The organism is Polaromonas sp. P1_H6, from assembly GCF_056405195.1.
The window spans coordinates 1-53350 of record NZ_JBFUCN010000010.1; the positions used below are offsets into that span (position 1 = coordinate 1).

Sequence of the window (53350 nt, forward strand, 5' to 3'; positions counted from 1 at the left end):
CGAGACCCCGCCTGAACCGAGCACCGCAGGTTGCCCGCAGCGAAGCGAAGGGACGCAGCAACCAGGGTCGCCTTTTCTTTTGCTTACTTTTCTTTTGGCGAAGCAAAAGAAAAGTGAGTAGCCGCCGGGCTACCCCCGGCCAGCAAGCCTCAGCAGAGCACACCCCGCTTGAACTAAAACAGCTCCACCATTACCCTAACCCCATGCCCCAACCCCAAGTCCTCCGCCTCCACCCCGGAGAAGATCTCCGCACAAGCCTGACCAAAGCCTTCGCCGACCTGCAAGCCGGCCAGAACACGACGGCGGCTTGCATCATCTCCGCAGTGGGCAGCCTGTCCCAAGCGGTACTCCGTTACGCCGGCCAGCCCGACGGAACGGTGCTGCAAGAACCACTGGAACTGATCACGCTGTCGGGCACGCTAAGCCCCGACGGCGTCCACCTGCATGCCTGTGTGGCAACAGCACGCGGCGAGATGCGGGGCGGCCATGTGATGCCGGGCTGCATTGTGCGGACCACGGCGGAGATCGTGCTGGCGCCGCTGCCGGGCTGGGTGTTCACGCGTGAGCATGATGCGCAGACCGGCTTCAAGGAGTTGGTGGCGAGGCCGGCAGGGCCTTCAGCGTGAAAACGGCGTCGCATTTGATGTAGGCCTCTTCGCACAGCTGTATGAGCCTGCGGGCAGTGACGGGGGCGTCACAGCGGACGTAGATTGAATGGATCCCATCGCATGCGTGGTGAAAATCCGGTGTGTTCAAGCCGGAAAACAGGAGAGTTGTCATGAAAGCGTTGAACAGCAGTCTGTCGCACCTGGGTCTTCGTTCTGGCGGCGTATGTTTGTCCGCCGCGCTCGCGGCTGTCCTGGGGTTTTCGCCCGTGGGTGCGCAGACCACGGGTGGCGCCGCGGGTACGACAGGTAATACAGGCATTACCGGCACCACGGGCACGAACACCAACACGGGGACCGGCACCGGGGGCACCACCATCAACGGCAACAACACCGGCACCACGGGCACCAATACCAACACGGGCACCGGCACGGGCGGCACCAATATCAATGGCGGCAATACCGCCACCGGGGTGCCCGGCACGCGCGGCGCAACGGGTACGAATCCGGGCAGGCCCCTGGCGAACCCCCTGAACCGCAACCCGGCACGCCGCGCCGTCGCCAGCGAACCCGCGCAGCCCATGCCTGTCGACCCCCGGGATTCGACCACGCGGCCGGCGACCGAGCCGGGCACGCCGGATCCACGCGACAGCACGCGTTAAGGATGGCCGGGCACGCGGCCTGAACTGTTCTGTTCGCTCAGTGGGGGTTGATGCGTGAAAGGTCGTGCAGCCACTCGCGGTAGGCGCTTTCGCGCTCGGGTGGCGGCACGCGCAGCAGGGCGGAGGGGTGCAGGGTGATGAGCACCTTGCGCCCGTCTTCACGTTCCAGGATCTGGCCGCGGTTGGCCATGACCGGCACCGCCTTGCCGAGCAGGGCGCGGGCGGCGGTTGCGCCGAGGGCGACCAGCAACTCGGGCTGCGCCATGGCAATCTCGTCTTCCAGCCAGTGCAGGCAGGCGGCGATCTCGCGCTGCGCCGGGGTCTTGTGGATGCGGCGTTTGCCGCGCAGTTCGAACTTGAAGTGCTTGACCGCGTTGGTCACGAAGACCTTGTCGCGGCCTATGCCGAGCTCGCTCAGCGCGCGATCCAGCAGGTGGCCGGCGGGGCCTACAAAGGGCTTGCCGGCCAGGTCTTCCTGGCTGCCCGGCTGTTCGCCGACCAGCATGACCCTGGCCTTGCGCGGGCCTTCGCCGCACACGGCCTGTGTGGCGTGTTCGCCGATGGGGCACTCGCGGCAGCGGTTGGTGGCGCGCTGCAGGGCCGTGCGCGAGCGCACCAGCTCGATGATGTGTGTGCCATCCGCGGGCTCTTTGGGTTCTGCTGGTTCTTTTTCCCCTCTTTCCCGTTTGGCTGGCGTTGCGGCGCACTCCGCATTCAACTGCTCAGGCCCGATCGCAATCTGCTTGTGCATGGCTTGCGGTTTCAGCCGCGCCGGAGGGAAGGTGCGCCGGTAAAAGGCCAGCCACAGCTGTTCGCCCGCGTCGGGCGGCGGGGCCGCCGCCGCCTGGGCGCCGGGACCGAAGCGCAGCTGCCCGCCGTCCCATTCGAGGCTGCGCTCGGGCGTCAGGATGGCCCAGCGCATTTGTTTGTAGCGGCGCTCAAAAAAGGGCGCGACGGCTTCAATGATGTGGTGTTCGGGCTCGGACCAGGCCACATGCAGCGGGCCGACTTCGGGGTCGGAGCGGAAGGTGTCGTCCAGCACGGTGCGAAAGCGCGTAAAGGCTTTCATCTCATGCATGTCGCGCCGCACGGCCTCGGCCATGCGGCCGGCTTTCACCATGTCGGCGTCAAGCGGATCCTGCCGCAGGCCGGGCTCGTGGACCAGGCGCCAGAGGATGCGGTACAGCAGGCCGAAGCGGCCCGGGTCGCTGTGCAGGATGACGACCTGGCACAGCGCCATGAATTCGGGTGGCACGCTGACGGCGGGTGCGCCGTTGAACGCGGCCTTGTCTTGGAAGGCGCCGCCCGGCGCGCGGGCGGCGGCAAAAAGATCCTGGACGGCGCTGTCGGTGCTGTGCCAGCTGATCTGCTCGGGCAGCATTTGCTGCGCCAGCAGGCCGCGCGCGGCACGGCGGAAGCCCTCGAAGTCGGCCTGGCCCTGCAGCATGACGGGCAGCGGGGCTTGCGGAAAGAGGTCGGTCGTCAGCAGGTCATTCATCACGCCCATGCAAAGATCCTTTCTGCTTCACGTCAGACTTCATGGTGCGGCGGCGGGTTCAACCGCGGCTGTAGGCAAAGAAGCCGACTTCCTGGGTGCGGGCGTCGCATCGGCAGGAAAGAGAACACGAGGGAACATCAAAACACTGTATCAATATACAGTGTTTTGGGGCTATGGACACAGAAGTAAAGGCGAAAACCCTGGCGGCCTGTGGCTTTGGCGCCTAAACCGGGCGGAAAGCGCCTGGATGCAGGGCCCGGCTTGTCAGCGTGTGGCCGGGCGTGCGTTTCGCGGGGGCTGGGCCGCCCGGGCGGCGCGGGCGAGTTTCCTGGCGTGGGCTTCCATCGCCGCGTAGATTGCCGTGGCGATGCCCAGCGGCGCCAGGTAGTAGATGACGCGGTAGGCCACCAGGGCCGCCAGCAGTTCAGCCTGCGGCATCAGGTGCGACAGCAGGGCGACGAACACCGCCTCCAGCACGCCCAGACCGGCCGGGATGTGGGTGATGACGCCGGCCACGGCGGCCAGCAGCAGCACGCTGACGACGGCGGAAAACTCGATGCGGTGCTGCAGCAGGATGTACAGGATGCCGGACATGGTGAGCCAGTTGCCGGCGCCCATCAGCAGCTGCAGGACGGCCAGCCGCGGCGAAGGCAGTTCGAGGGTGTGGCCGCGCAGCTCGTAGTGGCGCTGGCGCGTGAAGGTGCAGATGCCCAGGTAGGCCGCGGCCGCCGCGAGCAGCGCGAGGCCGGCCAGGCGCAGGTGGACGGTGGTGACCGGCCAGTCCAGCGGCAGGGTGGGCGGGTGCAGGCTGAACACCCCGCCGGCCAGCAGCACATACCCCATCCAGTTGGCCAGCATGCTGATGGACATGATGCGCGTGATGGCGCCGGGCTTCAGGCCCAGGCGCGAATACAGCCTGAAGCGGAAGGCCACGCCGCCCACCAGCGAGCCGAGGTTGAGGTTGAAGGCGTAGCTGGTGAAGGTCACCAGCATCACGGTGGGGGCGCTGAGTTTGTGGCGCGTGTAGTGCCGGCCCAGCAGGTCAAAGCAGCTGTAAAGCGTGAAGCTGGCCGCGGCCAGGGCCACGGCGCCCCAGGCGGCGGTGAGCGGATAGTTCTCGAGGGAGTTGAGCACCTCGCCCCAGGCAATGCTGCGCGCCTGCGACACCAGCAGGGCGGCCACCAGCACAAAGAACACGCTGGTGGCGCCGCGCCTGAGCCAGGGCCACCAGGGCCGGCTGCGCCAGGGGCCGCGGGCGGGGGGCGGGTTGGGGCTGGCCATCAGGCGCTCACACGGTTTTGGCCTGCTGGCTTACCGCTTCGGCATCTCTGCCGGTGGGGCCGGCGGGGGCGGGGAGGTCCTGGCCGGCGGGCGTGATGCGCGGCGTGTGCGCCGGCAGCCAGCCGGCCCAGGCCGGGTAGCGCCGCAGCAGGTGGAAAACGAAATAGCTGCGCACGGTGCGCCACCAGGTGGGCTCGACCAGGTTTTCGCGGGTCACCTGCTTGCAGCTGTTTTGCATGATCGCGGCCAGCCGCGTGCCCAGCTCCTGGTTGAAGGCGCGGTCACGGATGACGACGTTGGCTTCCAGGTTCAGCGAGAGGCTCAGCGGGTCGAGGTTGCTGGAGCCCACGGTGGCCCATTCGTCGTCGATGACGGCGACCTTGCCGTGCAGCGGCCGTTCGCAGTATTCGTAAATGCGCACGCCGGCGTCCAGCAGGTGGTGGTAGAGCATGCTGGCGGCGGTCTTGACGATGGCCATGTCGGGCTCGCCCTGCAGGATGAGGCGCACGTCCACGCCGCGCCGCGCCGCGTGGCGCATTTCCCTGAGCAGCCGGTAGCCCGGGAAGAAGTAGGCGTTGGCGATCACGACGCGATGGCGTGCCGTGCGTATGGCCGCGCGGTAGTGGCGCTCGATGTCGTTGGTGTGCTTGCGGTTGTCGCGGGTGACGAACAGCGCGGAGGCTTCGCCCGCCGCTGCGGGGACGCTGTCGCCGCGCCAGGTGCCTGCGAACGAGCGCGCGCGGTTGGAAAAGCGCTCGCGCAGGCCCTCGGGCGGCTCGGCGCCGGCGTTGCGCCGGCCGGCGGCCAGGGCGCGGCGCACAAAGCTGTGGATGTCGGCGACGATGGGGCCTTCGATTTCGACGGCGTAGTCCTGCTTGGCCTGGGGCCCGAAGTCGGCCAGGTGGTCGGCCGAATAATTGATGCCGCCGACGAAGGCGCGCTCGCCGTCGACCACCACGATCTTGCGATGCATGCGACGAAACAGGTTGGTGCGCCAGCCCCAGAGCCTGGGGCCGGGGTCGAACACATGCAGGCGCACACCGGCGCGCGTGAGCGTCGAGATGAACTCGGGCGACAGGTCGGGCGAGCCGTAGCCGTCTATGGTCACGTCGACCTGCACGCCGCGCCGCGCCGCCTGGTGCAGGGCCGCATGCAGTTCCTCGCCGACCTTGTCCTCGAACAGGATGAAGGTTTCCAGCACGACCTCACGTTTGGCGGCGGCGATGCACTCGAACACGCGCGGGAAAAATTCCTCGCCGTTCTCCAGCAGGCGGAACTGGTTGCCGCTCACCCACCTGGACATGTCTAGATCTCGATTTCTGCCGCGAGCGGCGCGTGGTCAGATAAGTGTGACCAGGGCCGCAGCGGCAGCACCACGGGAGCGTTGCCTATGGCGTTGCGCACATAGATGCGGTCCAGGCGCAGCAGCGGCAGGCGTGCGGGGAAGGTGCGCGCCGCATGGCCGTTGGCCTGCACGAAGACCTCGTGCAGCTCGGCGCCTTTTTCGAGCCGCGCGTGGGCGCGGTGCCGCCAGTCGTTGAAGTCGCCGGCGACCACCACGGGGGCATGCGCCGGGATGTCCTTGCGCACCAGCTCGCAGAGCATGTCCATCTGCTGCTCGCGGTGGGTTTCCATCAGGCCCAGGTGCACGCAGATGGCGTGGACGTTGACGCTGCGGCCGGGAATCTGCAGTTCGCAGTGCAACAGGCCGCGGCGCTCGGGGCCGCTGATGGACACGTCGCGGTTCTCAAAACGCACGATGGGGAACTTGGACAGCACCGCGTTGCCGTGGTGGCCGTTGGTGTAGACGGCGTTGCGGCCGTAGGCGAACTGCGGCCAGATGGTGTCGGCCAGGAATTCGTAGTGCGGCGTTTCGGGGTAGTTGTCGAACTTGTCGGCGTGCTTGGCGTGGGTGCCCGTCACTTCCTGCAGGAACACCACGTCGGCGCCCACGCTGCGCACGGCTTCGCGCAGCTCTGGCAGGATGAACTTGCGGTTGAAGAAGGTAAAGCCCTTGTGGATGTTGACCGTGAGCACCTTGAAGGAGAACGAGGACTCGGGGCTCACGGCGGCCAGTGCGGTTTGCGTGTCGGCCTCCACGGCGGCCATGTCAACCTGCGTGCCCGCCTTGGGCGGCGTGACGGGTACGGCGACGGACAGCGCGTCGGGCGCACCACGGCGCGAGGCACCGTTAGGACTTGAAACAGAAGGGTCGGGAACGGAAGGCTGCATAAGAAGGGAGGCAAAAGGCAAAGGGCGGGTGATGGAAAACCGGAAGCGCGGACATATCAATACCGGCAAAGAGGCAGCATACGCGCCCGCCGGACACCCTGACGGACATTGTGGCTTCGCGGCTTTCGCCCAAGGTGTAGGACAAAACTTATTTGTACGCCCGGCTGGCGCGCCTCTTCAGCGACCCTGGGAAGCCGCCTGCGCAACCACACGCCGCGGGCGCAGTGTCCTACATGGCGCGGCGTGCCTCTCCGGCACGTCCGCCTTGGCTTGGCCCCTAAATTGAAATCAGCCCCGTTATCGCGTTATCGCATGAGGGCTTGTTTGTTCCACACGCCTTGTTTCTGGGGCCAACCGAAGAGGAAATGACCATGAAGAAGTTTTCGATGAAATCCATTCCCGTAGCCGCTGCCATCGCAACCGCCCTGTTGATGGGTGGGCAGGTCCAGGCGCAGACCGATACCACGAGTACCACGACGCCGCCGGGCACGACCAAGCCCAAGGACCAGAACACGGCGGCCCCCGCAGGCGGTGCGGCCAAGACGCCTGAAGCACGCACAGCCGCCAAGGCCGATCGCGCGGCAGCGAAGGCCGCCAAGCGCGAGAAACGCGCGGCCAAACGGGCCCAGAACTCCGCCGCGCGTGACGCGGCCGCGACCTCGACCGGCGGTGCGCAAGGCCCCACTGTGGGCGGTACCAAGTAAGACAACACACCTGCTTCGGGGGGAGTAATCCACGCGAAGCGGCATGGGCGGGCCACAACGGTCTTCGTTGCGGCCCTGCCGGGTGGTTTGCCTTGGGGCAAGGCCATCGTTTTTTGAAGGAGATTGAAATGTCCAAATTCTTGATTCGCTCGATTCCCGGCGCCGTGGCGCTGACCCTGGCGGCTGCGCTGGCCGCCCCTGGCGCCTTCGCGCAAAGCCTGGGGGTCGGTGTGGGTGTAGGCGCCGGCGCCGGTGTGAGTGGCAACAGGGCTGCCGGCAATGCCGATGCCGGCCTGGGCGTGAACCTGGGTGTCAATGCCGGCCAGAACGCCAATATTGACGCCGCCACCCGCGCGAACGCGGCGGGCGGCGGTGACAGCGGCTCCGGCATGACCAGCGGCCGGGTGGGCGCAGGTGTAGGCGCGGGTGCCAATGTCTCCGGTGCGGTGGACGACACCGCACGTGCCACAGGACGCGCGGCAACCCGCACGGGTAACGCCGTGAAGAGCGGCGCCCGGCGCACCTACAACGGCGTGAGTAACGGTGTGGGCAGTGCGGCAGGCAGCCTACAGGGCGGCGTGCAAGGCAGTGTCCAGGGTGGCGCGGGCGTCAGTGGCGGCGCGCATTAAAAACCGGACCTGAGGCCGGCCGCCCGTTTGCGGGCGGTTCGGCCCAGATTTTCAATGCCTCAAAGCCGGGCGCGGGCATGTCCCGCGGCCCGGCTTTTTGCTGCCCTTTATTTGGGCCGCGGCTGCGGAAAATCCTTGTCGGGCTGCAACAGCGTGCCGGCGCGCAGTGCCTTCACGGCGGCGGCCACCGCGCTGGCCGCGTTGCGCACCTCGGCCAGCACGGCCTTGTCGGCGTCCAGCGTGTCGTGGCTGGTGGCATAGGGTTCGTAATAGCCGATGTAGCGGTCCAGCCGGGCCTGGCTGCCGGCGTCTATCAAACCCATCCAGTCCAGCCAGTCGCTGAGGCCGCGCCGCGTGCCCTCGATACCGGCGACGTCGCCGTGCACCACCAGGCCGTAGGCGCGGCCGGCCAGGTGCTTGGGATAGTCCCAGCCCTTCATCTCGAGCGCCTTGGCTTCCTCGGGTTTTTTGCCGTGGGTGCTGGTGGGGTCGGGATTGCCGCCGTCGGCGCAGACCAGGCGGTCCATCATGAGCTTGAGCGGGCTGGGCGACTGGTACCAGTACACCGGTGTGAGGATCAGCACGCCGTGCGCGGCCGTCCAGCGTTCGTAGATCTCGGCCATCCAGTCGCCGGTCTGCCCCAGCGCATGGTTGGGGTAGCAACTGCAGGGCCAGTGGCACAAAGGCATGGCGGTGGAGACGCAGCCCTTGCAGGGATGGATGCGCAACTGGTAATCGGAACTGAGCAGGCTCAGGTCCAGCACGTCGGCGTGCATGCCCGCGCCTTCCAGCGCGGTTTTGGCGGTGTTGAGCAGCCGCCAGGTCTTGGAGATCTCGCCGGGGCAGGTTCCGTCGTTGCGGGCCGAACCGCAGACCAGCAGCACGCGGGACGGCGTGGCGGGGTTTTCCCATACAGCCTGCGTCTTCTGCAGGCGTGCGCGGGTTTCCAGCCATTCGGTCGACAGGTCGTAATCAGGGTCGGCAAAACCCTCGCCGGCTTTGCGTGTGAGGGGCGCCTTGCGGCCTTCCTTGTACGCATCCCAGGCCAGCGATTCGAGCCGCGCCAGGGCTTCATCTTCGGCGCGAAAGGCCGGGTCCACAAAGGATTGCATGAAACGTTCGTGGAAAGCATCGCGCGACAGGACGGCCGGTGCCTGGCCTTTGCGGACTTCGCTCATGGGCCCAGTTTAGTGAGGCTGGGCGGCGCGAATAAAGGCATTCGACAGCGTCCTACGCGGGCTTTGGGCGGCGTCCGGCGAAAACGGGCGGACGTAAAAAAGCCCGCACCGGGTCACGGTGCGGGCTTGGGGTCAGCGCGATCAGCGCGCCGGTGGCTTAGCCCTTTTGCGGTGCCGGGCCGCCGTGCTCACGGTGGCCGCCGCGCGGGCCGTGCTTCTTGTGCTCGGCATCAAAGGTCTTTTGCTGCTCGGGGCTCAGCACGGCGTAGAAGGTTTTGGTGGCTTCGCCGCGCTTGTCCATGGCGGCGTTCATTTCAGCCATGCGCTGGGTGCGCATTTCCTTCATCTTGTCGATGCGCTGGGGCGTGGTCAGCTTGTCGAACTCGGCGCGCTGCTCGGGTGTGGGACGCGCGCCGTGGGCGGGCGGCTGCATGGCGGCCGTGTAGCTGGTCCACGCGCCTTCCTGGGCCGGCGTGATCTTGAGCTTGGCCTTGAGTTCGGCCTGGTGCTTGGCGATCATGGCCTGCATTTTGGCGGGGTCGTGGCGGCCCATGCGGCCTTCATGCGGGCCGGCGGGTTTGCCGGCTGCGGGCGGCGAGCCCGCGGGCGCTGCGGGAGGTGTTTGTGCCATGGCGCCGGCGCCCACCGTTGCCAGCAGGCCGGCCAGGACGAGGCTGTTGAGGGAAGCGGAGGGCTTGAATGCGAATTTCATGGGAACTTCCTTTCAGGGGAGAAGATGCCTGAAAAATCCGCTGCCGTGACATACGGCTTTTGGCTTCAGGTTGAAAGCAAGTGTGGTGGTGCTCTGTATCCCCGCCGTTGCCCAGGCGATGAGGGTTTGTAAAGTTTCTTGAATGTTCACCGGTGTTGGGGCTCCTGCTGTCCTCAGGCTGTGCCGTACAGCAGGGTTTCGAACAGGTCCTCTCCGCCCATCTGCCCGCCCTTGAGCATGATCTCCAGCCCGTCGAGCGCGGCTTCGTCGCTGTGCAGGCGGCACAGGGCGACACCGGGCGCGAGTTGCGCGGCATAGGACAGGCCCCAGGCCTTGAGCGCCTGCACGGCCAGGCTGGAGGTGTCGCCGCCGGCAATGCCGAGGCGGCGCAGGGGCACGGCCCGCAGCACGCGCCTGAGCAGGGCGCCGCTGGCCTGCGCGAGCGCGCGGCCGTCCACTGGCCAGTCGCAGGGCTGGCCGTCGGCGGCGGTGCAGGCCAGTACGTGGCGGCCCTGGCCCAGCAGCGCGGCGATCTGGTCCGACATCTGCCCGGCATAGGCCGTGTCGGCGGTGAGGCGGGCGGCGTCCAGCGCGACCTGCCGGTAGGAGCTGGCGGCCTGGACCTGCTGCGCCGTCACGGGGGACAGGCTGCCGGCGAGCACCAGCACCGGGCCTGTTGCGGCGGCGATGCGGGGCGCCGCCGCTTCGGCACCGGATTGCCAGTGCGCGGCCAGGGCCTGCACCACGCTGCTGGGCCCGGTGGCGAGCAGGCGTTGCGCTTGCGCGCGTTGCCAGATCAACCGGCCCACGGTGGCCAGGTGGCTGTCGTCGGCGACGTCCAGCAGGACCGCGTCGGGCTTGCGCGACAGCAGGCCGGCCAGCTGGCGGTCCAGCGCTTCGGCGTCCTGGCTGTAGTCGGGGTAGGCGATACCGGCGACTTGCGCCAGGCCCTGCGCGGCCAGGTGGCGCCGCAGGTCGGCCTCGTGCATGGGCGTGATGGGGTGCCGGCTCATGGTGGGGTGACGGTCCAGGCGGTGCACGGCGGGGCCGGCGCCGGCGAACAGGTTGCCGAACACGCAGTAGCGCCGCAGGTTGGGCTGGCCGCCGACGATGGGCACAAAGGCGTTGCCGGCATGCGGCTGCAGGATGCGGATGGCAGCGCCTATGCTGCCGATCTCGGGGGCGCTGTCAAAGGTCGAGCAGGTCTTGTAATGCATGACGGGTGCGCCCAGGCGCGCGAACAGCCGGCCCACCGGTTCAAGCTCGGCGCGCATCTCGCCGGGGTTCATGGCGCGTGCCGCGCCGGCGATGCCCAGGCAGTCCAGCGTGCCGGCGCGTTCCAGCTGCGCATCGGTCGGCAGGCCGAGGAAGAGCAGGCTGCGAAGCCCAGCCCGCGCGGCCGTGGCCAATGTATCTGTGGCACCGGTGAAGTCGTCGCCGTAGTAGGCGATTTTGAGAGCGCCGTCGTTCAAGCCCATGGGTTATTTGCCGAAGAAGGCCAGCGCCGCCGCGAGTTCGGGCGCGTTGCGTGCATGCTCGGCCAATGCCACGCCGGCACGCGCGGCTTCCCAGGCCTGGCGGATGCTGGCCACGCCGGCCGCCGGGCCGCCGGGGTGCGCGAGTATGCCGCCGCCGGACATAAAGAGCAGGTCGTCGCTTTTGATGGCGGCCCAGGTCGCGGGCACGGTGCCGGCCCACTGGCCGGACGAGAAGGCCGGCATGACGCGGTCGTCAAAACCGGCGGTCAGTGGCGTGTAGCAGTCGCGCGCGGAGGCTATCACCTCCTCATCGGCCTGCGAGAACTTGCCCTGCAGGCCGTGCACATGCATGTGGTCGACGCCGGCCAGGCGCCACAGCGTCTGGTAGGCCTGGAAGGACATGCCCAGCAGCGGGTGCCGCGACAGCGCGCCGTAGCCGTTGCGGTGGCCGTGGAGGGCCAGGCCGGTGTGGCGGCGCAGCGTCTGCATGCCCGAGTAGCCGCACCAGTTGAGGCTGGCCATCACGCAGCTGCCGCCTTCGCGTTCGACCAGGTCGGCGTGGCGTTTCATCGCGTCGGTTTCGTCGGTGATGTTGAAGGCCACCATCACGTGTTTGCCGGTGCGCTGCTGGTGATCCCGCACCATGGCCATCACGGCCGGCACGCGTTCACTCAGCGGCGCATGGGCCGGGTTGGCGCAGACCTCGTCGTCCTTGATGAAGTCCACACCCGCGGCGCACAGGCGCGCGACGAGCTCGGCGGTCTGCGCGGCGCTGAAGCCGACGTTGGGCTTGATGATGGTGCCGACCAGCGCGCCGCTTGCCACGCCGGTGGCCTTGCGCGTGCCGGCGATGCCGACCTGCGGCATGTCGAAGAAGGCGCGGTAGCCGGCCGGCAACTGCAGGCTTTCCAGGCGCAGGCCGCTGGCCTCGCCGAGGTCATAAAGATTGCCAGAGACGGTGGCGGCCAGCGTCGGCAGGTTGGCGCCCACATTGGCGACGGGAAAGGAGATGCGCACGCGCGCGCGTCGCCACGGGCCGCTGTGGCCTTTGCGTTCGAGCAGGGCGTTGGGCAGGCTGGGCGCGGTGGCGGATTCGAGTTCGTCGATCTGCTCGACCGTGGCGCGCGCGCGCAGGCGCAGCTCGTCGGTTTCGCCCTCGACGCGCGTGAAGGTGCCGCAGGACTGTTCGCCCGCCATGACTTCGGCGACCTTCTCGGGCGCCAGCGGGGTTTCGATCAGGTAGGTGGCTTCAAAGCGGTCGGCTTGCATGGCGGTGCTCAGAGTTTGCTGAGGTCGGGGAAGGGCCGCACCGGCTCGCTGCCGTCCCAGTTTTCGGAGGAGGCGCGTATCAGGTCGAACATCTTGCCCTTGGGGCCGGCGACTTCGGACAGCTCGATCACGGTGCCGGGGTGGTATTCGGTGTCGAAGTAGATGAAGCGGCCTTTTTCGCCGACTTCGCCGCTCATCACGGGCTTGAAGCCTTGCTTCAGCAGGCGCGCCAGGTCGGCGTCGTAGTTGCTGGTCCAGTAGGCGACGTGCTGCAGGCCGGTGCGGCCGGCGCGCAGGAAGTCGCGGTACATGGAGGGCACGTCGTTGCGCGTCTGGATCAGCTCGACCTGCACAAAACCCGAGTTAGCCAGCGCCACCGAGTTGTGCGGTTCGTGCGATTCACCGCGGTAGCTGTAGTTTTTGATGGGCACCTTGGGGTTGTAGAACCAGGGGCCGACGCCCAGGGTTTTGCTCCAGTAGTCCATCGCGGCCTCGATGTCGGGCACGACGTAGCCCAGCTGGCGGATCTCGCCAAAAAATTTGCTCATGGGTTTGCTCCAGTGAAAGGGTGTTTAGTTTTTGAGGAAGCCGGTGGAGAACCAGGGCACGGCGGCCACCAGGGCCAGGCCTATGAGCAGCGCGCCCATATAGGCCCAGATGTAGGGAATGCCTTCGTCGGGGTCGACCTTGCTGACCGCGCAGGCGCCGTAATAGCCGACACCGAAGGGCGGCGCGAACAGGCCTATGCCCATGGCGAAGATCACCACCATGGCGTAGTGCACGTCGTGCACGCCGACCATGCGGGCGATGGGAAACAGCAGGGGGCCGAACAGCACAATGGCGGGAATGCCCTCGAGCACGCTGCCCAGGATGACGAAGGCGACGATGGACACCGCGAGGAAACCGTAGGCGCCGCCGGGCAGGCTGCCCATGACACGCGCCAGGTCCTGCGAGAAGCCCGACTGCGTGAGGCCCCAGGCCATGGCGGTGGCACAGCCGATGATGAACATGATGGCGCCGGTCAGCGACGCGGTCTCTATCAGCATGGGCATGAGCCGGCGCCATGGGAACTGGCGGTACAGGAAGAGGCCGGCCAGCACCGAATAGAAGATGCCGATGGTGGACACCTCGGTGGCCGTGGCCACGCCCTCGACCACCGCGGCGCGGATCACGAAGGGCAGGATGATGGCGGGCAGGGCGATCAGCAGCAGCTTGCCGATTTCGCGCTTGCTGTGGCGCGCGACGCCGCTCAGGTCTTCATGGCGGTAGCGCCACCACACGACCGTGCAGAGCGCCGCGCCCAGTACCACGGCCGGCAGCAGGCCGCCGGTGAACAGCGCGGCGATGGAAACGCCGGTGACCGAGCCTATGGTGATCAGCACGATGGAGGGCGGGATGGTTTCGGTCTGCGCGCCGGTGGCCGACAGCAGGGCCACCAGGTCGCCGGGCTTGGCGCCGCGCTTTTTCATTTCGGGGAAGAGCACGGGCGCGATCGCTGCCATGTCGGCGATCTTGGAGCCCGAGATGCCGGAGACCAGGTACATCGCGCCTATCAGCACATAGCTGAGGCCGCCGCGCACATGGCCCAGCAGGCTGGCCAGGAACTGGATCATGGCCTTGGCCATGCCGGTCATCTCGATCAGCGCGCCCAGGAAGATGAACAGCGGCACCGCCAGCAGGATCATGTGCGACATGCCTTCGTCCATGCGGCCGACCATGACCAGCAGCGGCGTGGACGTCGTGAGCGCGAGGTAGCCGAAGGTGGCCAGTGCGAACGAGAAGGCAATCGGCACGCCCGACAGCACGGTGCCGGCGACGACGGCCACAAAAAAGAGGATCAGGTTGAGTTTGCCCAGCGGCTGCAGCAGCGGCTGCGCGAACCAGAACAGCAGGACCACGGCGGCGGTGCCGGCCAGTGCGATGCCGGTCTGCTTGAAGGAGCTGATGCGCAGCAGGCGCAGCACCGCCACGATGACCATCAGCGCCATGCCGATGGGGATGGCCGAGGCGCGCCAGGCGTTGTTGACTTCCATGGCCGCGGTGACGATGAAACTTTCTTCATAAGCATATTCCGAGGCCGGGTAGATCACCAGCACCAGGAAGGCAATCGACGCGGTGATCGCCAGGGTGTCGAGCAGCGCGCGGGTGTGTGGCTTGACCTTGTTGACCAGCGCCGTCATGCGCATGTGCTCGCCGCGGCGCAGCGCGACGACCGCACCCAGCATGGACAGCCACAGGAACATGATGGAGGCCAGCTCGTCCGACCAGACCAGCGGCGCATGGAAGACATAACGCGAGACCACGCCGGCGAACAGCACAAAGATCTCGGCCAGCACCAGGGCGGCGGCGATGGACTCCACCACATGACCCAGGCCGCGGTCGGCCTTGTGCGCGAGGTGGCTCAGCGCGTTCGGGGGAGGTGCGCTCGCGGTGGGTGCGCTAGGAATGTGGGACATGCGGTCTGACTCCGGAAGGAAGGCGAGATAACTGAGGCAGCTGGTTTTGCCCCTTCCCCCGCTGGGGGAAGGTTGGGATGGGGGGCTTGCGGCCTTGGAAGAAGCGCTTGCTCAAGCGCCGCTGGCCCCCACCCCTGCCCTCCCCCAGCGGGGGAGGGAGTAAGAGAGGGGAGAACTGCTTACGCGAGCTTGCCCACTGACTGTTCCAGCAATCCCCAGGCCTCAGCCCCAAAACGCTCTTTCCACTCGCCATAGAAACCGGCTTCACGCAGCTTGGTGCGGAAGCTGTCGGCCGTCGGGCGGTTGATGGTGAGGCCCTTGGACTGCAAATCGGCCACTACGGTTTCGTTGAGTTTCTTGATGTCCTCGCGCTGCTGCAGGCCGGCTTCGTTGATGGCGCGGGCCACGATGGTCTTGAGGTCGGCGGGCAGCTTGTCCCAGGCGCGGCCGTTGGCGATGAACCAGTAGCCGTCCCAGATGTGGTTGGTCAGCGAGCAGAACTTCTGCACTTCATAGAGCTTGGCGACCTGGATGATGGGCAGCGGGTTTTCCTGCGCATCGACGATCTTGGTCTGCAGCGAGGAATAGACCTCGCTGAACTGCAGGCTGGCGGGCGCGGCGCCCAGGCCCTTGAACATGGAGATCGACAGCGGGCTCACGGGCACGCGTATCTTCAGGCCGTCCATGTCTTTCGCCGTGGTGACCGGTGCCTTGCTGCTGGTGGTCTGGCGGAATCCGTTGTCCCACATCTTTTCAAACGCATAGAGACGGCTCTTGCTGATGGCTTCGCGCACATGCGCGCCCAGCTTGCCGTCCATCGCGCCCCAGACCTGGTTGTAGTCGCTGAAGGCAAAACCCACGGCATTGATGGCGGCCACCGGCACCAGCGTGGCGATGACCAGCGCGGACGGCGTGAAGAACTCGATGCCGCCTGAGCGCACCTGGGCCAGCATGTCGGTGTCGCCGCCCAGCTGGTTGTTCGGGAAGATCTTGATTTCGACGCGGCCGTTGCTTTCTTTCAGGATGCGGTCGGCGGCCTGCTGGGCGCGGATGTTGAGCGGGTGGGTGACGGGCAGGTTGTTGCCGTACTTGTAGGAGAACTCGGCGGCGCGGGCCATGGAGGGCAGGGCGGCGGCGATGCCGGCGGCGGAGGCTGCGGACAGGGTGCGCAGCACGCTGCGGCGGGTGACTTCGGTCATGGTTTGTCTCCAGTTTTGTTTTGATGCGTTTTGATGCATCATTGGGTGAAAGCAGCGCAACGATAGGCGCAGGGCATTTAATCGTCAAACCGAAAAAATGATGGATTTTGATGTATGAGGGTTATCCCTGATGGATCGGAGGGGCAGCAGCAGCGGGCACGCGTGGTGGACATTGCGCGCGCCGCCGGCGTTTCCACTGCCACTGTAGACCGGGTGCTGAACCAGCGCCCCGGCGTGCGCGGAGCCACCGCGCAAAAAGTGCTGAAGGCCGCGGCCGAGATGGACTACCTGCCGGAGACGGGCCTCTATGCCGCGCTGGCGGCGCCGCCCATGCGGCTGACGTTTCTGTTGCCCGACGGCAGCAACCGCTTTATCCGCATGCTGGGCGACACGGTCGGCTATTCGCAGGAGCACCTGACGCCCTTCAACGTGAAATGCCGCACCGAGCTGTTTGAAAGCTTCAACCCGCAGCAACTGGCCGCCAGCCTGCAGCAGCAGGGCAAGCGCAGCGATGGCATCGCCTTCATGGCGCTGGAGCATCCGGCGGTGCGCGAGGCCGTCAGCGAACTCGCCGAAAAAGGCGTGCCCGCCATCACGCTGATCTCCGACCTCTCGGGCTCGCAGCGCGCCGGTTATGTGGGCCTGGACAACCGCGCGGCCGGGCGCACGGCCGGCTACCTGGTGGGCCGCTTCATCGCGCCGGGCGCGCGCGGCGGCAAGGTGGCGCTGATCGCCGGCTCGCTGAGCTACCGCGCCCATGAGGAGCGCGAAGCCGGCTTCCTGCATGTGATCGAGGAGATGTTCCCGACGCTGCAGGTGGTGGGCCTGCGCGAAGGGCAGGACGACGCGCAGAAAAATTACCAGCAGACGCGCACGCTGCTGGAGCAATACCCGGACCTCGCGGGCATTTACAACATCGGCGGCGCCTCGGACGGCGTGGCGCGCGCGCTCAAGGAAATGGGGCGCGAGCACAAGGTGGTCTTCATAGGCCACGGCCTCACGCCCGACACGCGCGCCATGCTGATAGACGGCAGCATGGACGCGGTCATCACCCAAAGCCCGCAGTCGGCCATGATGAGCTGCGTGCGCATGTTCACCAACCTGCGAGACGGGCGCGACGTGATGAGCGGTGTCGACGCGGTGCGCAGCCAGGTCATCTTCCGGGAAAACCTGCCCTAAAGCCGGCTCTTGATGGCTGCCGTTGCCACGAAAGGCCTGGGTGCATACAATGGCCCTAGCTTGTCGGGGTGCCAAAGATTTCCGTAAGGAGTATCGAGGCTGAGATCGCAGTATGCGAGACCCGCTGAACCTGATCGGGGTCATCCCCGCGTAGGGAACAACGCAATTGGCTCCGGCACTCCGTAGCGGCACCCCCAGACGCCGCCCATGGACCTCCCGGCTCCCCAGCAGGCACCCCACCTCCTGGAGAAACACATGGCCAAAACCCGACTCACCGTTGACACCCAAGACCTCACGAGCCGCATCACGCGCGCGCCGTTTCCCGGCTCGAAAAAGATCTACATCGAGGGCTCGCGCCCCGATATCCGCGTGCCTTTTCGCGAGGTCACGCTGACCGACACCCTGGTGCACGAAGGCGCCGGTGAGCCGCGCCGCGAAGCCAACCCTCCCCTGCGCCTGTACGACGCATCCGGCGTCTACACCGACCCGGCCTCTCCCATCGACATCACGCGCGGCCTGCCGCCGCTGCGCGGCGCCTGGATCAACGAACGCCAGGACACCGAGGCCCTGCCCGGCATCAGCAGCGCCTACGGCCGCGAACGCCTGAACGACCCGGCCCTGGCCGCGCTGCGCATGGCGCATGCGCCCGTGCCGCGCCGCGCCAAGGCGGGCGCCAACGTGTCGCAAATGCACTACGCGCGCAAAGGCATCATCACGCCCGAGATGGAATACATCGCGGTGCGCGAAAACCTGGTGCGCGCGCAGCTGGCCGAACGCCTGGCGACCGAGCGCATGCCGAAAAAAGGGCATTCCTTCAACGCCGCGATTCCGGAGCAGATCACCGCCGAATTCGTGCGCGACGAGGTGGCCCGCGGCCGCGCGGTGATCCCGAACAACATCAACCATCCCGAGAGCGAGCCGATGATCATCGGCCGCAACTTCCTGATCAAGGTCAATGCCAACATCGGCAACTCGGCGGTCACCTCGAGCATCGAGGAAGAAGTCGACAAGCTGGTCTGGTCGATTCGCTGGGGCGCCGACACCGTGATGGACCTCTCGACCGGCGAGAACATCCATGAAACCCGCGAATGGATTTTGCGCAACTCGCCGGTGCCCATCGGCACGGTGCCGATCTACCAGGCACTCGAGAAAGTCAACGGCAAGGCCGAGGACCTGACCTGGGAAATCTTCCGCGACACGCTGATCGAGCAGGCCGAGCAGGGCGTGGACTACTTCACCATCCACGCCGGCGTGCGCCTGGCCTATGTGCCGCTCACCGCGAATCGCCTGACGGGCATCGTCTCGCGCGGCGGCTCCATCATGGCCAAGTGGTGTTTGTCGCACCACAAGGAAAGCTTTCTGTACGAGCGCTTTGACGAGATCTGCGAGATCATGAAAGCCTACGACGTGTGCTTCTCACTGGGCGACGGCCTGCGTCCCGGCTCGATCGCCGACGCGAACGACGAGGCGCAGTTCGCCGAGCTGCACACGCTGGGCGAGCTCACGCAGATCGCCTGGAAGCACGACGTGCAGGTGATGATCGAAGGCCCCGGCCACGTGCCGCTGCAGCTCGTGAAGGAAAACGTCGACAAGCAGCTCGAAGCCTGCTTCGAGGCGCCCTTCTACACGCTGGGCCCGCTGATCACGGACATCTCCCCGGGCTATGACCACATTTCCTCGGCCATGGGCGCGGCCAACATCGGCTGGTACGGCACGGCCATGCTGTGCTACGTGACGCCCAAGGAACACCTGGGCCTGCCCAACCGCGACGACGTGAAGCAGGGCCTGATCGCCTACAAGATCGCCGCGCATGCGGGCGACCTGGCCAAGGGCTACCCGGGTGCGCAGATGTGGGACAACGCAGTCTCCAAGGCGCGCTTCGAGTTCCGCTGGGAAGACCAGTTCCGCCTGGCGATAGACCCCGACACAGCCATGGCCTACCATGACGAAACGCTGCCGAAAGAGAACGCCAAGGTCGCGCATTTCTGCTCCATGTGCGGGCCGAAGTTCTGCTCCATGAAAATCTCGCAGGAGGTGCGCGAGTTCGCGCGGCTCAACCCGGCCACCACGACGCTGGCGCCGGCGGGCGGGACGATTCCGATCAAGCAGATCGCGACCGGTTTTGAAGAGAAAGCCAAAGAGTTCCGCGAAGGCGGCAGCGAGATTTATTCCTGAGCAATTCCTGACATGAGCACCTTGCACATCGGCATCGCGGGCGCGGGCCTGGCCGGCCGCACGCTGGCCTGGCGCCTGCTGCGCGCCGGCTGCCGCGTGAGCCTGTTCGATGGGCGGGCGCGCGGCGATGTCGCCACGGCTTCGATGACGGCGGCGGCCATGCTGTCGCCGCTGGCCGAGCTTGCGGTGTCCGACGACGCCGTGTTCGCGCTGGGCCAGCGCTCCATGCAGCTGTGGCCGCAATGGATAGGCGAGCTGGCCGATGCAGGCCTGCCGGTGTATTTCCGGCGTGAAGGGACGCTGGTCGTGGCGCATGCGCCCGACCAGAGTTCGCTGGCGCATTTCGCGGGCTTGTTGCAGCACAAGCTGCCCGTGGCGGTGCGCGCGCAGGTGCACACGCTGGACGCGGCCGCGCTGGCGCGCGCCGAGCCGGCGCTGGCTGGGCGTTTTGGCAACGGCCTGCTGCTGGACGGTGAGGGCCAGCTGGCCAACGACCAGTGGATGGCCGCGCTCGCGGTGGAGATAGACCGGCTGGGCGGCACGTGGCTTGAAGGCGTGGCGGTCGACGCCGTGGAGGACGATCACATCGAATGCGCGGGGCAAACTTACGGCGTGGATGTCGCGGTCGATGCGCGCGGCGTGGGCGCCAGGGAAAGCTGGCCACAGCTGCGCGGCGTGCGCGGCGAGGTGCTGACCGTTGAATGCCCGGGCGTGAGCCTGCAACGCCCAGTGCGATTGATGCACCCGCGCTACCAGCTGTATGTGGCGCCGCGCCCCCATCACCAGTTTGTGGTCGGCGCGACCGAGCTGGAGTCGGAAGACACCGGGCCGGTGACCTTGCGTTCCACGCTGGAGCTGGGCAGCGCACTGCACAGCCTGCACCCGGCCTTTGGTGAGGCAAGGGTGTTACGCCTGGCGGCAGCCTTGCGCCCGGCGCTGGACGATCACCGGCCAACGATTGCGCAGCGGGATGGCGTGTGGCATATCAACGGCCTGTACCGCCACGGCTATTTGTGCGCGCCGGCGCTGGTCGAGGACCTGGTCCATCAACTGCTGGGACAGAACCATGAGTGACATGACAAGCACGATCAATATCTCGCTGAACGGCGAAACCATTCAAACCGACGCGCCTACCCTGCAGGCCTTGCTGCTGGCGCGCGGCTACCCGCTGCAGGGCGCGTTTGCCTGCGCTATCAACAGCGGCTTTGTGCCGCGGCCGCAATGGCCTGATCGCCGCTTGAATAGCGGCGACCGCATAGACATCGTCACCCCGATAACTGGAGGTTGAATGGACACCACCACTGTTTCATCCCCCATCGCCCACGGCAGCCCCTGGACCGTCGCCGGCGTCACCTTGTCCAGTCGCTTCTTCCTGGGCACCTCGCATTACCCCTCGCCGCAGGTGCTGGGCGACGCGGTGCGCGCCAGCGGCACCGAGGTGCTGACGGTGGGCCTGCGCCGCCTGCAGCCTGAAAGCGGCGGCGGCAACAGCTTCTGGCAGCGTGTGCAGGCCATGAACTGCCGCATCCTGCCCAACACGGCGGGTTGCCACAGCGCCGAAGAAGCCGTCACGCTGGCGCAGATGGCGCGCGAGATTTTCGGCACGCCCTGGATCAAGCTTGAAGTCATAGGCGACGACTACACGCTGCAGCCCGACACGGTGGCGACGCTGGAAGCCGCGACCACGCTGGTGAAGGAAGGTTTTGCCGTGTTCGCCTACACCACCGACGACCTGGTGATGGCGCAGCGCCTGCATGCGGCGGGCTGCGCGGCCGTGATGCCCTGGGCCGCGCCCATCGGCACGGGCCGCGGGCCGCTGAACCCTTACGCGCTCGAAACCATGCGCCGGCGTTTGCCCGATGCGGTGCTGGTGGTTGACGCCGGCCTGGGCCGGCCCTCGCATGCCGCGCAGGTGATGGAGCTGGGTTTTGATGCCGTGCTGCTGAACACCGCGGTGGCGCAGGCCGGCGACCCGGTGCGCATGGCGCGCGCCTTTGCCGACGGCGTGGCGGCCGGCCGCGCGGCGTATGAGTCCACCCCCATGCCTGAGCGTGCGGCGGCGCAGGCCTCGACACCGACGGTAGGTGTTCCCTTCTGGCATTCCCCTTGAGATCTCTATGAAGTCCTTTGCCCCCCTCACTGGTCCCATCGGTTTTTACCCCGTCGTGCCCGATGCCGCCTGGGTGCGGCGCCTGCTGGGTTGGGGCGTGCGCACCATCCAGTTGCGCATCAAGGCAGCCGACCACGATGCGGAAGAGATCGCCTGGGAAGTTCGCACCGCGGTGGCGGCCGGGCGCGACGTGCCGGGCGCGCAGGTGTTTATCAACGACCACTGGCAACTGGCGCTGGAAGCAGGCGCCTATGGTGTGCACCTGGGCCAGGAAGACCTGGACACGGCCGACATTGCGGCCCTGCGTGAAGCGGGCATACGTCTGGGCCTGAGCACACACACGCCGGCTGAGCTGGCGCGGGCGAAGGCGGTGAAGCCGTCCTACCTCGCCATAGGCCCCATCTACCCGACGACGCTCAAGGTCATGCCTTACGAGCCCGTGGGGCTGGAGCGCCTGAAGCTGTGGGTGCAAGACGCGGCGCCTTACCCGGTGGTGGCGATAGGCGGGATCTCGCTGGCGCTGGTGCCTGGCGTGATGGCTTGCGGCGTGGATGGCGTGGCGGTGGTCAGCGCGGTGACACTGGCGGCGGACCCGCAAGAAGCGGCGCTGCAGGGCTTGCGGCTGGCCAAACACTAAAAAGAGAAGGGCTGCGGGGAAATCCGGCAGCCCTTTTGCAGTGAACGCCCGCGGCGATCAGGCCGACAGCGCTGGATAGTCGGTATAGCCTTTTTCGCCGCCGCCGTAGAAGGTGTTCTTGTCGGGCGTGTTGAGCGGCGCTTTGGCGCGCAAGCGTTCCACCAGGTCGGGGTTGGCGATGTAGGGCTTGCCGAAGGCGATGAGGTCGGCGCCATCGGCCACGGCTTTTTCAGCGAGTTCCTGGTCATAGCCGTTGTTGACCATCCAGGCGCCCTTGCCGCCGGCCTTGCGGTAGGCGGCTTTGAGCGCTGGGTAGTCGAAGGGCCGGTCATCGAGTTCACGCGGGCCGCCGGTCGCGCCTTCGATGACGTGGACGTAGGCCAGGTTCAGGCCGGCGAGTTGCTTGACCACGTATTCAAACAGGGTCTGCGGCTTGCTGTCGTGCACGTCGTTGGCCGGGGTAACCGGCGACAGGCGTATGCCGGTGCGGCCGCCGCCGACCGCGTCGGTCACGGCGCGAGTGACTTCGAGCAGCAGGCGTGCGCGGTTTTCGATGCTGCCGCCGTAGTCGTCGCGGCGCTGGTTGCTGCCGTCCTTGAGGAACTGGTCTAGCAGGTAGCCGTTGGCGCCGTGAATTTCCACGCCGTCAAAGCCGGCAGTCTCGACGGCGTTGCGCGCCGCTGCCGCGAAAGTGTGCACGATGCCGGGGATTTCGCCGAGATCAAGCGCTCGCGGCTCGGAAGTCTCGACAAAGGTCGGCACACCGTTTTCGATCAGCACCGTCTTGGTCTTGGCGGTGATGGCCGAGGGCGCGACCGGCTTGCCACCATTGGGTTGCAGCTTGGTATGCGACACACGGCCCACATGCCACAGCTGCACAACGATCTTGCCGCCTCTTTCATGCACGGCATGGGTGACTTTTTTCCAGCCGTCCAGCTGTTCGCTGCCGTACAGGCCGGGCACGTCGGCATAACCCTGGCCCTGGTGGCTGACGGCGGTGGCCTCGGTGATCAGCAGGCCGGCGCTGGCGCGCTGGGCGTAATAGGTCCGGGCGATAGCCGGCGGCACGGCGTTGGGTGAACGGTTGCGCGTGAGCGGCGCCATGACAACGCGATTGGCAAGGACGAGGTCACCGGCTTTGTTGGAGTCGAATAAGGTGGGCATGGAAAGGTCCTGAATGGGGGCTGAATGAAAAACAGGGCCAGTTTGGCCCTGTTTCGATTGGCTTGCCCAACACAGGTTGCTGGTTTCATGCTATTGACCGCAAGGATCTGGCTGTCCCCGCTCCCGAACCCGCTCCCGCTTGCCCCGTCCTGGCTGGGCCGAGGAGCGCAGACGTAGGCGGATCAGGGATCGCGCTTGTTTGAGCCGAAGGCGAGTTTGCGCGAGACCCCGCCGGAGTCGAGCACCGCAGGTTGCCCGTAGCGAAGCGTAGGGACCCAGACTGCGGGTCGCCTTTTCTTTTGCTTACTTTGCTTTTGGCGAAGCAAAAGAAAAGTGAGTTGCCGCCGGGCAACCCCCGGCCCCGAAACGCAACCCATCATCAGCGTCGGAAGCGCCGCTTACTTAAGCAAACCTTCATGCTTCATGGCGGCTTGCACAGCGGGTCGGGCAGCGACGCGGTCACGGAAGGAAGCAATATTAGAAAACCCCGAAATATCCACCCCAACCCGAGGCGCCCACCCACTAACAGCAAACAGGTAAGGATCAGCAACACTAAAGGTATCGCCCATCAGGTACTGCTTGCCGCCAAGCTGCCCTTCCACCCACTTGAGCCGCGACAGCACCTTGTCGACAACGATGGTCTTGTAGTCGGCCGGCGTCGCGGCATTGAACAGCGGGGTGAAGCCGCGGTGCAGTTCCATGCCGATGAAGGTCAGCCAGGACTGCAGCTTGTAGCGCTCCAGCGTGCCGTTGGCCGGCGCGAGTTTTTTCTCGGGCACCTGGTCGGCGATGTACTGCACGATGGCCGGGCCTTCGGCGATGCGCGTGCCGTCGTCGAGTTCGAGCAGGGGCACGTAACCGAGCGGGTTGATGGTGTAGTAGTCGGTGCCGTCTTCCAGCTGGTGGGTCTTGGTGGGCGCCAGCACGTGTTCGAATTTCAGGCCGGACTCATGCAGCGTGATGTGCGGGGCGAGGGAGCAGGCGCCGGGGGAGTAATAAAGCTTCATGGTGTCTCATCCTTTGTGGTGGGTGGCGGACTGTGGCGGGAATGTCGCACAGCCCCCGATGCTAGCCGTATCGGCGGTTTTTTGCTGCGGGAGCGCGCCGCGCGCAGGCCACAATAGCCGCATGGCAAAAGTTTTCAAATGGGTGGTGTTCCTGGCGCTGGGCTTGATGGTGTTGCTGGCGGTGGTGGCGTTCACGCTGCACCGCTGGGTGAGCACCGACGGCTTCAGGCAGCGGATGGAGCGCGAGGCCACCGCCGCGCTGGGCGTGCCGGTGGCGCTGGACCGCGTCGCCGTGGACGTCTGGCCGCTGCCGGCGGTGGCGCTCAGCGGCATTTCGGTGCAGAGCAAGCCGGCCATCACCATCGAACGCGTGGAGGTGCGGCCGCAGTGGCAACCGCTGCTGCAAGGGCGGCTGGTGGTGTCGACCTTGCTGGTGCGCCGGGCGGTGCTGCCGCAGCAGGGCATTGACGGGGTGCTGCTGCTGTTGCAAAAGAAGAAACCCGCGGCGGCCGCCGCGCCCGCGCAGACCCCGGCCGGGCAGCCGCAGACCGCGCAGCTTGACTGGCTGCCGCGCCGCACGGTATTGGACGAGGTGACCTGGATCAGCGCCGCGGGCGCGCCCACCACGGTGCAGGCCGACGCCCGCTTTGGCGACGACGGCCTGCCCGACAGCGTGGCGCTCAAGCTGCTCAAGGGCAACCTGCAGGGCCTGGAAGCCAGCCTCAAGCGGGAGGAGGCAAAGCCCGCAGCGCCGGGCGCCGCCGCCGGCGACGAATGGGGCCTGCGCATCGACGTGGGCGGGGGCAAGGTGGAAGGCAAGCTGGGCTTGAAGAAGGTTCCATCGGGTTCCGCCGCGCGCCCCGGTGAAGAGCTGATGCTGCACGGCAAGTTGCAGACCCGCGATGTCGAGGTGGCGGCGTTGACCGCGCCCAGCAAGTCGCTGACCGGCAAGCTCGAGGCCGACACCACGCTCAGTTCACGTGCCGCGACCACCGGCGCGCTGGTCGATGCGCTGCAGACCCAGACCACCTTCACCGTGCGCAACGCCGTGCTCAATGGCTTGGACCTGGCCAAGGCGGTCAGGACCATAGGCCTGAGCCGCGGCGGCCAGACGCAGCTGGACACCCTGGCCGGCCAGGTGAGCACGCAGGGCAAGTCGGCGCAGCTGACCAACCTGGTGGCGAGTTCGGGTGCGCTGAGCGCGACCGGCAATGTCGCCATCTCGCCGGCCAAGGCGCTGAGCGGCCGTGTCAGCGTGAACGTGGCGGGCGACAGCAAGCTGGGCAATGCCATAGGCGGCGCGGTAGGCGTGCCCCTGACGGTGGGCGGCACGCTGGACAACCCCGAGGTCACGCTGTCGCGCTCGGCCCTGCTGGGCGCGGCCATAGGCACGGCCCTGCTGCCAGGCGTGGGTACCGGCGCCGGCGCAAACCTGGGCGACCGCGTGGGCGAGGGCTTCCGCAGCCTGTTCGGCAAGTGACCCGCGCACGGCCTCGCGCAGTGGGGCTACTGCGCTAGCAAAAAAATAGCGATCCGGGGAACCGCGTCCTTGTCCTACAGCGGCAAGCGGGCGCTGCTGATGGGGCGCCCGGCCATGCACTTTTAGCATGGGGACTCACCGCGACGCTTTCGTCACGGCGCACAACCCGGGTCCCCGGGCCGCATGCCGTTTGCGCATGGGCCGGGCCCTGACACCTTCCACAGGAGGCCGAAATGCTCAAGTACGCGATTATTTTTGCGCTGATTTCACTGATTGCCGGTGCCCTGGGCTTCGGCGGCGTGGCGGCGGGCGCCGCCGGCATTGCCAAGATCCTGTTTGGGCTGTTCCTGATCCTGGCTGTCATCTTCCTGCTCCTGGCGGCGCTGGGCGTGGGCGCGGCAAACAAGGTGCTGAAGTAGATGACGCTGCAAAAGGCGGATCGTGCCCTCGTGCCGTCATCGATGGTGTCGCGGTTCAGGCAACGGCTGTTCCAGCCGTGGTCGGGGCCGCGCGCACCGGCGGTGGCGCAGCCGCCTGAAGCGGTCGCCAAACGCAAGATCACGTTTCAGGCCAGCATCGCCGAATTCCTGCTGGTGAACCGCCTGCGCGCACGCCGCCGCGCCGCGCCTTCCGCCGACGTGCTGGAGCGCGCCGCGCGCATTGTTTTTGTGACCTGCCAGAACTGGTTCACCAAGCCGGGACGCGGCAGCCCCGACCACCGCACCCGCCTTTGACGGCTCCCACACCCCACCCCATGCACACTGCCCGGATTGAATCCCTGCTGGAATACGAAGTCGGCAGCCCCGCGCACTTCCTGTTCAACATCGAGACGGCTTTTCATGAAGGCCATCACGTGGTGGAGGAGCGCCTGACCATCACGCCCAGCATGAAGGTGCGCAACTTCTGCGACGAGCGCAGCGGCAACCGCTTCATACGCCTGGATGCGCCCAAGGGCCGGCTCTCCGTCAATTACTGCGCGAAGGTGGAACTGCACCCGGCGCCCGTCCCGCTGCACCTGGACGAAACGCCGGTGACCGGCGTGCCGGACGATGTGCTGCGCTACCTGATGCCCAGCCGCTATTGCGAGTCCGATGTCATGAGCCGTGCGGCGCAGCAGCTGTTCGGCCAGCTGCCGCCCGGCATAGGCCGGGTGCGCGCGATCGAGGGCTGGATCCACGAATCGATCGGCTACCTGCCGGGCTTCAGCAATTCCACGACCACGGCGCAGGAGGTGTTCGTGCAGCGCGCGGGCGTGTGCCGCGACTTCGCGCACCTGGGCATCACGATGTGCCGCGCCCTCAACATCCCGGCGCGGCTGGTGGTGGGCTATGTGCATTTCGAGGAGCCGCCGCAGGATTTCCACGCGGTCTTCGAGGCCTGGCTGGAGGGGCGCTGGGTGATCTTCGACCCGACGCGCATGGCGCCCATAGACCGCCTGGTGCGCGTCGGCACCGGGCGCGACGCCAAGGACGTGGCCTTTGCCACCATCTTCGGCGACGTGCAGATGATCCGCAAGGAACTGACGGTGGACGAAGGCGACGAGCCACCCCACCCGCCCGGCGCCACGCAGCCGCACCCTGTGCTGACCGTGGTGAGCGCCTAGTCTTTACGGCTGGGCCTGGGCCGCGGGAACCGGTGCACCCTGCCGCTTGAGCACCAGCAAGCCGAACAGCGTGGCCGTGACGTACATGCTGAAGGAGTAGATGGCCGCGGGCAGGGCCAGCTGGAAGCTGTTCAGCACGGCCAGCGCGATGAAGATCGCCAGCGTCGCGTTGTGGATGCCGATTTCATAGCTGATGGCGGTGGAGATCGGCTTGTCCAGCCCGGTCGCCCGGGCCACGTAATAACCGGCCAGCAGGCTCACGAGGTTGAAAGCCAGCACGGCCGGGCCTATGGCCGCGAAGCCGCCGCTGAGCGACTGCCATTCCTTGACGACCGCGCCCACAGCCACCACCACCAGCACGATGATGCTGAAGATTTTGGTCGGGTTCTCGCTGCGCGCGGCCCAGCCCGGCTTCACGGTGCGCAGCCACATGCCGACGGCCACCGGCACCAGCACGATGACGATGACCTCCACCACCTTGCCGAACTGCAGCGGCACGACCTGGCCGGTTTTGGCGAAAGTGTTGATGGCCCAGTTGGCAATCAGCGGCATGGTGAGGATGGACAGCAGGGTGTTGATGGCGGTCAGCGAGATGTTCATGGCGACGTTGCCGCCGAACAGGTGGCTGAACAGGTTGGCCGAAATGCCGCCCGGCGAGGCCGCCAGCAGCATCAGGCCCACCGCAAACAGCGGCGGCACATTCAGCAGCACGATGATGGCGTAGCAGGCCACAGGCAGCACGATGACCTGCAGCACCAGCGCCACGATCACGGCCTTGGGGTATTTGAGCAGGCGCGTGAAGTCCTCAACCTTGAGCGTCAGGCCCAGGCCCAGCATGACCAGCGCGAGCGCCACGATGAGCAACTGCGCGACGACGGGTGAGCCGCTCATGACTTGTAGCTCTCATCGAGTTTGTCGAGCTTGCGGATCAGCGATGGCCAGACAAAGGCCCCGCCCATGCCGCCGGTCTGCACACGCATGGCCTCGGCCACGCCCTTGACGATCAGCGGGTTGACCTCGGTCAGCGGGCCGCCGGCCTGGGCGTCGAGCTGGATGCGGCAGGTGTTCTCGAAGGTGTACATGCTGAGGAAAGCGTCGGCAATCGTCTTGCCCACGACCAGCAGGCCGTGGTTGCGCAGCATCAGGAAGTTGGCGTTGCCCAGGTCGGCCTGCAGGCGCGGCTTTTCGTCGTCGCGGAAGGCCACGCCCTCGTAAGCGTGATAGGCCAGCGAGGCCAGCACAAAGGTGGACTGCTGGCTGATGGGCAGCACGCCGCATTGCTGGGCGCTGACGGCAACGCCGGCGCGCGTGTGGGTGTGCAGCACGCAGCCGGCATCGGCGCGTGCCTCGTGCACCGCGCTGTGGATCACGAAGCCGGCCGGGTTTACCGGGAACGGCGAGTCGATGACCTTGTTGCACAGGCCGTCGACCTTGACCAGGCTGGACGCGGTGATCTCGTCGAACATCAGGCCGTAGGGGTTGATCAGGAAGTGGTGCTTGCCGGCGCCCGAAACCGATTCGGGCAGCTTGGCGCTGATGTGGGTGAAGACCAGGTCGCTCCAGCCGTAGAGCGCGGCCAGGCGGTAGCAGGCGGCGAGGTCGCAGCGCAGCTGCCATTCTTCAGCGCTGACGACTTCTTTCAGGGAAGGGATGTGCATGCTTGTCTCCGGGGGTAGTGGTTTTAATGAGCTCAGGTGCACGATACGTCCGTGCTTGACGTGGAACTGTCAAAAATTTGACAATTGGCCGCATGCCTATCGTTCCCGCGACACCTCCCCCGCTTTTGCCCATGGCGCGCATGTCGGCCAACCCCTGGTTTGGCGCGCTGCCGCTGGCGGACCGGGAGGCGCTGCTGGGCTCGGCCGAGGTGCTGCGCCTGCGGCCCGGCGAGATGCTGTTCCGCCAGGGCGACGCGCCGGGCGGCTTTTACGGGCTGTTGGGCGGGATGCTCAAGATCTCTTCCCTGCGGGAAGACGGGCGCGAGGCCATCCTGGTGGTGCTGGAGGCCGGCAACTGGATAGGCGAAATTTCGCTGATGGACGGCGAGCCGCGCACCCACGATGCCACGGCGCTTTCGGCGGCCGAGGTGCTGGTGGTGCCGCAGGCAGCTTTTGCCGCGCTGATGGAGGGCGCCCCTTTTGCCCGGGCGATTGCGGGACTGCTGGCGGCGCGCGTGCGCTCGCTTTACGGCATGGTGGAAGACGCGGCGCTGCGTTCGACCCGCGCGCGCGTGGCGCGCCGACTGCTGCTGCTGGCGCGCGGCGATGCCACGCTGGCGCTGAAGGCGCGGCCGGTGGTGCCGGTGTCGCAGGAGGCGCTGGCCATGATGCTGGGCGTCAGCCGGCAGACGCTGTCGGTGGAGCTCAAGGCCATGGTGGCCCAGGGTGCGATCGCGCTGCGCTACCGGCGCATAGAGATTGTTTCGGCGGCGCGGCTGGAGGCGCTGGGCAATGTGTCGCGCTAACCCGCGGCGGGCCGCGTGTCGTGTTCAAGCCGGCCCAGCCAGGCCATGGCCGCACCCGCATCGGCGCCGCACATCTCGGCCGAGGGCATGAGCTGGCCGCAGACGGCGGGCCGCTCGGGCCGGCCGAAGATCAGGCACTGGTTGGCATCACCCAATTGCACACAGCGCACGCCGGCCGGCTTGCCTTGCGGCATGCCGGGGATGGCGGAGCTGATGGACGGCGCGATGCAGCAGGCGCCGCAGCCGGGGCGGCAGTTCATGGGGGAATCGCTCGTGTGAAGTCTTGGGAAGCCGGGTTTAGTCAGGCTTGATTTTCGCGCGTTCGGCGACCAGTTTCCAGCGCGCCTGCTCGGTCTTGATGAAGGCGCCGTATTGCGCCGGCGTGTCGCCCACGGGCTGGGCCGTGTCGCCGCGCAGGCGCTCGGTGGCCTGCGGGTTGCGCATGGCCTTGTTGCAGGCTTCGGCGATGCGGTCGATGTTGGCCTGCGGCATGTTGGACGGGGCGTTGAGGCCGTACCACTGGGTCATTTCAAAACCGGGATAGCCGCTTTCGGCGACCGTCGGCACGTCGGGCAGCTGGGGCAGGCGTTCCTTGGTGCCGGTGGCGATGCAGCGCAGCTTGCCCGACTTGATGTGCGCCAGGATGGCAGGCGCGCCCACGCTGGCGGCTTCAAGCCGGCCGGCCAGCAGATCGGTGAGCTGCGGGCCGGTGCCGCGGTAGGGCACGTGCAGCACAAAAACGCCGGTGGCCATCTTCAGGTATTCAAACGCCAGGTGGCCTGCGCTGCCGTTGCCGGCCGAGCCGTAGTTGAGCTGGCCGGGCTTGGCTTTGGCGAGCGCGATGAACTCTTTGAGGTTGTTGGCCGGCACGCTCGCATTGATCACATAAAGGCTGGGCACCTTGGCCAGCAGCGAGATGGGCTTGAAGTCCTTGTTGGTGTCGAAGGGCAGCTTGTCGAAGATGAAGGGGTTGACCGCCATGGTGCCGATGTGGCCCAGGATGAGGGTGTGGCCGTCGGTGGAGGCCGCGCATTCCTGCATTGCGATGTTGCCGCTGGCGCCTGGCTTGTTTTCGACAAACACGGTCTGGCCCAGGCTCTTGGTCAATTCGTTGGCGGCCGAGCGCGCGACGATTTCCGAACTACCGCCGGGCGCGAAAGGCACCAGCAGGCGTATCGGTTTGCTGGGCCAGCCGGCCTGCGCATGCAGCAGCCCCGGAAAGGCCGAGACCGCGGCCAGTGCGCCGCCGGCCTTGAGGCCGAATTGCAATGCGCCGCGGCGCGTGTTCGTCTGTTTCATCTGGTGTCTCCGGATCGTTGTCGTTGGCCCAATATAGGACCGTACTGGAGGCGCGGCGCTACGTGATTCCGCTAATGAGGCTAACCCCCATGCGCTACATGAAGGATGCGTCGAAGCGTTCGCGCGCGGCCTTCAGGCTCTGGTGGTTGCGTTCGGCCCAGTTGTCGAGCGGGATCAGGGTTTCGCTGAGGGACTGGCCCAGCGCGCTGAGTTGGTATTCCACATGGGGCGGCACGGTCTGGCGGTCAAAGCGCAGCACCAGGCCGTTGCGCACCAGTTCCTTGAGCGTCTGCGTCAGCATCTTTTGCGAGATGCCTTCTATCTTGCGCATCAGCTCGTTGTTGCGCACCGGGCCCTTTGCCAGCGCCGGGATCACCAGCAGCGCCCATTTGCTGGCGACCAGCTCCAGCGCCTGGCGCGAGGGGCAGGCCTGGCTAAACACAGTTGAGGCATCGGCGGGGAGCTCGTGGGGAATTGTCATGGTTACCAGAAGGTGCGTACTTGTCTATGGGTAATCGTAAACCTAAGCTGGCGGCTCCTTGATTTTTCCCCTCTTTAACCCTTTTAACCCTCCTAACCCTGTTACCGAAAGAACGACCTCCATGGCCTGGTTTTACTTACTCGCCGCAAGCATTGTCGAAATCGCAATGGCCTTGCTCCTTAAATCCTCACAGGGCTGGACCCGGCTCCTGCCCAGCGTGCTGGGCGTCGCGGCGGCGGGCGCCAGCATTTTCTTTTTGACGCATGCCGTCAAGACCTTGCCGGTGGGCACGGCCTACGCGATCTGGACCGGCATAGGCTCGGTCGGCGTGACCGTGATCGGCATCCTCTGGATGGGCGAGAGCGCCTCGGCGCTGCGCCTGCTGTGCGTGGCGCTGGTGGTGGCCGGCATGGTGGGCCTGCGCCTGCTGGACGGCACGGCCTGATACCCCCTTGCACGGAGAAAGCCATGACCCATCTGCTCTTTATAGAAGCCTCGCCGATGCGGGCCGCATCAACGTCCAGCACCGTGGCCGCTGCCTGGCTGGAGGCGTATCGCGAGGCGCACCCCAAGGACGTTGTGGACACGATCAATGTCTGGGACATTGATTTGCCGCCTTTTGACGCCGACATGATCGCCGCCAAGTTTGCTGTGCTGCGTGCGCAGAATGCGACCGCCCCGCAGCAGGCGTTGTGGGCGCGCGCGGTGGCCTTGTCGCAGCGTTTCAATGCGGCCGACCGCTACCTCTTCAGCCTGCCAATGTGGAATTTCGGCATCCCTTACCGGCTCAAGCATTTCATCGACGTGGTGACTTTGCCGGGGCAGAACTGGAGTTGGTCGCGGGAGACCGGCTACCAGGCACTGCTGCCGGGCAAGGGGGCGACGCTGGTGTATTCGAGCGCCGGCGCTTACCCGCTGCCGCCCGAGGAGGACGAGTCGGATTTTCAGAAACCGTATATGCGGCGCTGGCTGCGTTTTCTGGACATCGCGGTCGACGCGGAAATCAGCGCCGCGCCGACGTTGGTGGCGCCGGAGGAGCTGGCGGCGACCAAGGCTGGAGCGATGGAACGCGCGCGTGCCCTGGCCTCGATTCTTTATTAATTAATCAGGCCGCCAGCCGGGCACTGGCGAACAGCACCTGGTCGATCACGGCCTGCACGTTCTTCACGTGCGCTTCGTTGCCCATTTTTCCGTCGACATCAAAAGCATCGGCGGCGCGGCCCAGGGCAAAAGCCTTGGGCGCCACCCAGCACTGCGCGTTGAGCAGCAGCGGCACCAGGTGGCTTTGCGAGCGCAGGCCACCGAGCGCGCCGGGCGAGGCGCTGAGCACACCCACGACCTTGCCGGTAAAAGACTTGAAGCCTTCGTGCCAGGCCGGGTCGCTCTTGACCGGGCTGGAAACCCAGTCGATGGTGTTTTTCAGCAGGGCGGTGTAGCTGCCGTTGTACTCGGGTGAGCAGATGATCCAGGCCGGGTGCTCGAACATGAGCTGCTTGAGTTTCATGACGTCGGGCGGCGTGCCCTTGGCCTCAAGGTCGGCGTTGTACATCGGGATGTCGAAGTCCGCCAGTTCTATATGGGTGACGTCGGCGCCGCTGGCGCGCGCCAGGGCGGCCGCGACATGGGCCAGTTTGCGGTTGTAGGAGTTCTGGCGGATGCTGCCGGCGAAGATGAGGAGTTTTTGGGGGGCGGTCATTGTCCGATTTCACCACAGGCCGCAGGGTGAAAAGCTGCGTACTGGGTGCCTTGCAAGCACGAACCCGCTAAAATGTACAAAACATTGAAATTTGTACAAAATGCACACCATACCTCTCAGTGAGTTTCGCGCTCACGCCTCAGCCATGATTGACCTGGTCGAACAGGGCGAAACCGTCCGCATACTCAGGCACGGCAAACCGGTGGCTGAACTGGTGCCCCTGAAGGCTGCAGAAGACACGGCCAAAGTCCCGAGCTGGAAGCGGCCTATCGAACCGCTGCGTTACCTGAAGCCGCCAGCCAAATCGGGTGCGCAAATGATCATCGAAGAGCGCGAAGGTGGCTGGTGATGAATGTGTTGTTTGATGCTTCGGCGCTCTTCAAGCGCTACAGCGGTGAGGCCGGTGTTGACCGCGTTCTGGCGTTACAGGCATTGGCTAGCGGCATCACCGCTGCCGTGCATTGCAAGACGGAGGTGGCCTCCGCATTGACACGCCAATGGCGCGAAGGCTCTTTTACGGAAGATGAATACAGCCGTGTGCTGGCAGTCATTCACGCGGATTTTGATGAGTTGACGGTGATGCCATTGACGGGGCAGGCTGAACGTTATGCGATTGCTGCGATGCGCCTGGCCGCGCTGCGCGGCATGGACGCGTTGCACATCGGCACGGCACAGGCAGCCCGCGTGGATTTGTTTGTGACGGCCGACAAGCGCCAGGCGGCAGCTGCCCAGGCCGTGGGTTTGAAAACCGAACTGATAGAAGCCTGACCTATGTTTTACCCCCAAGAATTTGACGTGATCGTGGTTGGCGGCGGCCATGCCGGCACCGAGGCCGCCCTGGCTTCGGCCCGCATGGGCTGCAAGACTTTGCTGCTGTCGCACAACATCGAGACGCTGGGCCAGATGAGCTGCAACCCATCCATCGGCGGCATCGGCAAGGGCCACTTGGTCAAGGAAGTGGACGCCCTGGGCGGCGCGATGGCGCTGGCCACGGACGAAGGCGGCATCCAGTTCCGCATCCTGAACAGCTCCAAGGGCCCGGCCGTACGTGCGTCCCGGGCGCAGGCCGACCGGATTCTTTATAAGGCGGCGATCCGCCGCAAGCTCGAGAACCAGCCCAACCTGTGGCTGTTCCAGCAGGCGGTCGACGACTTGATGGTGGAGGGTGACCGGGTGGTCGGCGCCGTCACGCAGGTCGGCATCAAGTTCCGTTCGCGCACCGTGGTGCTCACGGCCGGGACTTTCCTGGACGGCAAGATCCACGTCGGGCTCAACAACTACTCGGCCGGCCGGGCGGGCGACCCGCCGGCGGTTTCGCTGTCGAGCCGGCTCAAGGAACTCAAGCTGCCGCAAGGCCGGCTCAAGACCGGCACGCCGCCGCGCATCGACGGCCGCACGATTGACTTCAGCAAGTGCACCGAGCAACCCGGCGACGGCATGCCCGGCGGGATAGCGGGGCCGGTGCCAGTCTTCAGTTTTATGGGCGGCGGCATTGCCCACCCGCGGCAAATGCCCTGCTGGATCACCCACACCAACGAGCGCACCCACGACATCATCCGCTCGGGTTTTGACCGCAGCCCCATGTTCACCGGCAAGATCGACGGCGTCGGCCCGCGCTATTGCCCCAGCGTCGAAGACAAGATCAACCGCTTCGCCGACAAGGACAGCCACCAGATTTTCCTGGAGCCCGAAGGCCTGACGACCCACGAGATCTACCCCAACGGCATCTCCACCAGCCTGCCTTTTGACATCCAGTACGAGCTGGTGCGCTCCATGGCCGGCATGGAAAACGCCCACATCCTGCGGCCCGGCTACGCCATCGAGTACGACTACTTCGACCCGCGGGCGCTGAAGTCCAGCTTTGAAACCCGGGCGATCGGCGGCCTGTTCTTCGCTGGCCAGATCAACGGCACGACCGGTTATGAAGAGGCGGCGGCCCAGGGCTTGTTCGCCGGCGTCAATGCCGCGCTGCAATGCCAGGGCAAGGATGCCTGGCTTCCCAGGCGTGACGAAGCCTACCTGGGCGTGCTGGTCGACGACCTGATCACCAAGGGCGTGACCGAGCCCTATCGCATGTTTACCAGCCGGGCCGAGTTCCGCCTGATGCTGCGCGAGGACAACGCCGACATGCGCTTGACCGAAAAAGGCCGGGAGCTGGGCCTGGTCGACGACGCCCGCTGGGACGCCTTTAACCGCAAACGCGACACTGTTTCACGTGAAACAGCCCGGCTTCGGGCGATCTGGGTCAACCCCAACAACCTGCCGGTGGCCGAAGCCGAGCGGGTTTTAGGCAAATCGATTGAGCGCGAGTACAACTTGCTGGACTTGCTGCGCCGCCCCGACGTGAACTACGCCGGACTGATGTCGCTGGAGGAGGGCAAATATGCCAATCCCGAACTGGCGGCTGAAGCCGCGGCCAGCGACGACATCGCCAAAAGCGTGATCGAACAGATCGAGATCACGGCCAAGTACGCCGGCTACATCGACCTACAAAAGACCGAGGTCGAGCGCGCCGCCCACTACGAAAACCTCAAGCTGCCGGCCGACCTCGACTACCTGCAGGTCTCAGCCCTGAGTTTTGAGGCGCGCCAGACCCTGGCCAAACACCGACCCGAAACCCTGGGACTGGCTTCGCGCATCTCTGGCATCACGCCGGCGACCGTCTCCCTGCTGCTGGTGCACCTGAAGAAGAACCTGTGGAAAAACACGGTTCCGCTCCAGGCGGCTGACGTTTCTTCCGAAAAAGCCCAAGCCTGATGCGGGCCGGTGAACAGGATTTGCGCGCTGGCCTGAAGGCGCTGCAACTGGACCTGGGCGACCTACAAGTCGGCCGGCTGCTGGATTACCAGGACCTGATCAGCAAATGGACCAAGGTCTACAACCTGACGGCCGTGCGCGACCCGGCGGAAATGATGACCCACCACCTGCTGGACAGCCTGGCCGCGGTGCTCCCGCTGCGCCGCCATCTGCAAAAAGCCGGGCTAGGGCAGGGCGCCCGCTTGCTGGACGTAGGTTCGGGTGCCGGCCTTCCGGGTGTGGTCATCGCCATCTGCTGCCCGGAAGTGGCGGTCACTTGCGTGGATACGGTGGCTAAAAAAGCCGCTTTTATCAAACAGGCGGCGCTGGCGCTCAAGCTGCCGAACCTCTCGGGTTTGCATGCCCGGGTCGAAACCATCGCCATGCCGTTTGAGGTGATTTGCTCCAGGGCCTTCGCTTCGCTGGTGGACTTCACCAACTGGTCCGTCGGTGCCCTAGCCCCGCAGGGTGCCTGGATGGCGATGAAGGGCAAACACCCGGCCGACGAAATTGCCGCCTTGCCGGCCGGGGTTGAAGTGTTTCACGTGGAACAGTTGCAGGTGCCGGGGCTGAATGCCGAGCGCTGCATTGTCTGGATGCGGGTAAAAACCGGCGCCTGAACCGGGTGGGTCGGGAGCTTGATCCCGCCCGGCCCGTTGTTCGGGCACAAAAAGAAACCTTCGCGGACGCCGAATCGGCCCTGATCGGCCTCCTTTGGCATTCCGGCGGCACACCCCTGTCGTAAACTCGAGCACTCGCGCTTCCTCCTCTCTACTTTCTGGAGAACCTCCATGTTGGGCTCATTCGTCGGCATCGCCGACTACGGCGCTTTTGTCGTTGCGATCATTGTGTTTCTGCTGATTCCCGGACCGGGCAACCTGGCGCTGATCACCTCGACCAGCAAGGGCGGGATCGCGGGCGGCCTGGGTGCGACCTTCGGCGTGATCGCCGGCGACCAGGTTTTGCTATGGGCGGCGGTGGCTGGTGTGTCGGCCATCATGGCGGCTTACCCCACGGCTTTCCATATCGTCCAGTGGGCCGGTGCCATTTACCTGGCATGGCTGGGCATCAAGATGCTGGTCGCCAAACCCGGTGATGCACCGCTGCTGAATATCAAGCCGCGCCATTACTTTCGCCAGGCACTACTGATCACCTTGCTCAATCCCAAGGCCATCGTGTTTTACATGGCCTTCTTCCCGCTGTTTGTCGATCCGGCCCAGCACCAGGGCCTGAAGACCTTTGCCGTGATGGCGGCGACGATTGCCGGGCTGACTTTCCTGTACGGCCTGTGCTCGGTCATGATCACCTACCACCTGGCAGAACGCATACGCGCCAACCCCAAAATCACGGTCGTGCTGAACAAGCTGGCCGGCGTTTTCCTGATCGGCTTCGGCCTCAAGCTCGCGGTCTCCAAGTAAGCCGCCATCGCATTTCGCGTCCTCATTCGAACAAAAACTAAAAGCACACATGGCAAAAATATTCTGCGTAGCCAACCAAAAGGGTGGGGTAGGGAAGACGACAACGACGGTGAACCTGGCCGCGGGCCTGGCCAAAGTCGGCCAGCGGGTCTTGATGATTGACCTGGACCCACAGGGCAATGCCACCATGGGTTCCGGCGTGGACAAGCGCAAGCTGGAGATGACGGTCTACGACGTGCTGCTCGAATCCGCCTCGGTGGCCGAGGCGCGGGTGCACAGCGAAAAATGCGGCTACGACGTGCTGGGCGCGAACCGCGAACTGGCCGGCGCCGAGGTCGAGCTGGTCGACGTCGAGCGCCGCGAAAAGCGCCTCAAGCTCGCACTGGCCGAAGTCGACAGCCAGTACGACTTCGTGCTGATCGACTGCCCGCCGTCACTCAGCATGCTGACCCTCAACGGCCTGTGCTGCGCCCACGGCGTGATCGTGCCCATGCAATGCGAGTACTTCGCGCTCGAAGGCCTGACCGACCTGGTCAACACCATCAAGCAGGTGCACGCCAACCTCAACAAGGATCTGCAGATCATCGGCCTGCTGCGCGTGATGTTCGACCCGCGCATCACCTTGCAGCAGCAGGTCAGCGACCAGCTCAAGGAACACTTCGCCGACAAGGTCTTCAATACCGTGATCCCGCGCAACGTACGACTGGCTGAAGCGCCTAGCTACGGCCTGCCCGGCGTGGTGTTCGACCCGGCCTCCAGGGGCGCGCAGGCCTTTGTCACCTTCGCCGAAGAGATGGTCGACCGCATCAAGGCCATGTAAGACTGGTTGGCTGGAATCCTTTGCAAACAGGTGATTTTCAGCTATCAATTCAATAGCAAATTAGTGGCATCGATCGTCCCGAGCATGAACCCCCGCAACGTCCTCATACTCCCCGGCTGGAAAAACAGCGGCCCCGGCCATTGGCAAACCCTGTGGGAAGAGGCCGACGGCTACACCCGCGTGGAGCAGCACAGCTGGATGCATCCGCTGCGCGGCGACTGGACGGCGCGCCTCGAAGACGTGCTGCTGTCCTGTGACGAGCCCGCGGTGCTGGTGGCGCACAGCCTGGGCTGCATGCTGGTGGCGGCCTGGGCCAGCCATTCGCGGAATGTCCATCGCGTCAAGGGCGCGCTGCTGGTCGCGCCGCCCGACGTCGAGCGCGATGACGTGCGCGAGATGCTGCCCAGCTGGGCGCCGGTACCCTCGCAAAAGCTGCCCTTTGACAGCGTGGTGTTCGCCAGCAGCGACGACCCTTTCTGCGGGGCAGGGCGGGCACGGCAATTCGCGGCGTCTTGGGGCTCGGGCTTTGTGGACGCCGGCCCGCGCGGCCACCTCAACGCCGACAGCGGCCTGGCCGACTGGCCAGAAGCCTACCTGCGGCTGCTCCAGCTCAAGGAGCTGACTTCCCCTGCCATTGAGCCCTCACCCAACATCACGCCCCGGCCATGACCTCATTTTTTTTCCAACGCCCGCGCTGCCTGCAAATCGCCCTGATGGTGCTGGCGGCATGGGCGAGTGCCTCCCTGCATGCCGAGCCCGATGAAGAGCTGCTCGGCAAGGCGCAGGGCTACCCCCTGGGCAACACCAGCACCTGGTACAGCAATCCTCATCGTGTCGGCTCCTGGTCGGCCATGGACAAGGTGCCCGGTGTGCGGGTCCGCGTGGTTGCTCGCCCGGCCGAAGCCAGCCCGCTGCCGCGCGCGGCCAGCCTGGCGTCCATCAGCTACCGCTACAAGAACACCAACTACACACTGGCCGACTACCTGGACCGCCAGCGCACCACCGGCCTGCTGGTCCTGAAAAACGGCGAGATCATCGCCGAGCACTACCGCTACGGCCGCAAGGACGACGCGCGCTTTTTGTCTTTCTCGATGGCCAAGAGCGTCACCTCGCTGCTGGTCGGCAAAGCGCTCTCGCTGGGGTTGATCGCCTCGCTCGACGACCCGGCCGAGAAATACGTCAAAGAACTTGCCGGCAGCCCCTATGGCGCCACCACCCTGCGCCAGCTGCTGCGCATGAGTTCGGGCCTCACCTTCACAGAGCGCTACGACGGCAAGGACGACATCGCGCGCCTGTCGCGCGCCTCCTTCGGGGTGCCTGGCGCGGGCATGCCGATCGATGTGCTGAAGTCCATCACCGACCGCCATTCACCACCCGGCGAAAAATTTGTCTACGCCGGCTCAGAGACCGACGTGCTGGGCCGCGTGGTGGTGGCCGCCACCGGCAAGAACATGTCCGAGCTCACCACCGAGTGGATCTGGAAACCCATGGGCGCCGAGCATGACGCCTTCTGGCGCGTCTCCGTCGACGGGCAGGAGCAATCCTACGGGGCCTTCAACGCCAGCCTGCGCGACTGGGCGCGCCTGGGCCAGTTGCTGGCCAATGACGGCCGAGCGATTGACAAAACCACCGGCAAACCCGGCGCGCTGCAGGTCCTGCCGCTGGACTATTTGCTGGATGCCACCGACGCAACGCGCCAGCCGCCGGCATTCAAGCCGCGCACGGCCACGCCCTACTTTGGCTACGGCTACCAGTTCTGGCTCATGCCGATGCGGTCGCGCACTTTTGCCATGCAGGGCATCCACGGCCAGACGGTCTATGTGCAGCCCTCCACCGGCATCGTGCTTGTGACGACTTCGGTGTGGGAACAGGCCAGCGGCAAGCAGGACGCACAACCTTACGAAGAGCGCGACGCCCTGTGGCGCGGCGTGCTGCAATCCCTGGGCGGTAGCCTCACGCCTCCCTGAACACTGCGCCCTACATAAACATAAACACTGACGGATTGAAGGAAAAGAAACATGGTCACCAAAAAACCCAAGGGCCTGGGCCGCGGACTTGAAGCACTGCTGGGCCCCAAGGTCAGCGAAACCGCCACCGACGCGGAGAACGCCAGCAGCACGGCGAACAGCCCCGGCCTGCCGGCCTCGCTGCGGCTGGAAGACATGGTCGCCGGGCAGTACCAGCCGCGCACGCGCATGGACGAAGGCGCGCTCTACGAGCTCGCCGAATCCATCAAGGTGCAGGGCATCATGCAGCCGATCCTGGTGCGGCGCCTGACCTCGGGCAGCAACGACGGCAAGTATGAAATCATCGCCGGCGAGCGGCGCTTCCGCGCGGCAAAACTCGCCGGCCTGGACAGCGTGCCGGTGTTGGTGCGCGACGTGCCCGACGAGTCGGCCGCCGCCATGTCGCTGATCGAGAACATCCAGCGCGAAGACCTGAACCCGCTCGAAGAAGCGCACGGCCTGCAGCGCCTGGTCAAGGAATTCGGCCTCACGCATGAGCTCGCCGCGCAGGCCGTGGGCCGCTCGCGCAGCGCAGCTTCCAACCTGCTGCGTTTGCTGAACCTGGCCGACCCGGTGCAGACCATGCTGATGGCCGGCGATCTGGACATGGGCCATGCGCGCGCCTTGCTGGTCCTGGACCGCGCCGCGCAGATCACCGCGGCCAACCAGATCTCGGCCAAAAAGATGTCGGTGCGCGAGGCCGAAAGCCTGGTTAAAAAACTCAGCGCCGAGTTCTCTCTCAAGCCGCAAAAAGCCACCAAGGAAAAATCCCGCGACACGCGCCGTGTCGAGGAAGAACTGGCCGATTTGCTGATGGCCGATGTGGAAGTGCGCGTCAAGAAACAGGTCAAGCGCAACGGCCGGCGCGAAGACATGGGCGAGGTGGCCATCCAGTTCGCTTCGATGGACGAACTCAACGGACTGATCGAGCGGCTGCGCGGCGGCAAGTAGCAGGAGCGGCAGGTCGCCGCGCAGTGACCCAGCAAGCCCCCGATCCCGCTCCCGAACCCGCTTGCCCCGAGCACCGCAGGTTGCCCGAAGCGAAGCGCAGGGACCCAGACTGCGGGTCGCCTTTTCTTTTGCTTACTTTGCTTTTGGCGAAGCAAAAGAAAAGTGAGTTGCCGCCGGGCAACCCCCGGCCAGCAGCCCTCAGCAGAGAGAACAAAAGCGCAAAGGCCGGAGCAAGACCCGGCCCGCTCTCAGGAGAGCGAAAAAATCTTCCCCGGATTCATGATGTTCTTCGGGTCCAGCGCGCGCTTGATAGTGCGCATCATGTCGACTGCGCCGTCGCCGGTTTCCGTCACCAGGAAGTCCATCTTGTGCAGGCCCACGCCGTGTTCGCCCGTGCAAGTGCCTTCCAGCGCCAGCGCGCGGCTCACCAGCTTGTGGTTCAGCGCCTCGGCGACTTCGCGTTCCTTGGGAATCATCGGGTCTATGAGGTAGCCGAAGTGGAAATTGCCGTCGCCGACGTGGCCGACCAGGAAGTAGGGGATGCCGCTGGCGTCGACTTCGGCCACCGACTCGAGCAGGCAGTCGGCCAGGCGCGAGATCGGCACGCAGGTGTCGGTGGAAATCGCGCGGCAGCCGGGCCGCGACTGGATGGCCGCAAAGTAAGCGTTGTGCCGCGCCGTCCAGAGGCGGGTGCGTTCTTCCGGCGTGCTGGCCCATTCAAAGGCATTGCCGCCGTGGCCGCTGGCGAGCTCCTGCACCAGCTCGGCCTGCTCTTTCACGCTGCTGGGAGAGCCGTGAAACTCCATCAGCAGCATGGGTTCTTCGCGCAGAGTGAGCTTGGAGTGCGCGTTCACCATGCGCACGGTGTTGTGGTCTATCAGCTCGACGCGCGCGATCGGCACGCCCATCTGTATCACCTCAATCGTGGTGCGCACGGCGGCTTCGATGCTCGGGAAAGAGCACACCGCGGCCGAGATCGCCTCGGGCAGCGGGTAGAGCTTGACGGTGACTTCGGTGATCACGCCCAGCGTGCCTTCGCTGCCCACCATGAGGCGCGTCAGGTCGTAGCCGGCCGATGATTTTTTGGCGCGTGTGCCGGTGCGTATGACGCTGCCGTCGGCCGTGACGACTTCCAGCGCCAGCACGTTCTCGCGCATGGTGCCGTAGCGCACGGCATTCGTGCCGCTGGCGCGGGTGGCGCTCATGCCCCCCAGGGTCGCGTCGGCGCCCGGGTCTATCGGGAAGAAGAGGCCTGTGCTTTTGACTTCTTCATTAAGCTGCTTGCGCGTCACGCCCGGCTGCACGGTGACGGTCAGGTCTTCGGCGTTGATGGACAAGACCTTGTTCATGCGGCTCACGTCGATGCTGATGCCGCCCTGCACGGCCAGCAGGTGGCCTTCGAGCGAGGTGCCCACGCCGAAGGGGATCACGGGCACGTTGTACTGGCCGGCCAGCTTCACCGCGTCGGCCACGTCCTGCGTGCTTTCGGCGAACACCACGGCCGAGGGCGGCGGTGCGGCGAAAGAAGATTCGTCGCGGCCGTGCTGCTCGCGCACCACCAGGGCCGTCGAGCAGCGCTCGGCAAAGCGGGCCTTCAAGGCGTCGATCAATGCCTGGGGCGTTTCACGTTGCTGGATCTCAGGGAGCAGGTGCTGGGGAAGGGGGGCGTTCATTGTTGTCTCCGGGTCGGTGGCACAGTTTACGACGTGTACGTAGTTTCTGCCACTGAAGGCGCCGGAGCCCGCAGCCAAGGCCGCGGGGGGGGCTGCGTGCTGGTGTTGTGGAAGGCGAAAAAAGCGGGGCGATGGTCACCCCGCAAGAATCATCAGGAGCCCAGGGCGGCCTTGGTGAGTTCGGCCAGCGAGATAAAGGAGTCGTGGTTGGCGTCGATCTGGTCGAAACGCAGCGCCACGGCCGGCAGGTGCTCGGCCTCCTGGCGGTCCAGCTTGCCGTCCTTGTTGGCATCGGCGCGGCCGAAAGCCGCCTCGACGTCCTGGGGCGTGGTGCGGTTTTGCGGGACCGCGCCCGGGGTGGCGGAGGGCGCCGTCTGGGCGGGCGGGCTGTTGGGGCTGGCCGGCGAAGTCGGGGCGGTCTGGGCCCGCGCTGCGCCTGCCGCACCCGCGGCCAATGCGGCCACCAGCAACACGCTGCGCAACTCAAAGCCGGGAATAGAATGTTTTGAATGTTTTGCAGCGGATGTTGATGTTGCTGTCGTGTGCATGATCATGCGGTGAATCCTTCAAAGAGTGAACAATCGGCCATTGCAACGCAGGCGGCGCAAGCAGGCCAGCAGTTTTTCAGGGTGTTGCCTCACTCACATGATGGGCTACGACGACACATTTTCTTGCCTGGCGTAACGCTGCCCGGGTCCCTTTTTAGTCCCTTTGCTCCATTGACTTTCTTCACAGCGCCTTCAACGCGCCTTCGCACCATGGCCAACAGACTTTCACAGATCGCAACCCGCACCGGCGACAACGGCACCACCGGCCTGGGCGACAACACACGCGTGTCCAAGGACAGCCTGCGCGTTCACGCCATGGGCGACGTTGATGAATTGAACTCGCACATCGGTGTGCTGCTCTGCGAAGAACTGCCGGCTGGCGTGCGCGAGCTGCTGGTGGAGGTGCAGCACCAGCTCTTCAACCTGGGCGGCGAGCTGTCCATTCCCGGCTTTGAGCTGCTCAAGCCCGAGGCCGTGGCACTGCTCGACGAGGCGCTGGCCGAACACAACGCCACGCTGCCGCGCCTGGCCGAGTTCATCCTGCCCGCCGGTTCGCGCGCCGCCTCGCTGGCCCATGTGTGCCGCACCGTGGCGCGCCGCGCCGAACGCGCCGTGGTGGCGCTGGGCGCCGCCGAGCCCCTGAAGGAGGCACCGCGCCAGTACCTCAATCGCCTCAGCGATTTGTTGTTTGTGCTGTCGCGCGTGTTGAACCGCATGAATGGCGGCGATGACGTGTATTGGAAGAGCGAACGCATGGCACGCGCTACCGAGTAGACACTCAAAAACCCCTCCTGGCGTTGTTGCGCCGCCTTGCCGTACTGGTGTACTGTCTGCGGCGACGCGCCTAGCCAGGACCGCTTCGCTGGGCTTTGTGAGCGTCTATTGATCCGGCACTGTGGGCCTGCTACTACGCGGGCGCTTGGCCCTGTTTACACGCTGATGCCGCATCCCTAAGATGCCCTGACCAATAACTGAACAGGGGGAATCCATGGACACCGCACAAGTAGGCAGCTGGATGGAACAGGCGCAGCCTATCCTGGTCGCCTTCGGCCTCAAGGTCATAGGCGCGATCGCCGTCTTCATCATCGGGCGCTGGCTCATCCACCTGGTGACGCGGCTGGTCGGTGCGGCCATGACGCGCCAGGAAATCGACCCCACGGTGCAGCGTTACCTGGTGAGCTTCATCACCGTCGCGCTCAACATCGTGCTGGTCGTCGCCATCCTCGGCTACTTCGGCGTGGAGACCACGAGCTTCGCCGCACTGGTGGCCGGCGCGGGCGTGGCCATAGGCGCGGCCTGGAGCGGCCTGCTCAGCAACTTCGCCGCGGGCATCTTTTTGCTGGTGCTGCGGCCTTATAAAGTGGGCGAATATGTGAGCGCCGGCGGGGTCGAGGGAACGGTACTGGAGATCGGCCTGTTCGGCACCGGCATCAACACGCCCGACAACGTCAAGACCGTGGTGGGCAACGCCAAGATCATGGGCGGCGACATCAAGAATTACACGGCCAACCCCTACCGCCGCGTCGAACTCGTCGCGCAGCTGGCCGGCACGGCCGACATCCACAAGGCCATCGCCTTGCTCAAGGATGCCGTCGCCAAGGTTGCCAACACGACGAAGACCCCCGCGGTGGACGTGGAGATCCTGGAGTTCAACGAATTCGGGCCCAAGCTCGCGGTGCGCCCCTATTGCCACACCGACCACTACTGGCAGGTTTATTTCGACACCAATATGGCGATTGCCGACACCCTGGGCGCGGCCGGCTTCCCGGTGGCGACGCGGCCGGTCAAGGTCTACCCGGTTTGAGTGATCACCCCTATCGGACGCTCGCTGCGCGTAGCGCCTTTTCCCCTTCCAGGGGACGGGCGCCTTGCGGCCGGCAAAGCCGGACCGCGGCCCCCGCTGGCGGGCGCATTCTGTGAGCGGCTCTAGATGTCATAGCTCGCGGCGCCCGGCTCATCGCTCAAGGTCTTCTCGACCACCGCGCGGTTCAGCGTGGGCGCGAAGGATTCGATAAACGCATAGACATAGCCGCGCAGGTAACCACCGCGGCGCACCGCCAGCTTGGTGAGATTGATGCCGAACAGCGCGCCCGCGTCGAGCGCGCGCAGGGCTGTGTCGCGCTCGGCCTCATAGGCGATGGAGGCCACGATGCCGACACCCATGCCCAGTTGCACATAGGTCTTGATCACGTCGGCGTCCATGGCCGTCAGCACGATGTTGGGCGACAGGCCGCGCTGCGTGAAAGCGCCGTCGATGTGCGAGCGGCCGGTGAAGCCGGTGTCGTAGGTGATCAGCGCGAAGCGCGCCAGGCTCTCCAGCGTGAGCGGGCCGTCCAGCAGCGCGTGGCCGGGCGGCACGATGACCGAATGCGTCCAGCGGTAGCAGGGCAGGGCGACGAGTTCGGGGTAGTCGTTGAGCGCCTCGGTGGCGATGCCCACGTCGACCTCGCCCGACATCAGCATGTCGGCCACCTGTTTGGGCGAGCCCTGGTGCAGGTGCAGTTTCACATTGGGGAACTGGCTGCGGAACTCCTGCACCGCGGACGGTAGCGCATAACGCGCCTGCGAGTGCGTGGCGGCAATCGACAGCAGGCCGCTTTGCTGGGCCATGAATTCCTGGCCGGCTTTTTTCAGGTTGCTGCTCTCCAGCAGCAGGCGTTCGATGATGGGCAGCACATGGGCGCCCGGCTCGGTCAGGCCCGTCAGGCGCTTGCCGGCGCGCACAAAGAGTTCAATGCCGAGTTCTTCCTCGAGTTCGCGTATCTGCCGGCTGACCCCGGGCTGCGAGGTGTGCAGGGCATTGGCCACGTCGGTCAGGTTGAAATTGCATCGCACGGCCTCGCGCATGGAACGCAGCTGCTGGAAATTCATGGTGGCGAAGGCGCGCGGCGCGCGGTGTTGAAGAAGTCAAAACACCGGATTGTGGGCAGCCGTTCTTATTTGGGGAACGACGGATTAGTTCGTTTTAAATCACTAAAACATCCTAAGGGCCGTGTTCGAGCGAATACGGACCAGCCCTAGACCCGCGTCAGCATGCGCTCCGGCAGCCAGCCGGAGAAGGCGGGCAGCAGCGCGTTGATGCGCTGCACGGCCTCGTCCTGGCAGAACTGGCGCGCGACCAGCTGGAATATTTCGCCGCGCAGCAGCCACAGCTGCTGCGCGGTATAGGCCTCTTCGATGCGCCAGCGCATGCGTTCGCACATAGGCCCTTCACATCGGTGCAGCGCATCCTGAACCAGAAACCGCAAGGACTCCAGCTGCTGCTTGGGGGCTTCCCCGGTGCTCTCATGCAGCCAGCTGTGCAGCGACTTTTTCCATGCCATGGCGGTTTTCACTTGTGGATGGGCGCTGATGCGGCGGGGGATTGAGAAGGCCGGCGTTCAGCGCGCGAAGCGGCCTTCACGGTCCACGATGGAGAGGTCCGCGAACTCCAGGCCGGTATGGTCTTCGGGGCCGAAGCTCACCTCCAGCCCGCCCAGGTCGAAACGCTTCATGCCTTCCAGGGCCGCCAGCAGCGTCTCGCGCGTGGGGTTCTTGCCGGCGCGCCGCAGGCCTTCCACCAGCACCTTGGCGGCGGCATAGCCTTCCAGGATGGCGGGCGACAGTGCGATCTTTTTGGCCTTGGCCAGTTCCGTGGCTTCCTGCACCATCGTGTAGGCATAAGAACGCTCGGATGGATAGACCTGCGTGACGATGACGCCGCGCGCGTGTTCGCCCAGCGCCTTGACGAAGCCCGCCGAGGCATTGTTGGACAAGGTCACCACACGCACGGAGGTCTTGGCGGCGCGCAGGGCCTTCACCCCTTCGGCCACGGCGTTGGCCGACCCTATCCACAGCACGGCTTGCGCATCGCTTGCCAGGATGGGCGGGACGAGCTGGCTGTAGTCCGGCTTGCTGCGGTCGGCTTTGAGGACCACCGTGGGTTTCAGCTTTGCCTGCGTGAAGCCCTTGTTGGCGCCTTCCAGGCCGTCACGGCCGAAGGAGTCGTCCGCATGCACCAGCGCGATGCGCTGTATGCCCAGCGTGTGCAGGTGCTCGATGGCTTTCTCGGCTTCGCGCTGGTAGGTCGCGCGCACATTGAAGACATAACGGTTCACCGGCTGGTGCAGCACCATCGCCCCGGTGGAAGGGCCCACCAGCGGCATGTGGTTGGCCAGCAGCACCGGCAGCACGGCTTCGGTAGGAGGCGTGCCGCGCGTCAGGAAAAGGGCGATCGCGCCACGCTCGGCCAGCTGCTGCGCGTTCTCGCTGGCCAGCTTGGGATCGAATTTGTCGTCCAGCGACACCAGTTCCAGCTGCCGGCCCGCGATCCCGCCCTTGGCGTTCACCGCGTCCAGCCACAGGCGGGCACCCTCCGTGTTCTCCTTGACGCCCGCAGCGACGGGGCCGGTGAAACCGGCTGTCTGGCCGATCAGGATCTGTGCCTGCCCCGCGCCACACAAGACGGCTAATAGCGCCGCGACCCATCGTTTTACGTTTTTCGTGTCCATTTGTTACCTTTCAGCCTAATTGAGCCGAACGATACGAAGGAGCACTCATAAGATCAAATACGAGATGGAAGGGCTTTCAAGATAAAAAAAATATGGAGCAGCCCTGGGGTGCAAGCCTCAATCACGTGGCCGGCGTAAGCTACTGTATTGTTTTTAAAAGGGAAAACTCCTGGGCAACCCAGACAGGGGTGCTTGACGAGTACCACCATGCGGACCCACCCAGGGGCCACAACCGGGGTGGCCGTGCGGAGTCCGTAATTCGTTTCAATAAGTAACTTGGCGCATGGACAGGCATCAAAGCCGGCGCGCCGTCACCCCATGTAGACCCTGAACCGCGTCACTCCGGCCGCAGCATCGCCATCGTGATGCGCGAGACGCACGTCAGCTCGCCCGCATCGTTGTGCAGGTCTATCTGCCAGACCTGGGTGCTGCGGCCTATGTGCACAGGCCGCGTGATGCCGGTGACCCAGCCGCTGGTCGTGCCCTTGAGGTGGTTGGCATTGATGTCCAGCCCCACGGCGCGGTGGCCTGCGGGCGCCGCAAAGGCCGCGCCGCAGGAGCCCAGGGTCTCGGCCAGCGCCACCGATACGCCGCCGTGCAGCAAACCATAGGGTTGCACCGTGCGGCGATCCACCGGCACCCGCGCGCGTATGAAGTCGTCCCCGACCTCGAGGAACTCGATGCCCAGGTGCGTCACCGCGGTATCGGCGTTGGCGGCGGTGAGTAGTTCTACAGAGATGGGCTGCTTCCAGATGCGCATGATGTTGGGCTTCCACGGGATGTTGGTCTCCCCACTATACGGTTGCGGCCTACAAGAGGTGGGCAGCTTGTCGCCTCGGCAAGCACCGCGCCCGGGCCTAAGCTGACAGGCATGAGAGACATGCTTCGATGACACGCGCGAACAAGTGGCTGCTGGGACTGGGCGTCGCGGTGCTCGGTGTGGGCGCGACGTGGGTCGCCCTGCTGCGCTGGCTGCCGTCCGACGAGGAGCTGGCCCGCCGCGCCTCGGTGGAGCTGGAGGCCCGGCTGGGCACCAAGGTGCGCGTGGGCGCACTGCACTGGCGTTTGTTTCCCTCGCTCGCGGTGGTGATGGAAGACGCAGCCACCGAGCAGCCCCAGCCCATCCTGATCAAAAAACTCACGGCCTATCCCGATGTGCTCGCGCTGTTGCAGCGCCGCATCAAGATAGACCGGGCCGACCTGGAGGGCGCGGTAGTCCCCCAACTCTCGCTGCGTGGCCTGGGCAGCGGGCGCGAGAAAGACGAGGCGGCGGCCGAAGAACTGCCGCTGGCGCGCTTTGTGTTCCGCGACGTGACATGGATCTCGCGGCGCGGCATTGCAGTGGTGTACGACGGAGAGGTCGATTTCGACCCGGGCTGGCGTCCGCGCAAGGCCGAGTTGCGCCGGCCGGGCTTCAGGCCGGCCACGGATCTGGCGCTGACCCGCCAGGGCCAGGAGGACCGCTGGGCCGCACGCATTCATGTCGGCGGGGGCACGGCGGATGGCGAAATCAGGCTTGACTTCCGCGCCGGCGGCCGCATGCACCTGCAAGGTGAGCTGCAGCCGAAGGACGTCGAGGTCGAAAGCATGCTGGCCGCCTTCAACCGCCGCTCCATCATCGCAGGCAAGGCCTCGGGCGAAACCACGTTGTCGGCCAACGGCGATACGGTGGGAGAGCTGGCGCGGTCGCTGCACACGCAGACGCCCTTCACCATCGGCAAGTCCACCTTGCTGCGCTTTGACCTGGACAAGGCGGTGCGCAGCGCCGGCAAGGAGCACGACGGCCAGACGCCGCTCGATTCGGTCACCGGCCGGCTCGACACCCAGAACACGCCGCAGGGCATGGTAGTCACGTACACGGACCTCAAGGCGGCATCAGGCTCGCTGACCGCGTCGGGCCAGGCCAAGGTCGCCAACCGCCGGATCGAGGCCGAGTTCGCCGTCGACCTGGTGGACGGCATTGTCGGTGTCCCGCTCAGCGTCAGCGGCCCGCTGGACAACGTCGCATTCTCCGTGCCCAAGGGCGCCATCGCGGGCGCCGTGGTCGGCACGGCCGTATTGCCGGGCGTGGGCACCGCCATAGGCGCGCGTGTAGGTGCCACGCTGGGCAAGATCTTCAGCCCGGGGCCGGCGCCGCCCGCGTCCGCGCCACCGCCGGCCCGCGCGGCCAAGCCTCCCGCCAAGGCCCGTTGAGCACCTGGGAGGGGTGGATACCCTGTCCCGCCCCAATGCCTTTGCAAGCCCGCGCAGGCGGCAAACGCGTAAAATCGCCCCTGAATCCCGAGCGCCATTTGTAAGCCCTCGCTTTTGCACGGGCTCACCAGCGGCAACGATCCCGCACCATCCATCAAGGCCCTTGACATGCCACAGCAGCTACACGTCGTGCCCACGCCACTGGAACGAGCGCTTGACCAGAACGAGTCGGTGAAAGACACCGTGGAACAGTCGGCCGCCGAACTGCTGGTGATCAACACGGTGCTCAAACAGGAAGTCCCGCCGCATGTGCAGACCGGCGACGTGGCCCAGGCACTGAAAAAAACCGACGCGCTGGAAACCCGCATCCAGGAATCCGCCGAAGACCTGGCCCAGGTCAACGAGGTGCTGGAGCAGCAGATCGATGAACGCGCCGACCTGGAGCGCGAACTCAGGGCCACCAAAGCCGCCCTGGCCAAGGCCACCGGCCAGTCTCCGGCACGGTAAGCGCGCAGCGCGCCGGGCCCTGCCCCGGCTTCACGCCGTCACAGCGCGGTCATCGCTGTGTCATCCATTTGTCAGGGTTTCTACCTAGAATCCTTGAGAGTTAAACGATTTACCTGCTGCTCTGCGCGTCGCCGCGCCGACTGGCGGGCCGTTTTTAGCCCGCAAGGCCGCACGGCCTTGTCCTCTCCGGCTTCACGGCCGTCCCCCTTTTGTTTTGGAGATTCGCGATGTTTCGCCGCCGCTTCCTTTCGTTCGCCCCTCAACTGGCTGCCCTTGCCGCTGCCCCCGCTTTCATCCGCAATGCCTATGCCCAGGACGGCCTGACCGCCAAGGCCATCACCATCGGCTGCACTGGCGCGACCAGCGGCCCGCTGGCTGGGGTGGGCGCCGAACTCAAACAAGGCGTGGACGCCGCCATGGGCCAGATCAACGCCAAGGGCGGTGTGAACGGCCGTACGCTGCAGTTCCAGATGATGGACGACGCCTATGTGCCGCAGCGCAGCGCCGACAACGTCAAGAAGATGATCGGCGACGGCAGCATTTTTGCGCTGATGTCCTGTATCGGCACGCCCAACAACACCGCCATCGTGCCGCTGATTGAAGAGTCCAACCTGCCTTACGTCGGCCCGCGCTCGGGCGCTTCGTCGCTGCGCAAGCCCGGCATGCGCAACGTGTTCCATGTGCGCGCCAGCTATACCGAAGAAACCCAGCGCCTGGTGCAGCGCATCGTGAGCATGGGCATCAAGGACCTGGCTGTGGTCTACCTGGACAACGACTACGGCAAGGAAGTGTTGATCGACGTCAACCGCGCGCTGCAGGCGCAGGGTGCGAAGGCCGCGGTCCAGGCGGCACTGGCCGTTGACGGCAAGAACCTCAATGACGTCGTCGGCCAGGTCGTCGCGGGCAAACCCGGCGCTGTGTTGCTGGGCACCGCCGGGTCGGCGTCCGTCGGCCTGATTGCCGCGCTCAAGAAGGCTTCGCCCATGCTGCCCATCGCGGGCCTGAGTGTCACGCTGGCGGGCGACGGCATCAAGGCGCTGGGCGCGGCCGGTTCCGGCCTGGCGCTGACCATGGTGTTTCCCGACCCGTACCGCGCCAAGCTGCAGGTCGTCCGCGACTACCAGGCCGCCATGCGCGCCACCGGCCAGCAGGAGTTCTCGCCTGTCAGCTTTGAGAGTTACATCAATACTTTGGTCATGGCCGAGGGCCTGGAGCGCGCCGGCCGCGAGGTGACGCGCGCCAAGCTGCGCAATGCACTGGCCGGCCTGCAGAAGTTCGACCTCGGCGGTTTCAGCGTCGATTACGCCGCGCCGCCGTTCGCGGGCTCGAAGTTCGTGGAGCTCGGCGTGCTGGGCGCCGGCGGCCGTTTTATCGGTTAAACCCGGCACGCTGGGCTTAAAAAGGCCCGGCCGGTCCCATGGACTGGCCGGGCCTTTGCCATTTCCGGCTTTCGGCCAGACCAACGGCAGCGCGGCGTCGCCCAGCGGACAGGCCTGCGGCGGGTGATCATTTAGACTTAAAGTATTCGGCCGCCACGCGGCCGTTGTCCTGTATGGGGTCCGCGCGGCCCCGTCTTTTCTTTGGCCCGCCTGGCCGTCCCCACTCCGGAGATATTCGCGATGTTTCGCCGCCGCTTTCTTTCGTTCGCCCCTCAATTGGCCGCCCTCGCCGCCGCTCCCGCTTTCATCCGTACTGCCCACGCCCAGGAAGGCCTGAGCGCCAAAGCCGTCACCATCGGCTCTTCAGGCGCGCTGAGCGGCCCGCTGGCCGGCTTCGGCGCCGACCTCAAGCTCGGCGTGGAGGCCGCCATGGGCCAGATCAACGCCAAGGGCGGCGTGAACGGCCGCGTGCTGCAGTTCCAGATGGTGGATGACGCCTATGTGCCGCAACGCACCTCGGACAACGTCAAAAAAATGATAGGCGACGGCAGCGTCTTCGCGCTGATGTCCTGCATAGGCACGCCCAACAACGCGGCCATCGTGCCGCTGATCGAAGAGTCCAACCTGCCTTACGTCGCGCCGCTGACCGGTGCCTCCTCGCTGCGCAAGCAAGGCATGCGCAATGTGTTCCACGTGCGCGCCAGCTACACCGACGAAACCCAGCGCCTGGTGCAAAAGCTCGTGGGCATGGGCATCAAGGACCTGGCCATCGTCTACCTGGACAACGGCTTCGGCAAGGAAGTGCTGGCCGACGCCTTGCTGGCGCTGCAGGCCCAGGGCGCCAAGGCGGCCGCGCAGGTCGCGCTGGCCACCGACGGCAAGAACCTCAATGAGGTCGTGAGCCAGGTCAGCGCCGCCAAGCCCGGCGCCGTGCTGCTGGGCACGGCGGGCGCCGCCTCGGTGGGCCTGATAGCCGCGCTCAAGAAGTCCTCGCCCATGCTGCCGGTGGCGGGCCTGAGCGTCACGCTGACCGCCGACGGCCTCAAGGGGCTGGGCGCCGCCGCTTCGGGCCTGGCGTTGACCATGGTGTTCCCCGATCCCTACCGCGCCAAGTCCCAGGTGGTGCGCGACTACCAGGCCGCCATGCGCGCCATCGGCCAGCAGGAGTTCTCGCTGGGCAGCCTGGAGAGCTACGTCAACACCCGCGTGCTGGCCGAGGGCCTGGAGCGCGCCGGCCGCGACGTGACGCGCGCCAAGCTGCGCACCGCGCTGGGCAGCGTGCAGAAGTTCGACCTGGGTGGTTTTAGCGTGGACTACGCCCCCGCATCGCCCTTTGTTGGTTCCAAATTTGTGGACCTCGGCGTGCTCGGC

The 53350-nt window shown here is 65.9% G+C and carries 57 protein-coding genes and 1 riboswitch (1 of these 58 cut by a window edge); of the genes, 32 read left to right on the forward strand and 25 right to left on the reverse strand.

Going from position 1 to position 53350, the window contains the following annotated elements:
• The first annotated feature begins 203 nt into the window (after window positions 1–203).
• A complete protein-coding gene (locus AC1D1F_RS11075; protein ID WP_477677515.1) occupies window positions 204–626 on the forward strand; it encodes a PPC domain-containing DNA-binding protein in 423 nt (140 codons plus the stop codon).
• Window positions 627–778: 152 nt separating this feature from the next.
• A complete protein-coding gene (locus tag AC1D1F_RS11080; protein ID WP_477677516.1) occupies window positions 779–1267 on the forward strand; it encodes a hypothetical protein in 489 nt (162 codons plus the stop codon).
• Between the two features lie 37 nt (window positions 1268–1304).
• On the opposite strand, the gene AC1D1F_RS11085 is transcribed toward AC1D1F_RS11080, so the two are convergent.
• The 4 genes from AC1D1F_RS11085 to AC1D1F_RS11100 form a co-directional block, all read right to left on the reverse strand.
• Window positions 1305–2774 carry a UdgX family uracil-DNA binding protein gene (locus tag AC1D1F_RS11085; protein ID WP_477697024.1) on the reverse strand — a complete coding sequence of 490 codons (1470 nt, stop codon included), beginning with the start codon at window positions 2772–2774 and terminating at the stop codon, window positions 1305–1307.
• Between the two features lie 255 nt (window positions 2775–3029).
• Window positions 3030–4046: a lysylphosphatidylglycerol synthase domain-containing protein gene (locus tag AC1D1F_RS11090; protein ID WP_477677518.1), complete on the reverse strand. Its 1017-nt coding sequence runs from the start codon at window positions 4044–4046 to the stop codon at window positions 3030–3032.
• 7 nt (window positions 4047–4053) lie between these two features.
• The gene (gene clsB, locus AC1D1F_RS11095; RefSeq protein ID WP_477677519.1) at window positions 4054–5349 is read right to left on the reverse strand and encodes a cardiolipin synthase ClsB; all 1296 of its coding nucleotides are present in this window, start codon (window positions 5347–5349) and stop codon (window positions 4054–4056) included.
• 2 nt (window positions 5350–5351) lie between these two features.
• Entirely contained in the window at window positions 5352–6155 is an 804-nt protein-coding gene (locus AC1D1F_RS11100) for an endonuclease/exonuclease/phosphatase family protein (RefSeq protein ID WP_477677525.1), read from the reverse strand.
• A gap of 494 nt (window positions 6156–6649) precedes the next feature.
• On the opposite strand from AC1D1F_RS11100, the gene AC1D1F_RS11105 reads away from it, so the two are divergent.
• A complete protein-coding gene (locus AC1D1F_RS11105) occupies window positions 6650–6982 on the forward strand; it encodes a hypothetical protein (RefSeq protein ID WP_477697023.1) in 333 nt (110 codons plus the stop codon).
• 128 nt (window positions 6983–7110) lie between these two features.
• Entirely contained in the window at window positions 7111–7611 is a 501-nt protein-coding gene (locus AC1D1F_RS11110) for a hypothetical protein (RefSeq protein WP_477677521.1), read from the forward strand.
• Window positions 7612–7718: 107 nt separating this feature from the next.
• Here AC1D1F_RS11110 and AC1D1F_RS11115 read toward each other — a convergent pair whose 3' ends face one another.
• The 7 genes from AC1D1F_RS11115 to AC1D1F_RS11145 form a co-directional block, all read right to left on the reverse strand.
• Complete coding sequence (locus tag AC1D1F_RS11115) at window positions 7719–8789, reverse strand: flavodoxin family protein (protein ID WP_477677522.1); 1071 nt, start codon at window positions 8787–8789, stop codon at window positions 7719–7721.
• A gap of 157 nt (window positions 8790–8946) precedes the next feature.
• On the reverse strand, window positions 8947–9501 hold the full coding sequence (locus tag AC1D1F_RS11120; protein WP_477677523.1) for a Spy/CpxP family protein refolding chaperone: 555 nt from the start codon (window positions 9499–9501) through the stop codon (window positions 8947–8949).
• 173 nt (window positions 9502–9674) lie between these two features.
• Window positions 9675–10973, reverse strand: coding sequence for a four-carbon acid sugar kinase family protein (locus AC1D1F_RS11125; RefSeq protein WP_477700724.1), 1299 nt, complete (start codon window positions 10971–10973; stop codon window positions 9675–9677).
• A gap of 9 nt (window positions 10974–10982) precedes the next feature.
• Window positions 10983–12248, reverse strand: coding sequence for a ribulose-bisphosphate carboxylase large subunit family protein (locus AC1D1F_RS11130; RefSeq protein ID WP_477677081.1), 1266 nt, complete (start codon window positions 12246–12248; stop codon window positions 10983–10985).
• 8 nt (window positions 12249–12256) lie between these two features.
• Window positions 12257–12796, reverse strand: a complete 540-nt coding sequence (locus tag AC1D1F_RS11135) for a VOC family protein (RefSeq protein ID WP_477677082.1) — start codon at window positions 12794–12796, stop codon at window positions 12257–12259.
• Between the two features lie 24 nt (window positions 12797–12820).
• Complete coding sequence (locus AC1D1F_RS11140) at window positions 12821–14704, reverse strand: TRAP transporter large permease (RefSeq protein WP_477677083.1); 1884 nt, start codon at window positions 14702–14704, stop codon at window positions 12821–12823.
• A gap of 179 nt (window positions 14705–14883) precedes the next feature.
• On the reverse strand, window positions 14884–15903 hold the full coding sequence (locus tag AC1D1F_RS11145; RefSeq protein ID WP_477697021.1) for a TRAP transporter substrate-binding protein: 1020 nt from the start codon (window positions 15901–15903) through the stop codon (window positions 14884–14886).
• 114 nt (window positions 15904–16017) lie between these two features.
• Between AC1D1F_RS11145 and AC1D1F_RS11150 the strand changes: the two genes are divergently transcribed.
• From AC1D1F_RS11150 to thiE, 6 genes are all read left to right on the forward strand, one after another.
• Window positions 16018–17082, forward strand: a complete 1065-nt coding sequence (locus AC1D1F_RS11150; protein WP_477697020.1) for a LacI family DNA-binding transcriptional regulator — start codon at window positions 16018–16020, stop codon at window positions 17080–17082.
• Between the two features lie 54 nt (window positions 17083–17136).
• Window positions 17137–17256: riboswitch (TPP riboswitch) on the forward strand.
• A gap of 81 nt (window positions 17257–17337) precedes the next feature.
• On the forward strand, window positions 17338–19257 hold the full coding sequence (thiC, locus tag AC1D1F_RS11155; protein ID WP_477697019.1) for a phosphomethylpyrimidine synthase ThiC: 1920 nt from the start codon (window positions 17338–17340) through the stop codon (window positions 19255–19257).
• Between the two features lie 12 nt (window positions 19258–19269).
• Window positions 19270–20331 carry a glycine oxidase ThiO gene (thiO, locus tag AC1D1F_RS11160; RefSeq protein WP_477677087.1) on the forward strand — a complete coding sequence of 354 codons (1062 nt, stop codon included), beginning with the start codon at window positions 19270–19272 and terminating at the stop codon, window positions 20329–20331.
• Window positions 20324–20545, forward strand: coding sequence for a sulfur carrier protein ThiS (thiS, locus tag AC1D1F_RS11165; RefSeq protein ID WP_477677088.1), 222 nt, complete (start codon window positions 20324–20326; stop codon window positions 20543–20545). Before thiO ends, thiS begins: the two co-directional genes overlap by 8 nt.
• Window positions 20546–21367 (forward strand): thiazole synthase, encoded by an 822-nt coding sequence (locus tag AC1D1F_RS11170; RefSeq protein ID WP_477677089.1) that lies wholly within the window; start codon window positions 20546–20548, stop codon window positions 21365–21367.
• Between the two features lie 7 nt (window positions 21368–21374).
• The gene (gene thiE, locus AC1D1F_RS11175) at window positions 21375–22004 is read left to right on the forward strand and encodes a thiamine phosphate synthase (RefSeq protein ID WP_477677090.1); all 630 of its coding nucleotides are present in this window, start codon (window positions 21375–21377) and stop codon (window positions 22002–22004) included.
• A gap of 57 nt (window positions 22005–22061) precedes the next feature.
• Here thiE and AC1D1F_RS11180 read toward each other — a convergent pair whose 3' ends face one another.
• Both AC1D1F_RS11180 and gstA read right to left on the reverse strand, forming a co-directional pair.
• A complete protein-coding gene (locus AC1D1F_RS11180; protein ID WP_477697018.1) occupies window positions 22062–23168 on the reverse strand; it encodes an alkene reductase in 1107 nt (368 codons plus the stop codon).
• Window positions 23169–23566: 398 nt separating this feature from the next.
• Window positions 23567–24175, reverse strand: a complete 609-nt coding sequence (gene gstA, locus AC1D1F_RS11185; RefSeq protein ID WP_477696132.1) for a glutathione transferase GstA — start codon at window positions 24173–24175, stop codon at window positions 23567–23569.
• 121 nt (window positions 24176–24296) lie between these two features.
• Here gstA and AC1D1F_RS11190 point away from each other — a divergent pair, with 121 nt between their 5' ends.
• The 4 genes from AC1D1F_RS11190 to AC1D1F_RS11205 all read left to right on the forward strand — a co-directional run bounded on the left by AC1D1F_RS11190 (window position 24297) and on the right by AC1D1F_RS11205 (window position 27258).
• Entirely contained in the window at window positions 24297–25655 is a 1359-nt protein-coding gene (locus AC1D1F_RS11190) for an AsmA family protein (RefSeq protein WP_477675640.1), read from the forward strand.
• A 233-nt stretch (window positions 25656–25888) separates the two neighbouring features.
• Window positions 25889–26074, forward strand: a complete 186-nt coding sequence (locus tag AC1D1F_RS11195) for a DUF1328 family protein (RefSeq protein ID WP_413330032.1) — start codon at window positions 25889–25891, stop codon at window positions 26072–26074.
• Window positions 26075–26389, forward strand: coding sequence for a hypothetical protein (locus tag AC1D1F_RS11200; RefSeq protein ID WP_477654504.1), 315 nt, complete (start codon window positions 26075–26077; stop codon window positions 26387–26389).
• Window positions 26390–26409: 20 nt separating this feature from the next.
• Window positions 26410–27258, forward strand: a complete 849-nt coding sequence (locus tag AC1D1F_RS11205; protein ID WP_477675639.1) for a transglutaminase-like domain-containing protein — start codon at window positions 26410–26412, stop codon at window positions 27256–27258.
• Between the two features lie 3 nt (window positions 27259–27261).
• Here the strand turns inward: AC1D1F_RS11205 and AC1D1F_RS11210 are convergent, their stop codons facing one another.
• Entirely contained in the window at window positions 27262–28149 is an 888-nt protein-coding gene (locus tag AC1D1F_RS11210) for a bile acid:sodium symporter family protein (protein WP_477675638.1), read from the reverse strand.
• Window positions 28146–28916 carry a class II aldolase/adducin family protein gene (locus tag AC1D1F_RS11215; RefSeq protein WP_477675637.1) on the reverse strand — a complete coding sequence of 257 codons (771 nt, stop codon included), beginning with the start codon at window positions 28914–28916 and terminating at the stop codon, window positions 28146–28148. Before AC1D1F_RS11215 ends, AC1D1F_RS11210 begins: the two co-directional genes overlap by 4 nt.
• A gap of 92 nt (window positions 28917–29008) precedes the next feature.
• Here AC1D1F_RS11215 and AC1D1F_RS11220 point away from each other — a divergent pair, with 92 nt between their 5' ends.
• On the forward strand, window positions 29009–29722 hold the full coding sequence (locus tag AC1D1F_RS11220; RefSeq protein ID WP_477675636.1) for a Crp/Fnr family transcriptional regulator: 714 nt from the start codon (window positions 29009–29011) through the stop codon (window positions 29720–29722).
• On the opposite strand, the gene AC1D1F_RS11225 is transcribed toward AC1D1F_RS11220, so the two are convergent.
• The 3 genes from AC1D1F_RS11225 to AC1D1F_RS11235 all read right to left on the reverse strand — a co-directional run bounded on the left by AC1D1F_RS11225 (window position 29719) and on the right by AC1D1F_RS11235 (window position 31502).
• Window positions 29719–29982, reverse strand: a complete 264-nt coding sequence (locus AC1D1F_RS11225; protein WP_477675635.1) for a YkgJ family cysteine cluster protein — start codon at window positions 29980–29982, stop codon at window positions 29719–29721. The two genes, AC1D1F_RS11220 and AC1D1F_RS11225, sit on opposite strands and share 4 nt — an antisense overlap.
• A 37-nt stretch (window positions 29983–30019) precedes the next feature.
• Window positions 30020–31021 carry a Bug family tripartite tricarboxylate transporter substrate binding protein gene (locus AC1D1F_RS11230; protein WP_477696130.1) on the reverse strand — a complete coding sequence of 334 codons (1002 nt, stop codon included), beginning with the start codon at window positions 31019–31021 and terminating at the stop codon, window positions 30020–30022.
• 94 nt (window positions 31022–31115) lie between these two features.
• Window positions 31116–31502: a winged helix-turn-helix transcriptional regulator gene (locus AC1D1F_RS11235; protein WP_477675633.1), complete on the reverse strand. Its 387-nt coding sequence runs from the start codon at window positions 31500–31502 to the stop codon at window positions 31116–31118.
• A 121-nt stretch (window positions 31503–31623) separates the two neighbouring features.
• Here AC1D1F_RS11235 and AC1D1F_RS11240 point away from each other — a divergent pair, with 121 nt between their 5' ends.
• Window positions 31624–31947: a DMT family transporter gene (locus AC1D1F_RS11240; protein ID WP_436155579.1), complete on the forward strand. Its 324-nt coding sequence runs from the start codon at window positions 31624–31626 to the stop codon at window positions 31945–31947.
• A gap of 23 nt (window positions 31948–31970) precedes the next feature.
• Window positions 31971–32603, forward strand: a complete 633-nt coding sequence (locus tag AC1D1F_RS11245) for an FMN-dependent NADH-azoreductase (RefSeq protein WP_477675632.1) — start codon at window positions 31971–31973, stop codon at window positions 32601–32603.
• A gap of 4 nt (window positions 32604–32607) precedes the next feature.
• Here the strand turns inward: AC1D1F_RS11245 and AC1D1F_RS11250 are convergent, their stop codons facing one another.
• Complete coding sequence (locus tag AC1D1F_RS11250; RefSeq protein ID WP_477675631.1) at window positions 32608–33198, reverse strand: NADPH-dependent FMN reductase; 591 nt, start codon at window positions 33196–33198, stop codon at window positions 32608–32610.
• Window positions 33199–33343: 145 nt separating this feature from the next.
• Between AC1D1F_RS11250 and AC1D1F_RS11255 the strand changes: the two genes are divergently transcribed.
• The 9 genes from AC1D1F_RS11255 (at window position 33344) to AC1D1F_RS11295 (ending at window position 41189) form a co-directional block, all read left to right on the forward strand.
• Entirely contained in the window at window positions 33344–33547 is a 204-nt protein-coding gene (locus AC1D1F_RS11255) for a type II toxin-antitoxin system Phd/YefM family antitoxin (protein WP_477675630.1), read from the forward strand.
• Window positions 33547–33966, forward strand: coding sequence for a type II toxin-antitoxin system VapC family toxin (locus AC1D1F_RS11260; RefSeq protein ID WP_477675629.1), 420 nt, complete (start codon window positions 33547–33549; stop codon window positions 33964–33966). Before AC1D1F_RS11255 ends, AC1D1F_RS11260 begins: the two co-directional genes overlap by 1 nt.
• Window positions 33967–33969: 3 nt before the next feature.
• Entirely contained in the window at window positions 33970–35955 is a 1986-nt protein-coding gene (gene mnmG / locus AC1D1F_RS11265) for a tRNA uridine-5-carboxymethylaminomethyl(34) synthesis enzyme MnmG (RefSeq protein WP_477675628.1), read from the forward strand.
• The gene (gene rsmG, locus AC1D1F_RS11270; protein ID WP_477675627.1) at window positions 35955–36614 is read left to right on the forward strand and encodes a 16S rRNA (guanine(527)-N(7))-methyltransferase RsmG; all 660 of its coding nucleotides are present in this window, start codon (window positions 35955–35957) and stop codon (window positions 36612–36614) included. The genes mnmG and rsmG overlap by 1 nt, the downstream gene beginning before the upstream one ends.
• Window positions 36615–36785: 171 nt before the next feature.
• The gene (locus tag AC1D1F_RS11275; RefSeq protein ID WP_477675626.1) at window positions 36786–37412 is read left to right on the forward strand and encodes a LysE family transporter; all 627 of its coding nucleotides are present in this window, start codon (window positions 36786–36788) and stop codon (window positions 37410–37412) included.
• A 49-nt stretch (window positions 37413–37461) separates the two neighbouring features.
• Entirely contained in the window at window positions 37462–38232 is a 771-nt protein-coding gene (locus tag AC1D1F_RS11280; RefSeq protein WP_477675625.1) for a ParA family protein, read from the forward strand.
• Window positions 38233–38316: 84 nt separating this feature from the next.
• Window positions 38317–38901, forward strand: coding sequence for an RBBP9/YdeN family alpha/beta hydrolase (locus tag AC1D1F_RS11285; protein WP_477675624.1), 585 nt, complete (start codon window positions 38317–38319; stop codon window positions 38899–38901).
• Window positions 38898–40199 carry a serine hydrolase domain-containing protein gene (locus AC1D1F_RS11290; RefSeq protein ID WP_477675623.1) on the forward strand — a complete coding sequence of 434 codons (1302 nt, stop codon included), beginning with the start codon at window positions 38898–38900 and terminating at the stop codon, window positions 40197–40199. Before AC1D1F_RS11285 ends, AC1D1F_RS11290 begins: the two co-directional genes overlap by 4 nt.
• Before the next feature lie 51 nt (window positions 40200–40250).
• Complete coding sequence (locus AC1D1F_RS11295; protein ID WP_477675622.1) at window positions 40251–41189, forward strand: ParB/RepB/Spo0J family partition protein; 939 nt, start codon at window positions 40251–40253, stop codon at window positions 41187–41189.
• Between the two features lie 248 nt (window positions 41190–41437).
• Here AC1D1F_RS11295 and AC1D1F_RS11300 read toward each other — a convergent pair whose 3' ends face one another.
• Together AC1D1F_RS11300 and AC1D1F_RS11305 are read right to left on the reverse strand one after the other, a co-directional pair.
• Window positions 41438–42862: an FAD-binding oxidoreductase gene (locus tag AC1D1F_RS11300; RefSeq protein ID WP_477675621.1), complete on the reverse strand. Its 1425-nt coding sequence runs from the start codon at window positions 42860–42862 to the stop codon at window positions 41438–41440.
• A gap of 152 nt (window positions 42863–43014) precedes the next feature.
• Entirely contained in the window at window positions 43015–43416 is a 402-nt protein-coding gene (locus AC1D1F_RS11305; RefSeq protein ID WP_477675620.1) for an EF-hand domain-containing protein, read from the reverse strand.
• A 204-nt stretch (window positions 43417–43620) separates the two neighbouring features.
• Between AC1D1F_RS11305 and AC1D1F_RS11310 the strand changes: the two genes are divergently transcribed.
• Window positions 43621–44184, forward strand: a complete 564-nt coding sequence (locus AC1D1F_RS11310) for a cob(I)yrinic acid a,c-diamide adenosyltransferase (RefSeq protein WP_477675619.1) — start codon at window positions 43621–43623, stop codon at window positions 44182–44184.
• Window positions 44185–44398: 214 nt separating this feature from the next.
• Window positions 44399–45214 (forward strand): mechanosensitive ion channel family protein, encoded by an 816-nt coding sequence (locus AC1D1F_RS11315; protein WP_477675618.1) that lies wholly within the window; start codon window positions 44399–44401, stop codon window positions 45212–45214.
• 122 nt (window positions 45215–45336) lie between these two features.
• Here the strand turns inward: AC1D1F_RS11315 and AC1D1F_RS11320 are convergent, their stop codons facing one another.
• From AC1D1F_RS11320 to AC1D1F_RS11335, 4 genes are all read right to left on the reverse strand, one after another.
• A complete protein-coding gene (locus AC1D1F_RS11320) occupies window positions 45337–46281 on the reverse strand; it encodes a CysB family HTH-type transcriptional regulator (RefSeq protein WP_477696129.1) in 945 nt (314 codons plus the stop codon).
• A 146-nt stretch (window positions 46282–46427) separates the two neighbouring features.
• Window positions 46428–46733: a hypothetical protein gene (locus AC1D1F_RS11325; protein WP_477675617.1), complete on the reverse strand. Its 306-nt coding sequence runs from the start codon at window positions 46731–46733 to the stop codon at window positions 46428–46430.
• A gap of 57 nt (window positions 46734–46790) precedes the next feature.
• Entirely contained in the window at window positions 46791–47900 is a 1110-nt protein-coding gene (locus tag AC1D1F_RS11330) for an ABC transporter substrate-binding protein (protein ID WP_477675616.1), read from the reverse strand.
• Between the two features lie 337 nt (window positions 47901–48237).
• On the reverse strand, window positions 48238–48660 hold the full coding sequence (locus AC1D1F_RS11335; protein ID WP_477675615.1) for a hotdog fold thioesterase: 423 nt from the start codon (window positions 48658–48660) through the stop codon (window positions 48238–48240).
• Window positions 48661–48788: 128 nt separating this feature from the next.
• On the opposite strand from AC1D1F_RS11335, the gene AC1D1F_RS11340 reads away from it, so the two are divergent.
• From AC1D1F_RS11340 to AC1D1F_RS11355, 4 genes are all read left to right on the forward strand, one after another.
• Window positions 48789–50093, forward strand: a complete 1305-nt coding sequence (locus AC1D1F_RS11340) for a hypothetical protein (RefSeq protein WP_477696128.1) — start codon at window positions 48789–48791, stop codon at window positions 50091–50093.
• A gap of 168 nt (window positions 50094–50261) precedes the next feature.
• Entirely contained in the window at window positions 50262–50600 is a 339-nt protein-coding gene (locus AC1D1F_RS11345) for a hypothetical protein (RefSeq protein WP_477654477.1), read from the forward strand.
• Window positions 50601–50827: 227 nt separating this feature from the next.
• Window positions 50828–51979, forward strand: coding sequence for an ABC transporter substrate-binding protein (locus AC1D1F_RS11350; protein WP_477696127.1), 1152 nt, complete (start codon window positions 50828–50830; stop codon window positions 51977–51979).
• A gap of 240 nt (window positions 51980–52219) precedes the next feature.
• Window positions 52220–53350 carry the 5' portion of an ABC transporter substrate-binding protein gene (locus AC1D1F_RS11355; RefSeq protein WP_477678868.1) on the forward strand. 24 nt of this gene lie beyond the right edge of the window, so the window shows 1131 of its 1155 coding nt (coding positions 1–1131); its start codon is at window positions 52220–52222; its stop codon lies beyond the right edge, outside the window.

What these genes read in the sequence shown, in the direction of transcription:
- AC1D1F_RS11075 (WP_477677515.1), top strand. Translation starts at nt 204, where the DNA reads ATGCCCCAACCCCAAGTCCTCCGCCTCCACCCCGGAGAAGATCTCCGC.
- AC1D1F_RS11080 (WP_477677516.1), top strand. Translation starts at nt 779, where the DNA reads ATGAAAGCGTTGAACAGCAGTCTGTCGCACCTGGGTCTTCGTTCTGGC.
- AC1D1F_RS11085 (WP_477697024.1), bottom strand. Translation starts at nt 2,774, where the DNA reads ATGGGCGTGATGAATGACCTGCTGACGACCGACCTCTTTCCGCAAGCC.
- AC1D1F_RS11090 (WP_477677518.1), bottom strand. Translation starts at nt 4,046, where the DNA reads ATGGCCAGCCCCAACCCGCCCCCCGCCCGCGGCCCCTGGCGCAGCCGG.
- clsB (WP_477677519.1), bottom strand. Translation starts at nt 5,349, where the DNA reads ATGTCCAGGTGGGTGAGCGGCAACCAGTTCCGCCTGCTGGAGAACGGC.
- AC1D1F_RS11100 (WP_477677525.1), bottom strand. Translation starts at nt 6,155, where the DNA reads ATGGCCGCCGTGGAGGCCGACACGCAAACCGCACTGGCCGCCGTGAGC.
- AC1D1F_RS11105 (WP_477697023.1), top strand. Translation starts at nt 6,650, where the DNA reads ATGAAGAAGTTTTCGATGAAATCCATTCCCGTAGCCGCTGCCATCGCA.
- AC1D1F_RS11110 (WP_477677521.1), top strand. Translation starts at nt 7,111, where the DNA reads ATGTCCAAATTCTTGATTCGCTCGATTCCCGGCGCCGTGGCGCTGACC.
- AC1D1F_RS11115 (WP_477677522.1), bottom strand. Translation starts at nt 8,789, where the DNA reads ATGAGCGAAGTCCGCAAAGGCCAGGCACCGGCCGTCCTGTCGCGCGAT.
- AC1D1F_RS11120 (WP_477677523.1), bottom strand. Translation starts at nt 9,501, where the DNA reads ATGAAATTCGCATTCAAGCCCTCCGCTTCCCTCAACAGCCTCGTCCTG.
- AC1D1F_RS11130 (WP_477677081.1), bottom strand. Translation starts at nt 12,248, where the DNA reads ATGCAAGCCGACCGCTTTGAAGCCACCTACCTGATCGAAACCCCGCTG.
- AC1D1F_RS11135 (WP_477677082.1), bottom strand. Translation starts at nt 12,796, where the DNA reads ATGAGCAAATTTTTTGGCGAGATCCGCCAGCTGGGCTACGTCGTGCCC.
- AC1D1F_RS11140 (WP_477677083.1), bottom strand. Translation starts at nt 14,704, where the DNA reads ATGTCCCACATTCCTAGCGCACCCACCGCGAGCGCACCTCCCCCGAAC.
- AC1D1F_RS11145 (WP_477697021.1), bottom strand. Translation starts at nt 15,903, where the DNA reads ATGACCGAAGTCACCCGCCGCAGCGTGCTGCGCACCCTGTCCGCAGCC.
- AC1D1F_RS11150 (WP_477697020.1), top strand. Translation starts at nt 16,018, where the DNA reads ATGAGGGTTATCCCTGATGGATCGGAGGGGCAGCAGCAGCGGGCACGC.
- thiC (WP_477697019.1), top strand. Translation starts at nt 17,338, where the DNA reads ATGGCCAAAACCCGACTCACCGTTGACACCCAAGACCTCACGAGCCGC.
- thiO (WP_477677087.1), top strand. Translation starts at nt 19,270, where the DNA reads ATGAGCACCTTGCACATCGGCATCGCGGGCGCGGGCCTGGCCGGCCGC.
- thiS (WP_477677088.1), top strand. Translation starts at nt 20,324, where the DNA reads ATGAGTGACATGACAAGCACGATCAATATCTCGCTGAACGGCGAAACC.
- AC1D1F_RS11170 (WP_477677089.1), top strand. Translation starts at nt 20,546, where the DNA reads ATGGACACCACCACTGTTTCATCCCCCATCGCCCACGGCAGCCCCTGG.
- thiE (WP_477677090.1), top strand. Translation starts at nt 21,375, where the DNA reads ATGAAGTCCTTTGCCCCCCTCACTGGTCCCATCGGTTTTTACCCCGTC.
- AC1D1F_RS11180 (WP_477697018.1), bottom strand. Translation starts at nt 23,168, where the DNA reads ATGCCCACCTTATTCGACTCCAACAAAGCCGGTGACCTCGTCCTTGCC.
- gstA (WP_477696132.1), bottom strand. Translation starts at nt 24,175, where the DNA reads ATGAAGCTTTATTACTCCCCCGGCGCCTGCTCCCTCGCCCCGCACATC.
- AC1D1F_RS11190 (WP_477675640.1), top strand. Translation starts at nt 24,297, where the DNA reads ATGGCAAAAGTTTTCAAATGGGTGGTGTTCCTGGCGCTGGGCTTGATG.
- AC1D1F_RS11195 (WP_413330032.1), top strand. Translation starts at nt 25,889, where the DNA reads ATGCTCAAGTACGCGATTATTTTTGCGCTGATTTCACTGATTGCCGGT.
- AC1D1F_RS11200 (WP_477654504.1), top strand. Translation starts at nt 26,075, where the DNA reads ATGACGCTGCAAAAGGCGGATCGTGCCCTCGTGCCGTCATCGATGGTG.
- AC1D1F_RS11205 (WP_477675639.1), top strand. Translation starts at nt 26,410, where the DNA reads ATGCACACTGCCCGGATTGAATCCCTGCTGGAATACGAAGTCGGCAGC.
- AC1D1F_RS11210 (WP_477675638.1), bottom strand. Translation starts at nt 28,149, where the DNA reads ATGAGCGGCTCACCCGTCGTCGCGCAGTTGCTCATCGTGGCGCTCGCG.
- AC1D1F_RS11215 (WP_477675637.1), bottom strand. Translation starts at nt 28,916, where the DNA reads ATGCACATCCCTTCCCTGAAAGAAGTCGTCAGCGCTGAAGAATGGCAG.
- AC1D1F_RS11220 (WP_477675636.1), top strand. Translation starts at nt 29,009, where the DNA reads ATGCCTATCGTTCCCGCGACACCTCCCCCGCTTTTGCCCATGGCGCGC.
- AC1D1F_RS11225 (WP_477675635.1), bottom strand. Translation starts at nt 29,982, where the DNA reads ATGAACTGCCGCCCCGGCTGCGGCGCCTGCTGCATCGCGCCGTCCATC.
- AC1D1F_RS11230 (WP_477696130.1), bottom strand. Translation starts at nt 31,021, where the DNA reads ATGAAACAGACGAACACGCGCCGCGGCGCATTGCAATTCGGCCTCAAG.
- AC1D1F_RS11235 (WP_477675633.1), bottom strand. Translation starts at nt 31,502, where the DNA reads ATGACAATTCCCCACGAGCTCCCCGCCGATGCCTCAACTGTGTTTAGC.
- AC1D1F_RS11240 (WP_436155579.1), top strand. Translation starts at nt 31,624, where the DNA reads ATGGCCTGGTTTTACTTACTCGCCGCAAGCATTGTCGAAATCGCAATG.
- AC1D1F_RS11245 (WP_477675632.1), top strand. Translation starts at nt 31,971, where the DNA reads ATGACCCATCTGCTCTTTATAGAAGCCTCGCCGATGCGGGCCGCATCA.
- AC1D1F_RS11250 (WP_477675631.1), bottom strand. Translation starts at nt 33,198, where the DNA reads ATGACCGCCCCCCAAAAACTCCTCATCTTCGCCGGCAGCATCCGCCAG.
- AC1D1F_RS11255 (WP_477675630.1), top strand. Translation starts at nt 33,344, where the DNA reads ATGATTGACCTGGTCGAACAGGGCGAAACCGTCCGCATACTCAGGCAC.
- AC1D1F_RS11260 (WP_477675629.1), top strand. Translation starts at nt 33,547, where the DNA reads ATGAATGTGTTGTTTGATGCTTCGGCGCTCTTCAAGCGCTACAGCGGT.
- mnmG (WP_477675628.1), top strand. Translation starts at nt 33,970, where the DNA reads ATGTTTTACCCCCAAGAATTTGACGTGATCGTGGTTGGCGGCGGCCAT.
- rsmG (WP_477675627.1), top strand. Translation starts at nt 35,955, where the DNA reads ATGCGGGCCGGTGAACAGGATTTGCGCGCTGGCCTGAAGGCGCTGCAA.
- AC1D1F_RS11275 (WP_477675626.1), top strand. Translation starts at nt 36,786, where the DNA reads ATGTTGGGCTCATTCGTCGGCATCGCCGACTACGGCGCTTTTGTCGTT.
- AC1D1F_RS11280 (WP_477675625.1), top strand. Translation starts at nt 37,462, where the DNA reads ATGGCAAAAATATTCTGCGTAGCCAACCAAAAGGGTGGGGTAGGGAAG.
- AC1D1F_RS11285 (WP_477675624.1), top strand. Translation starts at nt 38,317, where the DNA reads ATGAACCCCCGCAACGTCCTCATACTCCCCGGCTGGAAAAACAGCGGC.
- AC1D1F_RS11290 (WP_477675623.1), top strand. Translation starts at nt 38,898, where the DNA reads ATGACCTCATTTTTTTTCCAACGCCCGCGCTGCCTGCAAATCGCCCTG.
- AC1D1F_RS11295 (WP_477675622.1), top strand. Translation starts at nt 40,251, where the DNA reads ATGGTCACCAAAAAACCCAAGGGCCTGGGCCGCGGACTTGAAGCACTG.
- AC1D1F_RS11300 (WP_477675621.1), bottom strand. Translation starts at nt 42,862, where the DNA reads ATGAACGCCCCCCTTCCCCAGCACCTGCTCCCTGAGATCCAGCAACGT.
- AC1D1F_RS11305 (WP_477675620.1), bottom strand. Translation starts at nt 43,416, where the DNA reads ATGATCATGCACACGACAGCAACATCAACATCCGCTGCAAAACATTCA.
- AC1D1F_RS11310 (WP_477675619.1), top strand. Translation starts at nt 43,621, where the DNA reads ATGGCCAACAGACTTTCACAGATCGCAACCCGCACCGGCGACAACGGC.
- AC1D1F_RS11315 (WP_477675618.1), top strand. Translation starts at nt 44,399, where the DNA reads ATGGACACCGCACAAGTAGGCAGCTGGATGGAACAGGCGCAGCCTATC.
- AC1D1F_RS11320 (WP_477696129.1), bottom strand. Translation starts at nt 46,281, where the DNA reads ATGAATTTCCAGCAGCTGCGTTCCATGCGCGAGGCCGTGCGATGCAAT.
- AC1D1F_RS11325 (WP_477675617.1), bottom strand. Translation starts at nt 46,733, where the DNA reads ATGGCATGGAAAAAGTCGCTGCACAGCTGGCTGCATGAGAGCACCGGG.
- AC1D1F_RS11330 (WP_477675616.1), bottom strand. Translation starts at nt 47,900, where the DNA reads ATGGACACGAAAAACGTAAAACGATGGGTCGCGGCGCTATTAGCCGTC.
- AC1D1F_RS11335 (WP_477675615.1), bottom strand. Translation starts at nt 48,660, where the DNA reads ATGCGCATCTGGAAGCAGCCCATCTCTGTAGAACTACTCACCGCCGCC.
- AC1D1F_RS11340 (WP_477696128.1), top strand. Translation starts at nt 48,789, where the DNA reads ATGACACGCGCGAACAAGTGGCTGCTGGGACTGGGCGTCGCGGTGCTC.
- AC1D1F_RS11345 (WP_477654477.1), top strand. Translation starts at nt 50,262, where the DNA reads ATGCCACAGCAGCTACACGTCGTGCCCACGCCACTGGAACGAGCGCTT.
- AC1D1F_RS11350 (WP_477696127.1), top strand. Translation starts at nt 50,828, where the DNA reads ATGTTTCGCCGCCGCTTCCTTTCGTTCGCCCCTCAACTGGCTGCCCTT.